This is a genomic window from Acinetobacter sp. S54 (assembly GCF_016624945.1).
Classification (GTDB): Bacteria; Pseudomonadota; Gammaproteobacteria; order Pseudomonadales; family Moraxellaceae; genus Acinetobacter.
The window spans coordinates 115,344-173,014 of the sequence record NZ_JACVUI010000005.1 but is presented as its reverse complement, the minus strand read 5'-3'; the positions used below and the strand labels follow the sequence as shown (position 1 = coordinate 173,014).

Annotated in this window: 57 protein-coding genes, 1 tRNA gene and 2 pseudogenes (2 of these 60 cut by a window edge); 15 read left to right on the top strand and 45 right to left on the bottom strand. The window is 41.3% G+C overall.

Translation table 11 applies throughout. From position 1 onward, the window contains the following. Both IAE20_RS10240 and IAE20_RS10235 read right to left on the bottom strand, forming a co-directional pair. Positions 1-355, bottom strand: the 5' portion of a protein-coding gene (locus IAE20_RS10240; RefSeq protein WP_200461031.1) for a porin. Its footprint begins 755 nt before the window's first position; 355 of the gene's 1,110 nt are visible here — the first part of the coding sequence; it begins with the start codon at positions 353-355; the stop codon falls past the left edge of the window. 129 nt (positions 356-484) lie between these two features. Continuing rightward, a complete protein-coding gene (locus tag IAE20_RS10235) occupies positions 485-1,732 on the bottom strand; it encodes an MFS transporter (protein ID WP_200482273.1) in 1,248 nt (415 codons plus the stop codon). A gap of 107 nt (positions 1,733-1,839) precedes the next feature. Between IAE20_RS10235 and IAE20_RS10230 the strand changes: the two genes are divergently transcribed. The 4 genes from IAE20_RS10230 (at position 1,840) to IAE20_RS10215 (ending at position 4,969) form a co-directional block, all read left to right on the top strand. Further along, complete coding sequence (locus tag IAE20_RS10230; RefSeq protein ID WP_200461029.1) at positions 1,840-2,463, top strand: 1-acyl-sn-glycerol-3-phosphate acyltransferase; 624 nt, start codon at positions 1,840-1,842, stop codon at positions 2,461-2,463. A gap of 66 nt (positions 2,464-2,529) precedes the next feature. Further along, on the top strand, positions 2,530-3,447 hold the full coding sequence (locus IAE20_RS10225; protein WP_200461028.1) for a patatin-like phospholipase family protein: 918 nt from the start codon (positions 2,530-2,532) through the stop codon (positions 3,445-3,447). 185 nt (positions 3,448-3,632) lie between these two features. Further along, positions 3,633-4,100: an NfeD family protein gene (locus tag IAE20_RS10220; protein WP_200461027.1), complete on the top strand. Its 468-nt coding sequence runs from the start codon at positions 3,633-3,635 to the stop codon at positions 4,098-4,100. Positions 4,101-4,111: 11 nt separating this feature from the next. Continuing rightward, complete coding sequence (locus tag IAE20_RS10215; protein WP_200461026.1) at positions 4,112-4,969, top strand: SPFH domain-containing protein; 858 nt, start codon at positions 4,112-4,114, stop codon at positions 4,967-4,969. 55 nt (positions 4,970-5,024) lie between these two features. Here IAE20_RS10215 and IAE20_RS10210 read toward each other — a convergent pair whose 3' ends face one another. From IAE20_RS10210 to prpF, 3 genes are all read right to left on the bottom strand, one after another. Then, positions 5,025-5,933, bottom strand: coding sequence for a polyprenyl synthetase family protein (locus IAE20_RS10210; protein ID WP_200461025.1), 909 nt, complete (start codon positions 5,931-5,933; stop codon positions 5,025-5,027). Between the two features lie 183 nt (positions 5,934-6,116). Next, entirely contained in the window at positions 6,117-7,088 is a 972-nt protein-coding gene (locus tag IAE20_RS10205; RefSeq protein WP_227610986.1) for a sensor domain-containing diguanylate cyclase, read from the bottom strand. 285 nt (positions 7,089-7,373) lie between these two features. Further along, positions 7,374-8,561: a 2-methylaconitate cis-trans isomerase PrpF gene (prpF, locus tag IAE20_RS10200; protein ID WP_200482272.1), complete on the bottom strand. Its 1,188-nt coding sequence runs from the start codon at positions 8,559-8,561 to the stop codon at positions 7,374-7,376. A gap of 320 nt (positions 8,562-8,881) precedes the next feature. On the opposite strand from prpF, the gene IAE20_RS10195 reads away from it, so the two are divergent. Continuing rightward, complete coding sequence (locus tag IAE20_RS10195; protein ID WP_200482271.1) at positions 8,882-10,246, top strand: amino acid permease; 1,365 nt, start codon at positions 8,882-8,884, stop codon at positions 10,244-10,246. Positions 10,247-10,303: 57 nt separating this feature from the next. Further along, positions 10,304-10,379: transfer RNA gene (locus IAE20_RS10190), tRNA-Arg, on the top strand. Between the two features lie 237 nt (positions 10,380-10,616). Here IAE20_RS10190 and IAE20_RS16930 read toward each other — a convergent pair. From IAE20_RS16930 to IAE20_RS10160, 6 genes and pseudogenes are all read right to left on the bottom strand, one after another. Continuing rightward, a pseudogene (locus IAE20_RS16930) lies at positions 10,617-10,989 on the bottom strand (hypothetical protein); the annotation flags it as partial. A gap of 68 nt (positions 10,990-11,057) precedes the next feature. Further along, positions 11,058-11,471 carry a hypothetical protein gene (locus tag IAE20_RS10175; protein ID WP_200461021.1) on the bottom strand — a complete coding sequence of 138 codons (414 nt, stop codon included), beginning with the start codon at positions 11,469-11,471 and terminating at the stop codon, positions 11,058-11,060. Then, positions 11,468-12,136, bottom strand: coding sequence for a DUF6973 domain-containing protein (locus tag IAE20_RS10170; protein ID WP_413784494.1), 669 nt, complete (start codon positions 12,134-12,136; stop codon positions 11,468-11,470). The genes IAE20_RS10175 and IAE20_RS10170 overlap by 4 nt, the downstream gene beginning before the upstream one ends. Beyond that, positions 12,119-12,295: pseudogene (locus tag IAE20_RS16925) on the bottom strand (VENN motif pre-toxin domain-containing protein); the annotation flags it as partial. The pseudogene IAE20_RS16925 and the gene IAE20_RS10170, both read right to left, overlap by 18 nt. Further along, complete coding sequence (locus IAE20_RS10165) at positions 12,253-22,854, bottom strand: filamentous hemagglutinin N-terminal domain-containing protein (protein ID WP_200482268.1); 10,602 nt, start codon at positions 22,852-22,854, stop codon at positions 12,253-12,255. The pseudogene IAE20_RS16925 and the gene IAE20_RS10165, both read right to left, overlap by 43 nt. Before the next feature lie 123 nt (positions 22,855-22,977). Beyond that, positions 22,978-24,717 carry a ShlB/FhaC/HecB family hemolysin secretion/activation protein gene (locus IAE20_RS10160; protein ID WP_200482267.1) on the bottom strand — a complete coding sequence of 580 codons (1,740 nt, stop codon included), beginning with the start codon at positions 24,715-24,717 and terminating at the stop codon, positions 22,978-22,980. 648 nt (positions 24,718-25,365) lie between these two features. Here IAE20_RS10160 and antA point away from each other — a divergent pair. The 3 genes from antA to antC are packed head-to-tail and all read left to right on the top strand — an operon-like array spanning position 25,366 to position 28,327. Continuing rightward, on the top strand, positions 25,366-26,784 hold the full coding sequence (gene antA / locus IAE20_RS10155) for an anthranilate 1,2-dioxygenase large subunit (protein WP_200482266.1): 1,419 nt from the start codon (positions 25,366-25,368) through the stop codon (positions 26,782-26,784). 2 nt (positions 26,785-26,786) lie between these two features. After that, entirely contained in the window at positions 26,787-27,278 is a 492-nt protein-coding gene (gene antB / locus IAE20_RS10150; RefSeq protein WP_200482265.1) for an anthranilate 1,2-dioxygenase small subunit, read from the top strand. 11 nt (positions 27,279-27,289) lie between these two features. Further along, on the top strand, positions 27,290-28,327 hold the full coding sequence (antC, locus tag IAE20_RS10145) for an anthranilate 1,2-dioxygenase electron transfer component AntC (protein WP_200482264.1): 1,038 nt from the start codon (positions 27,290-27,292) through the stop codon (positions 28,325-28,327). A gap of 302 nt (positions 28,328-28,629) precedes the next feature. Here antC and IAE20_RS10140 read toward each other — a convergent pair whose 3' ends face one another. The 13 genes from IAE20_RS10140 to IAE20_RS10080 all read right to left on the bottom strand — a co-directional run bounded on the left by IAE20_RS10140 (position 28,630) and on the right by IAE20_RS10080 (position 39,514). After that, positions 28,630-29,946 carry a hypothetical protein gene (locus tag IAE20_RS10140; RefSeq protein ID WP_200482263.1) on the bottom strand — a complete coding sequence of 439 codons (1,317 nt, stop codon included), beginning with the start codon at positions 29,944-29,946 and terminating at the stop codon, positions 28,630-28,632. Beyond that, positions 29,943-30,272 (bottom strand): hypothetical protein, encoded by a 330-nt coding sequence (locus IAE20_RS10135; protein ID WP_200482262.1) that lies wholly within the window; start codon positions 30,270-30,272, stop codon positions 29,943-29,945. Before IAE20_RS10135 ends, IAE20_RS10140 begins: the two co-directional genes overlap by 4 nt. 8 nt (positions 30,273-30,280) lie before the next feature. Next, complete coding sequence (locus tag IAE20_RS10130) at positions 30,281-31,675, bottom strand: hypothetical protein (protein WP_200482261.1); 1,395 nt, start codon at positions 31,673-31,675, stop codon at positions 30,281-30,283. Next, complete coding sequence (locus tag IAE20_RS10125) at positions 31,676-32,209, bottom strand: hypothetical protein (protein WP_200482282.1); 534 nt, start codon at positions 32,207-32,209, stop codon at positions 31,676-31,678. It lies immediately after the preceding gene. Next, the gene (locus IAE20_RS10120; RefSeq protein ID WP_200482260.1) at positions 32,209-33,258 is read right to left on the bottom strand and encodes a baseplate J/gp47 family protein; all 1,050 of its coding nucleotides are present in this window, start codon (positions 33,256-33,258) and stop codon (positions 32,209-32,211) included. The genes IAE20_RS10125 and IAE20_RS10120 overlap by 1 nt, the downstream gene beginning before the upstream one ends. A 1-nt stretch (position 33,259) precedes the next feature. Continuing rightward, positions 33,260-33,622, bottom strand: a complete 363-nt coding sequence (locus IAE20_RS10115) for a phage GP46 family protein (protein ID WP_200482259.1) — start codon at positions 33,620-33,622, stop codon at positions 33,260-33,262. Between the two features lie 8 nt (positions 33,623-33,630). Further along, positions 33,631-34,107: a phage baseplate assembly protein gene (locus tag IAE20_RS10110; protein ID WP_200482258.1), complete on the bottom strand. Its 477-nt coding sequence runs from the start codon at positions 34,105-34,107 to the stop codon at positions 33,631-33,633. Next, positions 34,104-35,159 carry a phage baseplate assembly protein gene (locus IAE20_RS10105; RefSeq protein WP_200482257.1) on the bottom strand — a complete coding sequence of 352 codons (1,056 nt, stop codon included), beginning with the start codon at positions 35,157-35,159 and terminating at the stop codon, positions 34,104-34,106. The genes IAE20_RS10110 and IAE20_RS10105 overlap by 4 nt, the downstream gene beginning before the upstream one ends. Continuing rightward, positions 35,149-36,336: a DNA circularization protein gene (locus tag IAE20_RS10100; protein ID WP_200482256.1), complete on the bottom strand. Its 1,188-nt coding sequence runs from the start codon at positions 36,334-36,336 to the stop codon at positions 35,149-35,151. Before IAE20_RS10100 ends, IAE20_RS10105 begins: the two co-directional genes overlap by 11 nt. A 76-nt stretch (positions 36,337-36,412) precedes the next feature. Next, entirely contained in the window at positions 36,413-38,581 is a 2,169-nt protein-coding gene (locus IAE20_RS10095) for a phage tail tape measure protein (protein ID WP_200482255.1), read from the bottom strand. A gap of 3 nt (positions 38,582-38,584) precedes the next feature. Beyond that, on the bottom strand, positions 38,585-38,776 hold the full coding sequence (locus IAE20_RS10090; RefSeq protein WP_200529621.1) for a hypothetical protein: 192 nt from the start codon (positions 38,774-38,776) through the stop codon (positions 38,585-38,587). A 23-nt stretch (positions 38,777-38,799) separates the two neighbouring features. After that, positions 38,800-39,123 (bottom strand): hypothetical protein, encoded by a 324-nt coding sequence (locus tag IAE20_RS10085; protein ID WP_200482253.1) that lies wholly within the window; start codon positions 39,121-39,123, stop codon positions 38,800-38,802. 16 nt (positions 39,124-39,139) lie between these two features. Next, on the bottom strand, positions 39,140-39,514 hold the full coding sequence (locus IAE20_RS10080; RefSeq protein WP_200482252.1) for a hypothetical protein: 375 nt from the start codon (positions 39,512-39,514) through the stop codon (positions 39,140-39,142). 90 nt (positions 39,515-39,604) lie between these two features. Between IAE20_RS10080 and IAE20_RS10075 the strand changes: the two genes are divergently transcribed. Continuing rightward, complete coding sequence (locus IAE20_RS10075; RefSeq protein WP_200482281.1) at positions 39,605-39,862, top strand: hypothetical protein; 258 nt, start codon at positions 39,605-39,607, stop codon at positions 39,860-39,862. A gap of 30 nt (positions 39,863-39,892) precedes the next feature. On the opposite strand, the gene IAE20_RS10070 is transcribed toward IAE20_RS10075, so the two are convergent. The 12 genes from IAE20_RS10070 to IAE20_RS10015 all read right to left on the bottom strand — a co-directional run bounded on the left by IAE20_RS10070 (position 39,893) and on the right by IAE20_RS10015 (position 49,409). Then, on the bottom strand, positions 39,893-40,693 hold the full coding sequence (locus IAE20_RS10070; protein ID WP_200482251.1) for a phage tail protein: 801 nt from the start codon (positions 40,691-40,693) through the stop codon (positions 39,893-39,895). A gap of 12 nt (positions 40,694-40,705) precedes the next feature. Then, positions 40,706-41,125: a hypothetical protein gene (locus IAE20_RS10065; protein ID WP_200482250.1), complete on the bottom strand. Its 420-nt coding sequence runs from the start codon at positions 41,123-41,125 to the stop codon at positions 40,706-40,708. Next, positions 41,101-41,364 (bottom strand): hypothetical protein, encoded by a 264-nt coding sequence (locus tag IAE20_RS10060; protein WP_200482249.1) that lies wholly within the window; start codon positions 41,362-41,364, stop codon positions 41,101-41,103. The genes IAE20_RS10065 and IAE20_RS10060 overlap by 25 nt, the downstream gene beginning before the upstream one ends. A gap of 3 nt (positions 41,365-41,367) precedes the next feature. Then, a complete protein-coding gene (locus IAE20_RS10055) occupies positions 41,368-41,982 on the bottom strand; it encodes a phage protein Gp37 (protein ID WP_200482248.1) in 615 nt (204 codons plus the stop codon). Next, positions 41,976-42,401 (bottom strand): gp436 family protein, encoded by a 426-nt coding sequence (locus IAE20_RS10050; RefSeq protein WP_200482247.1) that lies wholly within the window; start codon positions 42,399-42,401, stop codon positions 41,976-41,978. The genes IAE20_RS10055 and IAE20_RS10050 overlap by 7 nt, the downstream gene beginning before the upstream one ends. A 3-nt stretch (positions 42,402-42,404) precedes the next feature. Further along, positions 42,405-43,313 (bottom strand): Mu-like prophage major head subunit gpT family protein, encoded by a 909-nt coding sequence (locus IAE20_RS10045; protein WP_200482246.1) that lies wholly within the window; start codon positions 43,311-43,313, stop codon positions 42,405-42,407. Continuing rightward, complete coding sequence (locus IAE20_RS10040) at positions 43,310-43,723, bottom strand: hypothetical protein (RefSeq protein WP_200482245.1); 414 nt, start codon at positions 43,721-43,723, stop codon at positions 43,310-43,312. The genes IAE20_RS10045 and IAE20_RS10040 overlap by 4 nt, the downstream gene beginning before the upstream one ends. Beyond that, positions 43,723-44,805, bottom strand: coding sequence for a phage protease (locus tag IAE20_RS10035; protein WP_200482244.1), 1,083 nt, complete (start codon positions 44,803-44,805; stop codon positions 43,723-43,725). Before IAE20_RS10035 ends, IAE20_RS10040 begins: the two co-directional genes overlap by 1 nt. Before the next feature lie 90 nt (positions 44,806-44,895). Beyond that, positions 44,896-45,375, bottom strand: coding sequence for a phage virion morphogenesis protein (locus tag IAE20_RS10030; protein WP_200482243.1), 480 nt, complete (start codon positions 45,373-45,375; stop codon positions 44,896-44,898). Between the two features lie 113 nt (positions 45,376-45,488). After that, positions 45,489-46,847 carry a phage minor head protein gene (locus IAE20_RS10025; protein ID WP_227610985.1) on the bottom strand — a complete coding sequence of 453 codons (1,359 nt, stop codon included), beginning with the start codon at positions 46,845-46,847 and terminating at the stop codon, positions 45,489-45,491. Next, positions 46,801-48,426 carry a DUF935 domain-containing protein gene (locus IAE20_RS10020; protein ID WP_200482242.1) on the bottom strand — a complete coding sequence of 542 codons (1,626 nt, stop codon included), beginning with the start codon at positions 48,424-48,426 and terminating at the stop codon, positions 46,801-46,803. Before IAE20_RS10020 ends, IAE20_RS10025 begins: the two co-directional genes overlap by 47 nt. Positions 48,427-48,641: 215 nt before the next feature. Then, entirely contained in the window at positions 48,642-49,409 is a 768-nt protein-coding gene (locus tag IAE20_RS10015) for a DNA adenine methylase (RefSeq protein ID WP_200482241.1), read from the bottom strand. Here IAE20_RS10015 and IAE20_RS10010 point away from each other — a divergent pair. Next, a complete protein-coding gene (locus IAE20_RS10010) occupies positions 49,408-50,361 on the top strand; it encodes a hypothetical protein (RefSeq protein ID WP_200482240.1) in 954 nt (317 codons plus the stop codon). The two genes, IAE20_RS10015 and IAE20_RS10010, sit on opposite strands and share 2 nt — an antisense overlap. Positions 50,362-50,427: 66 nt before the next feature. Continuing rightward, a complete protein-coding gene (locus IAE20_RS10005) occupies positions 50,428-50,673 on the top strand; it encodes a hypothetical protein (RefSeq protein ID WP_200482239.1) in 246 nt (81 codons plus the stop codon). Here IAE20_RS10005 and IAE20_RS10000 read toward each other — a convergent pair. The 9 genes from IAE20_RS10000 to IAE20_RS09960 form a co-directional block, all read right to left on the bottom strand. Continuing rightward, positions 50,651-52,225 carry a hypothetical protein gene (locus IAE20_RS10000; RefSeq protein ID WP_200482238.1) on the bottom strand — a complete coding sequence of 525 codons (1,575 nt, stop codon included), beginning with the start codon at positions 52,223-52,225 and terminating at the stop codon, positions 50,651-50,653. The two genes, IAE20_RS10005 and IAE20_RS10000, sit on opposite strands and share 23 nt — an antisense overlap. Then, entirely contained in the window at positions 52,222-52,770 is a 549-nt protein-coding gene (locus tag IAE20_RS09995) for a DUF3486 family protein (protein WP_200482237.1), read from the bottom strand. Before IAE20_RS09995 ends, IAE20_RS10000 begins: the two co-directional genes overlap by 4 nt. Before the next feature lie 8 nt (positions 52,771-52,778). Next, positions 52,779-53,090 carry a hypothetical protein gene (locus tag IAE20_RS09990; RefSeq protein WP_125625317.1) on the bottom strand — a complete coding sequence of 104 codons (312 nt, stop codon included), beginning with the start codon at positions 53,088-53,090 and terminating at the stop codon, positions 52,779-52,781. Beyond that, positions 53,087-53,431: a hypothetical protein gene (locus IAE20_RS09985; RefSeq protein WP_200482236.1), complete on the bottom strand. Its 345-nt coding sequence runs from the start codon at positions 53,429-53,431 to the stop codon at positions 53,087-53,089. The genes IAE20_RS09990 and IAE20_RS09985 overlap by 4 nt, the downstream gene beginning before the upstream one ends. After that, positions 53,428-53,892 (bottom strand): hypothetical protein, encoded by a 465-nt coding sequence (locus IAE20_RS09980; RefSeq protein ID WP_200482235.1) that lies wholly within the window; start codon positions 53,890-53,892, stop codon positions 53,428-53,430. Before IAE20_RS09980 ends, IAE20_RS09985 begins: the two co-directional genes overlap by 4 nt. 10 nt (positions 53,893-53,902) lie before the next feature. Then, entirely contained in the window at positions 53,903-54,349 is a 447-nt protein-coding gene (locus IAE20_RS09975) for a M15 family metallopeptidase (protein ID WP_320159395.1), read from the bottom strand. Positions 54,350-54,404: 55 nt separating this feature from the next. Beyond that, complete coding sequence (locus IAE20_RS09970; protein WP_200482233.1) at positions 54,405-55,037, bottom strand: hypothetical protein; 633 nt, start codon at positions 55,035-55,037, stop codon at positions 54,405-54,407. A 23-nt stretch (positions 55,038-55,060) separates the two neighbouring features. After that, positions 55,061-55,363: a hypothetical protein gene (locus tag IAE20_RS09965; protein WP_200482232.1), complete on the bottom strand. Its 303-nt coding sequence runs from the start codon at positions 55,361-55,363 to the stop codon at positions 55,061-55,063. 138 nt (positions 55,364-55,501) lie between these two features. Then, positions 55,502-56,161, bottom strand: a complete 660-nt coding sequence (locus IAE20_RS09960; protein ID WP_200482231.1) for an XRE family transcriptional regulator — start codon at positions 56,159-56,161, stop codon at positions 55,502-55,504. Between the two features lie 98 nt (positions 56,162-56,259). Here IAE20_RS09960 and IAE20_RS09955 point away from each other — a divergent pair, with 98 nt between their 5' ends. The 3 genes from IAE20_RS09955 to IAE20_RS09945 form a co-directional block, all read left to right on the top strand. Beyond that, positions 56,260-56,472, top strand: a complete 213-nt coding sequence (locus IAE20_RS09955) for a DNA-binding protein (protein WP_200482230.1) — start codon at positions 56,260-56,262, stop codon at positions 56,470-56,472. A gap of 199 nt (positions 56,473-56,671) precedes the next feature. Continuing rightward, positions 56,672-56,971 (top strand): helix-turn-helix domain-containing protein, encoded by a 300-nt coding sequence (locus IAE20_RS09950; protein ID WP_200482229.1) that lies wholly within the window; start codon positions 56,672-56,674, stop codon positions 56,969-56,971. An 8-nt stretch (positions 56,972-56,979) separates the two neighbouring features. Then, positions 56,980-57,671 carry the 5' portion of a DUF3102 domain-containing protein gene (locus IAE20_RS09945; protein WP_200482228.1) on the top strand. 193 nt of this gene lie beyond the right edge of the window, so only the first 692 of its 885 coding nucleotides appear in the window; its start codon is at positions 56,980-56,982; its stop codon lies off the right edge, out of view.

Here is a 57,671-nt window from a genome sequence, read left to right as displayed (position 1 = left end):
ACGAAAGCTGCTTAACTGGGGTATCGTGTTTACCAATTTTGAGTGTCCCCAATACATTATCCTTTAATCCAACAAAGCGGTTACGCTGCGCCCAATCAGTTCCATCGCCATCGGCATTAAATGCCCATTCTGCTAAATAAACTGCACTCAAACGTTCCGTTAACTTTTCCTCCCCTTTAATCCCGATAAACGAACTATTTGAACTCACTTCCCAAACGTCGCTATCGGATTGGGTTGCATTACGTTCTGGCAAATAATCCAGTGAAGTATCGATTTCCCCGTATAAAGTGGGTGCAGCAAAACTAGTTCCGGCAAAGAAAGATAAGGCAAATGCCAATGCAATTTTGGTTTTCATATTTTGTTCCTGTGTAAATTTGTTACAAATCCTACACAGTCCCCAAATGTTACAGAACGATTAAATTTTTATTAACTTATTCAGTTTTTAGCTTAGGCTAATTTTACATAATTGATTTTTAATCAATATTTATGAGGTTTTTAGATAACATCTTTTCCATTGATACAGTGGAATCAGACAAAATAGAGCAATTCCCACAATAGAGCTCAAATACATGGCGTAACCAAGCCAATCTCCCAAAATCCCACTTACGGTATACAACCCTCCTCCCACAGTTGCCATAATCGCAACCTGAAAAGTAAAGTCAGTACCCGCTAAAACTTTCCGGCTATATTGCATCACTAATGTTAACATCACGACCAAAAGCATGGCAGAAATAGCATCTTCAACAGCATTGATCAGATAAATAACAAGGTTTGATATCTTAATTTTCTGCTCAAAAAGAAAGGCTAAAACTGCATAAGCCAATAGACTTAAAATTTTCAAATAAGAAAATAAAATCAAAAGTATAGGACGTGCGTAATGCCTGAGTAAATAGCCTGCAATGGCTGCTCCACATAACGCAGCAAATGCACCTAGCATGGTGATATAAACACTAATCTGGGTAAAATTAAGCCCCATATCCACCATTAATGGTTTTAATAAAGGCCCACTTAATCCATCAGCAATTTTAAAACTAATCAATACTATTAACCAGCAACGCAACTCTCTGGATTGAGTAAAGTGATCAAAATAGTCTTTTAATGAAAACCTCAATTGTGCGTGTTGCAGAGCGGTATTCGTTCGGATGTGCTCGTTTTTATAGAACCAAACAGGAATGGTATTGATGAGTACAATCAGAGCCAGTCCCAAAAATGTCAGTTGCCAGCTCAACCCATCCAAAGCCCACAGTAAAACCCCACCACCCACAATAAAACCCAAGCGTGAACCAACAACCTGAAAAGTATTACCCCAATGTTGTTGATCCGTTTTGAGTAAATTGACTGCTAAGCCATCAGTAGCAATGTCTTGGGTTGCACCCGTCAAATTTAGACAAAGTAGCAATATAAAAAATAAAAACAGGTAATGAGTTTGACTTAATGAATCAATGGGGAAAAAAGACAAAATAACTAGAATTACAACACTGAGAATTTGGGTAGGTAAAATCCAGCTACGATAATGTCCTATTTTAGAATCACCAAAACGATCAACCAATGGTGCCCAAAATATCTTGATTGACCACGGAAGCATCAATAAACCAAATCCACCAATATGCGTCAATGAAACACCCTCTGCCCTTAAAATCACGGGTAAAGCATGTGTCATAAAACCAACAGGTAATCCTTGTGCCCAATACAATGAAAATAATAATAAGTATAACCGCACAGGATTTAGCATCCGTTTCCCTTTGCACATAATGAGCATTGAAGTCTACATTTTGCCAATGTTAGTTTATTTTCAAAAGACTATGATGAATAAAAAGGATTTTTTACACAGATCAAGCTATGCAACATTTTCCAGAATTACCTGATCAAGTACCGCAACGCGGTACAGCGTTGAGTCGTAGAATATTCAAAAAACTATTTTTAACACAAGGCTGGAGCATCGAAGGTGAATTCCCTAATCTAGCCAAAGCTGTTGCAATCATTGCACCGCATACATCCAATATCGATGCATGGTATGGTTTTTTAGCAATTGGTGGATTAGGAATAAAAATCACTGTATTGGGTAAAGATAGCCTATTTAAACCACCATTTCAGCCCTTATTAAAATGGGCTGGTTTGATTCCTGTTAAACGTGATCGTGTGAATGGATTAACTGAACAAGTGGTTCATTTTATTGAACAACAGGATAAAATCTGGGTAGGAATGGCACCTGAAGGCACGCGAAAAAAAGCGGAAAAAATAAAAAGCGGTTTTTATCAAATCGCATTAAAAGCCCAGATTCCAATTGTGATTTTTTCTTTTGATTTTGATCACAAAATAATTCATAGCTTAGGCGTATTTTATCCTACAGGTCATTACCAACAGGATCTGGATCAAATTATGCAGCGCTTCGCAGGAAAATTTTCACCACATACGTCAAACTGGCTGTCTTTACCTTTACAAAATCTAGTGAAAAAACGCTAGTATTCATCCTTCAAATCTGTTGAGATGTGCGCATCTTTTTTGGCCACTTTTGCTGTTTAATTGAAGATGAAAGTTGCACATTTTGCCATCCTTGGCACCCTGAGCCTTGCGCTATTTGGTTGTGATAAAACCGTTAAAACTCCTACTCAAACGACTTCCCTCAAAGCCCGTGAACCCGTGATTGCTCTGGCACTCGGTGGCGGCGGCGCGAAGGGTTTTGCCCATATCGGTGTAATTAAAGTTTTAGAGTCACATGGCATCAAACCTAAAATTGTTACAGGCACCAGTGCCGGTAGTTTTGTCGGTAGTATTTATGCTAGTGGGCAAACCCCTTATCAAATGCAAAGTCTCGCCCTAAAGTTACAGGAATCTGATTTACGTGATCTCACCCTCAACCGTCAGGGCATTATTTTAGGCCAAAAGTTGCAGGATTACGTTAATACCCAAGTTGGCAATAAACCGATTGAAAAGTTTCCTATTCGTTTTGCTGCAGTTGCAACCCGTCTGGACAATGGACAAAAAGCCGATTTTATTAAAGGCAATGCGGGTCAGGCAGTTCGTGCTTCCTGTAGTATTCCCAATGTTTTTGTGCCTGCAACTATTGGCAATGTAAAATATGTCGATGGCGGTCTCGTCAGTCCAATTCCAGTTAAAACGGCAAAAGATATGGGTGCGGATATTGTCATTGCAGTTGATATTTCTGCTCGTCCAACCGGTTCAGGGGCTGGCAATATGTTGGGGCTTTTGGATCAAACCATTAATATTATGGGGCAGCAAAGTATTAGCACTGAGCTGAATCAAGCTAATGTCATCATTCAGCCCAAAGTTGGAAATCTTGGTGTACTGGATTTGAAATCTAGTAATCAGGCAATTTTAGAAGGTGAAAAAGCAGCTCAGCTGAAAATTAAAGAAATTCAGGGCGTAATTAATAATTTTAAAAAATCCCCTGCTGCTCTTCAGCCTGCATCTCGGCCAAAATTTTAATTCATAGTTATATAAAATGAGATATTGTGTAAAACATGACAATATCTCGTTTTATTGCCATTCAATTGAATGATTTTGTTATTTTGATCTTGATTTTGCTATTTTAATATTCATCTTTGCCCAGTTCTGTTACATTGATTAATGATGATTTTTTCATCTTTAACATAATGAATATGAGCAACGCTATGGAATTAGTTTTACAACCCTGGCATTGGTTTGTTTTAGGTATTATCCTCATGCTTTCTGAGCTGATTTTGCCTGCTTTTGCCGCCCTTTGGTTTGGTATTGCCGCTATTTTGGTCGGTGTTTTATTGTGGCTTTTCCCAATGATGGGACTCACCACCCAAATTGTAATGTGGATTATCTTATCCATTGTTTGCACTATTCTATGGTTTAAATTTATTAAACCGCTCTCTATTGATAAAACTAAAGCAGGATTATCTCGTGAAGCCACCATCGGTCAGATCGGTATGGTGATACAGGTTGGTCTGACTCACGATCAGATCGTAGTTCGATTTTCTCTGCCTGTATTGGGGGCAGACGAATGGAATTGCCGTAGTTTATCTCCTGTTCAAGTGGGTGACCGTGTTCGTGTGGTCGATATTATGGGCAACGATCTGGTTGTCCAATTACATAAATCTCAAGAATCATAAGAGGATTTTTTATGCCAGTCGGTACAATTATTGGTTTAGCCTTTCTCATTTTTGTGGGAGTCACCATTTTTAAAGGGGTGCGTATTGTCCCACAAGGCTATAAATGGATTGTTCAGCGTCTTGGGAAATATCATGCAACGTTGAGTCCCGGACTTAACTTTGTCATTCCCTATGTAGATGAAGTGGCTTATAAAGTTACGACCAAAGATATTGTGTTAGATATTCCATCGCAAGAAGTAATCACCCGCGATAACGCAGTTTTGGTCATGAATGCAGTGGCCTATATTAATTTAACTACCCCAGAAAAAGCCGTCTATGGTATCGAAAACTATACATGGGCAATTCAAAATCTGGTTCAGACTTCTTTGCGCTCCATTGTCGGCGAAATGGATCTAGATGATGCCCTGTCCTCTCGTGATCATATTAAAGCTAAACTCAAAGCTGCCATTTCTGATGATATTTCAGACTGGGGCATTACCTTAAAAACGGTGGAAATTCAGGACATTCAACCGTCTACAACCATGCAAGCTGCGATGGAAGCACAAGCCGCTGCAGAACGTCAGCGTCGTGCTACTGTGACTCGTGCGGATGGGGAAAAACAAGCCGCAATTTTAGAAGCCGATGGCCGTCTGGAAGCTTCACGTCGTGATGCTGAAGCTCAAGTTGTACTTGCTCAAGCTTCACAAAAAGCCATTGAAATGGTGACATCTGCGGTAGGTGATCAAGAGATTCCTGTGGCTTACCTACTCGGTGAGCAGTATGTCAAAGCCATGCAGGATATGGCGAAGTCTAATAATGCTAAAACCGTGGTACTTCCTGCTGATATTCTCAGCACCATTCGTGGTGTGATGGGTCGAAATAATCCATAACTTACTATAATCCCTTGCCTATAAAGGAAAGGGATTATAACTTGACTTCTAAAAGTCAGTTTTTTCTGGACAGCACAAACTGCGCAATTTCCAGTAAGTCTTTGGCTGATTCACCAAAATGCTCCAACGCAGAAAGTGCCTCTTGCTGTAAAGATTGTGCATAGTGTTGTGCCTGTTCCAAGCCCATCAATGCAGGATAGGTTGATTTCTCTACCTGTTCATCTTTACCTGCAGTTTTACCTAAGGTTTCTGTGGTTGAAATAATATCCAATACATCATCATGCACTTGAAACGCTAAACCTATGTTTTGCCCAAATTGGCGCAATTGGGGAATTGCCTGATCCGTACCAGAAAATGCAGTCACTGCTCCCATCATAATCGCAGCCTGAATCAATGCACCTGTTTTATTACGATGAATGGTTTCTAGTTGTTGTTGGTTGATCACTTGGCCTTCTGCTTGCAAGTCCATGACTTGTCCGCTTACCATTTTAGAACTTGCAGTTGCCAAAATTTGAACTTGTTTTAAGACGATGTCCGTATCAACATTACTCTGCTGGTCAAATAAGCGACTGGTCAAAACTTCAAAAGCCATTGACTGTAAAATATCCCCTGCAAGCAGTGCAGTATCTTCACCAAAAGCCACATGGCAAGTCGGTTGCCCGCGACGTAATAAATCATTGTCCATGCACGGAAGGTCATCGTGCACCAGTGAATAACAATGAATAAACTCAACAGCGACTGCAGCACGACGTGCCGCAGCAAAATTTGGATGCTCTTTGAGAGAAGCTGCTGCATAGCACAGCGCTGGACGTACACGTTTTCCACCTAACATGACAGCATGATAAACCGCAGATTTTAAAGGTTCAGCCAAGGAGAAGGCATCCAAAGCTATTTTTAAATCTTGCTGAATACGTTCTTGTGCCGCAAATAATGCATTGGCATTTACTTGTGAAATCGATGTCACGACAGCCTCGAATGAAACAAAGAAAAAGAGATCTTCACACCATAAGTGCGATCTGGAAAATTGCCCATAAAGATAACATATTCAAATCACCTACAAACTTTTTTCATGTGTTAAAACAAAACCGCTCGACCTGTTTTGTTTAAAAAATGAGAGTTAAAAATCCAAATAAAGCTAAGCTTTAGATTATTCCAATGAAATGCTTTTATTCTTTTCTCTGACTTTAACATTCTTAATTGCAAAACATAAACGTGATTCAATTTCAGAAAAAGAGTTTAACTCTTGAAAAGAAGGTTTATAAATAGCAACGGTTGCAGTCAATCGGTCATGAAAACCATTTTCAAATAGATAAGCCGCATCATAAATTGCGATCCGAAGACGTTCAGCCAAAGTATAAGCTGTTAGCTCGGATGCATTAGGCATAATGATTACAAATTGTGCAGAATTTAGTCGATAAAGCATGCTTTCTTTCGGATTTAAATAACTTTCTAAAAGTTCGGCAATTTCCTTTAAAGCAACATCCCCTTGACTATAACTATATGTCTGATTAAATTTTTTGAAATCGTCCAGATCAATCATCAAGGCATAAAATGAAATATGTTTCTGCTCTGACTGAGTTTCGCTCAACCATTGTTCCAACGCTAACCGATTCGCTGCACCTGTTACAGGATCAACATATAGATATTCCTGTAAACGTAGATTATTCAGTTCAAGTACACGTTCACGGCGTTTTAACCTCGTTACTTCCGCCCAGACAATCATGATCGCAATAGTTTGTTCATTATCGTCTTTTAAAGCGCGCCAGTAGGTATTATAAAAACGCCCCTTTACATAGAGTTCTTTTTCATAATGCCCGTCTTTGTGTTCAAATTGATCTAGAATAGCAGATATTTCAGCTTCAATATTTTCAATAAAGCTGCTCATCGATTTACCCTGCATATACAGGGCATCACTTGCATAAATATCTGCAAACAACTGATTTACTTTAAGAAAAATCCCTTCACTACTTAAAATAAATGCGGGAACAGGTAATTTATCCAATAAAGATAATGTCGGTACCGAGCTTTGAATGTTTTCCTTGGAGATTAAAGGCGTCAGCGTACGTAATTGTTGCTGCCCCAAAATAAACACCGTTTCTAAATCATTATCATTAAGCATATTCAATTATATTTTTCCACCAGAAGGATATTGTACTCAAAACTTATCCAAAATATGTACCAAAATTAACTTAATTTATTCTTTTAATGACTTAATTCTCATAACGACATTGATGCTTATCTCAAAATAAGATTGTGCATCACTGAATGAGTATTTAAAAATATTTGCACAATATTGTAGTTATTATTCATAATTATTTTAATATATATTAACAAAACCCCATACTTATCACTAAAAAAGTTATGGGGCTTTTGAATCCCATCAATGTTACATCAAGTTGACGTACTATAAACTATCTTCGGGCACACGCACCCAACCTTCCATTAATACTCGGGCACTACGACTCATAATCGCTTTTTTTACTCTCCATTTTTCTCCTGTTTTTTCAGCTTGGGCCCCTACGCGTAAACTTCCAGAAGGATGACCAAAACGTACTGCCTCACGTGCGCCACCTCCCGCAGCTAAATTAACCAATGTTCCTGGAATCGCCGCTGCCGTTCCTATCGCAACCGCTGCCGTTCCCATCATGGCATGATGTAATTTTCCCATCGATAATGCACGTACCAACAAATCGACATCCTGCGCCTCAACCATTTTCCCGCTAGAAGATGGGTAAGAGTTTGCTGGTGCAACAAATGCAATTTTGGGGGTGTGTTGTCGTGCTGCTGCTTCAGCCACCCCAGAAATCAAGCCCATTTTCACTGCGCCATAAGCGCGAATTTTTTCAAAACGCGCCAATGCTTGAGCATCACTGTTAATTGCTTCCTGTAATTCAGTACCGGTATAACCTAAATCAGCTGCATTTAAAAAAATTGTGGGAATACCTGCATTAATAAACGTAGCTTTAAAGCTTCCAATTTCTGGAACGTCCAAAGTATCTACTACATTTCCTGTTGGGAACATATCCCCCCCCTCTTCTCCATCATCCGCTGGATCAAGGAATTCAATTTGTACTTCGGCTGCAGGAAAAGTCACGCCATCCAGTTCAAAACTCCCTGTTTCCTGAACTTGACCACGGGTCATCGGAACATGCGCAATGATGGTTTTTTGAATATTTTTTTGCCAAATTCTAACTGTACAAATACCATTTTCAGGAATACGGCTCGCATCGACCAAACCATTACTAATCGCAAAGGAACCAACCGCAGCAGTCAAATTGCCACAATTCCCGCTCCAGTCTACAAAAGGCTGATCTATTGAGACCTGACCAAATAAATAATCCACATCATGTTCTGGCTGAGTACTTTTTGCCAGAATCACCGTTTTACTGGTACTAGAGGTTGCGCCGCCCATTCCATCAATTTGTTTACCATAAGGATCTGGACTACCAATAACTCGAAGCAATAACTGATCACGTGCCTGTCCGGCTACTTGCGCAGATTCAGGCAAGTCATCCAATTTAAAGAATACGCCTTTACTGGTTCCTCCACGCATGTAAGTTGCTGGAATTTTAATTTGCGGTCGCGCGCTCATGATCGGTTATCCTTTTTCATTTATACGTGTGTATTACCAAAATGTAACATGTATGAACTCAGACATCATATAAGCAAAAAAAGCTGATGTTTGAATGTCTAGACTTAAGTCTAGATCATTTATTTTCTAACAATGCAGCACATTTTCTCAATGACCGAAATCATTACGAAATAATTTAAAATGTCCATGAACTGATCAAAATCTCCATAAATACGACTATTAAGTTCAACTAAAGTTGATCGCTTTTTTTATAGTCAGGCTAGGCTAAAACCACTTGATCTATTAGAATATCCCACTTATTCACGGTCGAGCGAAGTCCTTTGAACAACGATTCTTCAAAACTTCAGCGGGGGTTAAAAAACCGTCACATCCAGTTGATTGCCATGGGAGGCGCAATTGGTACAGGTTTATTTCTTGGTTCCGCACAAGTTATTCAATCTGCTGGTCCCTCTATTATTTTAGGTTATGCCATTGGTGGATTAATTGCATTTCTAATTATGCGCCAACTTGGTGAAATGATTGTGGAAGAACCTGTTGCGGGTTCATTCAGCCATTTTGCCAATAAATATTGGGGTAAATTTCCTGGCTTTTTGGCAGGTTGGAACTACTGGATTCTCTATGTTTTAGTAGCAATGACTGAGCTTACAGCAGTTGCCAAATATATTAACTATTGGTGGCCTCATATTCCATCATGGATTTCAGTGCTGTTTTTCTTTATCGTCATTACGGCAATTAACCTAACAAATGTTAAGTTTTATGGTGAATCTGAATTTTGGCTCGCCATCATTAAAGTGGTTGCAGTCATATCGATGATCATTTTTGGTCTTTATCTTCTGTTCACTGCTGGACCAGATTCTACGGCGTCATTTAGCAACCTTTGGACACATGGTGGGTTTTTCCCGAATGGGTTTGATGGATTATTTTATATGCTGGCTTTTCTCATGTTCGCTTTTGGTGGAATTGAATTGATCGGTATGGCTGCAGCTGAAGCGGATAATCCAAAGAAAACCATTCCTAAAGCGATCAATCAGGTCGTGGTACGTATTCTAATTTTCTATGTCGGCTCACTGACTATTTTGCTTTCTTTAGTGCCTTGGAATCAATTGGATTTAGGTGGATTAGATAAAAGCCCATTTGTAATGATTTTTAGTCAGTTAGGGATTGGCTGGGCAGCGCACCTATTAAATTTCATTATTTTAACTGCGGCATTATCGGTTTATAACAGTGGTATGTATGCGAATAGCCGTATGCTTTATGGCTTGGCGCAACAAGGCAATGCACCTGCGGTATTTAAAAAGGTCAATAAAGAAGGCGTACCTATTCCTGCCGTATTGTTGTCTGCTGTTCTGATCTTTGGGTGCGTGTTGCTGAACTATTTCGTACCAGAAGATGCACTTGGTCACTTAATGTATGTAGTAGTAGGTGCATTGGTTCTGAACTGGGCCATGATTAGTCTGACACATTTGAAGTTTAAATCTGCAATGAAAGCACTTAATCAAAAAGTATCTTTCCCAGCACTTTGGTCTCCAATCAGCAACTATATCGTTTTACTGTTTATTGCTGTTGTTTTGTACATTATGTGGACGCAAGGGTTTAAAGAATCGGTGATTATGATTCCTGTCTGGATTGTGGTCATGTATGTACTATATAAGTTGTTAAATTCAAAGCCATCGGCTTCTAAATAAAAATTTAAAAAGTTATTGCTTTGGCAATAACTTTTTTGTTTATAATCATAAAATTATGCGCTTGTAGCTTAACTGGATAGAGCAGTTGCCTCCTAAGCGACCGACGTGGGTTCGAGTCCCGCCAAGCGCACCATCATTATAGGATCTGAATTAATATTTGAACAAATATTAAAGAATTAACAAATCAATTAGAATTTCATAGAAGTTATTAACATTATGCTCACCTGAAATAATTTGAGCATTTTACTCCCCCTTATTTTTCCATTAATTAAATTATTATCCCAAAGAGTATCGATGTGTATTGTGCTCAGAAGAGTAATCTCCTCTCTAATAAACCGCAATACACCCAGTAAAATCCGCTTCTAGTTCTAATCGCTGTCGTTAAATCCCGTATCTGTGTTTTCAAATTTTCAAGCAATAGACTCGGTTGGAATATTCCATTCAAATTTTTGTATTTTGGTGAAGTAAATGCCTGCTGCTTCACTCGCAACTACTGCACTACCGCCTGCCGCGGGATCACCATTATTCACATACGCCAATGCTGCACCTAAGATGGCATAACTCACCATCTATGCTGCCGTATTCTTATCTTCTCCATGTCCAAACTTTTCTCCAATCTGTTGAGCTGCGTATGGTGCAAGGGTATTGGCTGCAACCTGTAAGTCAGTTTGTCCACCTAATGCACCTGTGACTGCATTTAAGGCACGACTCTTGTCTCCTCCCAGGCCCCAGTCTTGTGCTAGATCAGATGCAGCTTGATAACTCGATAAGTTATTCTTTAGAATTTGCTGTTTTTTTATTCGGATTCGTCCTATCTGTATACTGGAATACAATCTAGAGGTTCATAAATATAAAATATACGATTTTGATCTTTAAATCTTTCTATCCTTTTTAGCTTTATTGAGGCAAAATTTTGACATTTGTAGTAATTAGCCCCCCCCTCCTTTGCAAATAAATACTGAGATTTAACTTCACCTTCATAATCCACTTTAAACCCATCCTTATATAACTTAGCACCATTTTTGTAAAATGTAATTTTCTCAAAATCTTCATTTGAAAGAGATATTAGAGCATAATCCCAGCTAAAATTAGTCAAATTTGATAACTTTATTATTGTTGAGTTATCTTTCATGAGTAAGTCACTATCAAATCTTTTCTGTAGAAACAAGTAATATATAATAGTTAAAACAATCATGATTAAAATAATTTGGAGAACTTTTTTCATTGTTTAATCCCCATAAAAATTGCAGTACTATTACTTTTTACCTTTTGACGTGTTTCACGTTGATTTTGTATCTCAATCCCAGCGCCTGTTTGATCTAAAGTATTTAACTTACTTTTAGCTAGCTCATATAATTGATTATTCAATTTAACCTTCTGGACACTATATGTTCCATTTTCATCTTTTATAGCTTGATATAAGCCTTCACTAGTATAAGTATCCAATACTTTTTTTGCTAAATCAGAATTACTTAATGAGGTAGAACTTAAATTCCGTCCAATTTGATTATTTAATTGATCAATTAACTCATCAGCTTTGTTTAAAGTTAAACCCGATTTCTGATTGTAATTTGTTCCCTCGTAACTTTCATGCGCATTACCAACCTCAATAGCAATATTTTTACCAAACTCTTTGGTAATCATTGCTTGCCATAGAGTATGACGTAAGGCATTACCCATACTACCTTCAAATACAACTTCATCTTTTGTATATCCTAATTTGAATAGCTCTGCTGGGTTTAATAAGTTTAATTGATAGGTTGAAGCGATAGTAGATATGTTTGGATTTAATATACTTGCAGGGTTTGGATCTACTGAACCTATCTGATAAGCAATTTGGGGATGCTTTATTGCAAATTTGGCTTGTAATAATAACTCATTATTCTCCACCGCATTCTGCCCAACCACACTAGCCAATTGTGCATTAAAAGCTGAATCTCCTACCGTGCCTCCAACCACTGCGCCTATCGCTGCGGTCAAATCTCGGATTTGGGTCTTTGCATCTTCTAGTAATAGGTTTGGATCGAACTGTCCTGTTTGTGGGTTAAGTTGCCCCGATCTTGTATGCTCACTTCGCCGCCTTTAATATTCAGGCTGCTTAAGCGACCTTCGGTTTTGCTCAGGTTCACTTCGCTGTTGACGTGACTCAGGCTATTGCTTTCTGATGTGCTGGTTTGTTTACCAATCGATGCACTGCCACCACCGTTATAGGTATAACTCACGCTCTGGCTATTGGTTTTGCTATTACTGCTTTGGCTGTTATGTTCAGTTCCTGCGGTGATATTCAGGTCTTGGGTACCCTCAAAGCTGGTGGTACCTGTTGCGGTTAAGCGGCTCCCTTGGATATTGGCATTTTGTCCTTCTGATTTTAAGGTTAGATTATTGAGGTCAAGCGTACTTCCTTGCCATTGGCCTTCCGTGGTTGTGGTTGCTGTAGTAGTTTCTATTCGCTCGCCATTGGCACCAATGGTAAAGCCTGTGCCATAACTGGTCGATGCCGCTGCAACCGCAGCAGCAGCCGAGGCCGCAACCGCGATTTCTGCTGTGGCGACATTAGTGGTGGCCATTGCCAAATTAGTCTTACTATCGTCCAGAGCATCCTTGGTAATTTTACCTGCTGCATAGTCTTTTTGGGCTTGGCTATAATCTTTTTTGGCATTACTTAAACCTTTGGTCGCATCTGCTAGGGCTTTGACTGCCAGTGCGGCATCGACGTAGGCATTACGCACCCCAACTTCACTCGTCACTGTTTCGGTGTGCGTCTTGTCTTCGGTCACGGTTTTGTTTTCATAACCACCGATGTTGAGTTCACCGCGTCCGTGATCCAGTACGGTATCACCTGTGGCTTTGACATTTTGACCAAGGATATCAATGCCTTCTACACCCTGTATGTTCAGGTTCTCAGTATTAATTTGTCCTGCTTTATGCGTGGTGATAGTCGTGGTGGTACTTTGTGTCGTGTCTTGGGTTTTGAATCCACCTAAACGCAGGCTGTCATTATTGAGTTTAACTCCAAGTCCTTGTATGGTTTCTTCGCCCTGACTGCTGCTGTGTTTGCTTTGTTCTTCTGCTGCATTCAGTATGACTTTCTGACCCGATAAACTAATATTTGTGGCACTCAGATCACTACTGGTAAGTGTGGTTTGTCCAATTGAACCCACCGCAATATTATTTGCTTGAAGTGAGGTGCCTTGCTGTAAGGTTTGTTCGCTCCGTTCTCCTTTACTTTCTCCAATCTTGACGGGGTCATCCAATCCAATGCCGACTGCACCGATCGCTAATCCTTTAATCAGTTCTTTGGCAATGCCACGATAACCCTTTTGTTGTTCATCCCATTGTTCATCTTTGGTGGCAAGTGTAGACAATGTGACGTTCTCCGGCATCAATGAGCCATCAGCCGATTTCAATGTTCCATCGGCTTGACGTTGCATGAGAGTATTACCCACATAGATGCTGTTACCGGACTTTACGTCATTGGCTTGTAGTTCTATATTTTTAGCGGCATTGATATCAACAGTATTACCTGCTTTAAGGGTGGTCTGAGCCACGTCCTGATCAATATAACCTGATTGTCGGTTATTATAGGTGGCAACGCCTTTTTTCGAGGAAGTCGAGCTTTCTCGCTTGTCATCAATGGCAGATAAAAGTGTCACATTGCCTTGTTGGGCCTGTATCTGGATGTTATTACCCGCTTCAGCCTTTAAGTGAGTTGCAGTAATATTACCCTGTGCGCTGTTCAGAATAATGTCCTGTCCAGCTTTCATCTGAGTTGCAATTGATGTGCTGCTGCTCGCATCGTAGGTTGAGGATTTTTTACTGCCAAATGAACCTTTTGATTCAGATTGACTAGAAACAGAACTTTGATTTAAGCCATTGTCCAACACAATATCTTTTTGGGCAGACAATTGTATATTGCCCTGCTGGCTATTTAAATTCACGGCTTTGCCTAAAATATTTTGCCCAGTAATAGCCAATGAACCTGCACTACTAATTTGACTGCCTATATCCTGCTGTTGCTTCAGTTGATAACCGTTTTTATCATTAATGCTCAGTTTTTCCTGCTTGCCTATAGTCACCGTACCAATGTCGACATTACCCGCTGTATTTAATAAAGTGGCGCCATTGCTGTTGTTGATTTGCGCACCTTTTAAGATGGTATTGCCCGCAACATCCATCACCAATGATGCTTGATTCGGATCTAGCTTGTTCTGGCTACCCTGACCAACATAAATACCTGCAACACGATCAACATTGGTAATACTTGAACTGAAGTTGCCAACTTTGGATTCAGATGTTCGAGTCGTCGTTTCAAGATTTAGGTTCCCCCCGACTTTCAATGCCATGGCATCTTTGGCACTAATTTTTCCACCGGCATTATTCAAGTCTTGTTTGGTTTCAATCGCAACCTGATTGCCCTGAATTCGTCCATTTAAATTTTGTACATTATCCGCGGTAATCTGGACGGCTTCACGGCCTGCAATCGTGGCACCATTGATCAAGTCACCATCTAGCTTCAAGTTAACACTATTGCCTGAGAGTAAAGTACCATCGCCTTTTAGGTCACCCACTCTGGCCTTAACATAAATTTGAGGCACCAATGCTTTGGTGGTCATTCCATTTGGCAGGATCACCGTCTGTTCAACCATCCAGACAATGTCACTGGTAAGCTGTGCAGCCTGTTGGGCAGTTAAAGCAATACCAGGTCGTAAACCATACAGTTTGGCAAAGGTTACCCCATTGTTCATTAATGCTTTGTATTGCTCATCATCACTGGTATAGCCTTCAAGAAAGCGATAACCTGTCAGGTTGGCAATCTGATCTTGCACCATACGTTGTTCATAAAAGCCATCACCCAGTCTTTTTTGCTGTAAAGCAGGGTCAAGACCCAAAGCATCTAGCATATAATCCGACGATAACCAGTTTCTATAGTGGGTAAAACTTGGATCCGTTTCAACCAGATACCCCGCCTTACTGTCTGCATTGACTTTATACAAAGCACTATTCGGGACCCTTACTTCTGTTGAAGTGAGGGTTCGTATTTCATAGGCTGTACCATCCGCCACTTTATCAGGTGCAGTTGCCTGTTCTGTTACCGTTTTTGCATGAGCTTGATCAGCACTATTACCTTGTTGCTGAGTATTGGGTTCATCAACAGCAAGATTTAAGTTTTTGGATTGCTGTGAGGGTGGGTTTTGCTGTGTTGTTTGGGAGCTGGTGTTATTCGATGTAGTGGTTGAATCAGCTACATTTAAATTTTTCCCTTGTGCATTTTGTGCCTGCCCCACTTGAGTTGAATGACGATTGTCTTTTAAATCATTGACTTCTTGGTGCTGAATCTGACCCGATTGTGCTTTATCATCACTCTGGTTATTGGAGACAGTAGTAATTGAAATCTCGTTTTGATTTAAACTCTGGTTACCTAAAGCCTGACTCACAACTAAATCAATGCTTTGTTCTGTTCGATATTCAAAAGGGTTATCATCGGTATGACTACCATGACTTTTATTTTCATAGAGATATTGTCGACCAGTCGCCACCACATGTTGAACACCCTTAATATCATTGTTTTTTATACTTCCTCCAGTATTGGAAAGTGTTCCACCCGCTAAAATCTGGCTCTTATCATTAAATACTTGTGCACCGTCTAAACTTAAATTTCCTCCTGACTTAATTTGACCTGGTGTCGATTTAGTAACCTTTGTTTCAGACCTGATTTCACTGTAAACATATTTGGACCAGTCTTCATTAGGGTTCATCCATCTAATGACCTCCCCATTAAATGTTTTCCAAACTCCCATATAGAATTTTTCAAGATTATCCTGGCGATCTGTTTCTACCAACTTACTCTCAAAATTTTGATTAATATTATTAATCTGATTTGCAGAAAGACGCATATCGCATAGAGACTCAATCGTGGCACTTTCGTTATGAATGACCTCCGCTTGACCTGTGGCCTGATCATTATTATCAAGGCTCCCCCCTAGATATAAGCTACCCGCACTAAAGATCAAGGCTTGACTAGCATAGTCCGCCGTATTCGCCAGATTATTTAAAGTTTGCACACCCAGATGCATGTCACCACGTGAAGCAATAACTGGAGCGACCCCAACACTGTTTGGTCGGTTATTTAAAGTATTCGCATTGATCGCCAGTGCTGTACCATAAATACGCCCTGTACCCTCGTTGTTTAAGATATTAGCTTGCAAACGGGTGTAGTCGCCATTGATCAATCCCGTATTATTTAAATTATTCTGGGCAGTTAAACGAGTTTCATGGCTTTCAATTTTGCCATCTTGATTATTGGTGATATTGCTGGCGCTTAAATCTAAACGATTGCCTGCATTTATGCTGCCATTATTCACGATATTACTTTGTGTGCTAAGTCTTAAATCCTGATTGGCCTGTAACTGGGCATTGGCATTATGGACATAATCCTCCTGCAGGCGAAGATTTGCATTTCCTAGGCTTAAGACTTTACCGTCACCCGATAAAGCTTTTGCCGTGAGATCAAATCCCGTGCCTGCCAGTAATTGTCCATTCAAATTATTAATAACGAGTGGATTGCCCAGAATCGTGAGTTGTTTTTCACTGCTGATTTGGCCTGACTGATTATTCAATTGCTGCTTAACATTGAGTTTTTGATCCGAACTGCTACGAACTACACCACTTTGGTTATTTAAAATATTGCTGTTGATATTCAAGTCATTGGCATCAATACCCTGAATGGATTTTTCTGTAGGATCACTGTTCAGTGTGTTTTGGTTATCCAGTTGCTGTGTGGTGATATTCAGCTCACCTGCTGCCATAATATGACTATCTGCATCACTGGCACTCGCTTTACCTGTGTTATTGATCCGATCTATATTCAGCGTCATACCACCCATCGACAGTAATTGTCCTGATTGGTTGTTCAGTAACTGATTTTGTCCTGTTCCCTGTATATTTAGTTGTTCCGTGGCCAGCAACGTACCTTGCTGGTTCAGCACTTGATTCGCCTGAATATCCAGTTGTTTACCACTGGCAAGATAGCCCTGCTGGTTATCCAGTGTTTGAATATTGTTAAGCTGAATATCCCCCTGACTTAAGATCCCACCTTGTTGACCACTATGCGTGTTAATCAAATCCTGTTGATGGGTATCAACCCGAATGCTTTGCTGTGCCTGAATTAGCCCCTGATCATTGTCCAGTTTGCCTGAATCAATATTGATGTTTTCAGCGCTCAGTGTCCCTTGATGGTTATTCAGTAATTTTTCACGGCTATCCAGTTGCAACTGGTTTTTACTGCTGATTTGACCCTGTGCATTATTCACACCTGTCGCCTTAAGGCTTGAATCGTTACCTGACTGAATCACACCTTGTTGGTTATTCAGAAGCTGTGATCCTGTATCGATCAGCAAATTGCCCTGAACGCTGCCAATTTGCCCTGCACTGTTATTTAAGCCTTGGCTGTTTAATTTCAGTTGCTGGTTGGCGGCAATTACACCACTGTTATTGTTAATGTCTTTTGTGGTGGTGATGTCTAGAGTATTCTGGCTATTGATCTGACCTTTAGTGCTATTATCCAGTTGATTGGCCGTTACAGATAAAGCTTTGCCTGATAAAATCACACCTGCCTGATTAGTCAGGGCACCACCCTCTGCATTAATCGTCACATCACCTTGGGCACTACCAAATTGACCTTTGTTATTATTCACACTCTGACTGTTAAGGGTTAAGCCTAAATCCCCAGCAATCAGACCTTCCAGATTATGAATATCCTGCTGGCTTTTTAATTCAATTTTACTTTGACTGTTGATCTGACCTTGCTGGTTATCAATGCGGTTGGCGTCAACCGTTAAATCTTTGTTGGATTGTAGATTTCCAGACTGGTTACTGAATACTCCCTGACCCGCCTTAACAATCACCTGATCCTGTAAACTTCCAATTTGGCCTTGGTTGTTATTGATGCCTTCACCATGCAGTTGCACTTGTCCATTGGCAATCAATTGTCCAGTTTGGTTATTGATATCAGACTGGCTGTAGATATTGAGTCCACCCTGTGCCGTGATTTGTCCTTGTCCATTGTTATCGATCTGCTGTGCAATGATCTGGTGATCAGCACCACTATGGATTTGTCCAGATTGATTATTCAGGGTTTCTTTCACCGTCAGGTTAAGATTGGCTTTATCCCCAGTCTGAATCAGGCCTGACTGATTGCTTAAATTATTGCTGCTCATATTTAACTGAGCGTTGGACGCAATTTGACCCTGATCGTTATTGATATTAGTTTGGCTCTCAATAGCCAGTGTGTTTAAAGCACTTATCACACCACTATTATTTAGGCTATTGGTTTTAATCTCTAAAGTCTTACCAGACTGAATCTGTCCTGCAAGATTATCCAGTGCCTGTTGTCCAGTTTGAATATTTAAATCACCAAGTTCTGTTCCAATCTGACCCTGATTGTTATTTAACCCCTGACTGTTCAGTTGAACATTATTTTTGGCCACAATTGACCCTGCAGCATTATTCACCTCCTGTTGAGTGGTAATATTTAAATCACCTTGTGCATTGATTAAGCCCTGTTGGCTATTGCCCAATTGCTTCGACTCAATCTGGGTATTTCCAGCGCTGATCAATTGACCTGATTGGCTGTTGTCCAGTTTGCCACCCAATTTAAAGTTCAGATCCTGTCCACTTTGCAATAAACCGCCTTGGTTACTAAAATCCTGTCCTCTCAAATTTAGGCTTTGACCAGAAATGATTTGACCGTTGTTATTGCTCAGCCATTGTTGTTGCGTATCCAGTTGAGCCTGCGTTGCAATCAAGCCTGATTGGTTATCAAAACCCTTTGCTTTTAAAGTCAAGTCTTGGGTAGACTGGAGTTTACCTTGCTGGTTGCTTAACACACCCTGTCCAGTATTAATGCTAAGGATGTCTTCTACACTGCCAATCTGACCTTGATGATTGTTTAAACCCTGACTGTTCAGCTGTACTGCTTTATTGGCAATGATTTGACCCAAACTGTTATCAATGTCTTTGTTAATCGTTGCCTGTATCGCACCTTGGGCATTAATCAGTCCTGACTGACTCTTGAATTGACCTGCTGTAATCTGAATGTCTTTGGCTGCTTGTAGTGAACCTGACTGATTACTGAGTATCCCTGTGCCTGCATCTAATGTTAATTCGCCCTGTACCGAACCAATTTGACCTTCGCTGTTATCCAGTCCCTGTGACTGAATCTGAATATCAGCATTGGCAACAATTTGCCCAGTCTGGTTATTGATCTGTTGTTGGCTGGTTAAATTCAGTTTTTGCTGAGCATTGATTTGTCCCTGATGGCTATTATCCACCGAACCTGCCTGAATATTGGCATGCTGGTTTGCATAGATTTTGCCTGAATGGCTATTGTCCAGCAGACCTGTCACCTGTAGGTTCAAATCTTGTAACTGTGCTGAACTGAGTGTGCCACCCTGATTATTCAGTGTCCCAGCACTGATATTCAGCGCAGTCTGGCTCTGAATCAGTCCCATTTGGTTATTCAGTTCTTGTTGTATGCCAAGGGTCAGTGGGCTTTCTGTGCCGCGCTGGATCAGTTGCCCCTGTCGATTGTTAAGCTTTTGTGCATTAATGGCAATTTGTTCTGCGGAGGTGATGCCTTGACTCAGATCAAGCTGACGACCTGTCAGTTGCAATTGCCCATTACTTAGAATTTGTCCTTGATTGCCCTGTAGCTGATCAGTCTGAATATTGAATTGACCTGTACCTGCATGAATCAGTTGACCAGCCGTGTTATTCAACACCGCTGTATTCAGATGAAGCTGTGCCGCATTACTACGGATTTCACCCGACTGGTTATTCAGGCTTTGGCTGAAGTTTAAATCCAGTCGATCGGTACTCGTATGAAGTAGATGCCCCTCCGTATTATCCAAACGGCTCGCATTTAAGATTAGGTCTTTGGCACTTAAGGTACCTTGCTGGTTATCTATCAGGTCATGACTATTAATATTTAACTGATCTGCAATAACAGTTGCAGCACGTGTTGAAATATTACCCGCTTGACTGTTAATTTCTATATTTTTAGCTTGCAGTTGACCTTGACTGGCATCAATCTGTTGTTGTGCCTGTACAATAAGGTCTTGCCCAGCAAAGCTTTGCCCATGCAATGCAGCCTGATCCGCATTAATTTCAAGATGCCCCCCGTTGCCCAGTTTTCCTTGACGATCCAGTCCCGCCGCGATCAAACCTGATTGTTGATGTTGTAGATTCTGGCTATCCAGTTGGACATTTTGTCCTGCCGCGATGGAGCCTGTATTTTGGAGGTTCTGACCAATGATGCTTAGGTCTTGATCGGCATAGATACTGCCGCTGTTATTCAACTGTTGATGCGTCAGTTCAATCTGCTGCGCCTGAATCTGACCTTCATTATTGTCAAATTGACTTACAATGCTACGTAAGTTTTGCTCAGAAACAATATTGCCTTGTGTATTATTCACCGTATCATGCTGTTGTTGAATATTCTGTGCCAGAATTGCACCCGATGCATTATTCAGGCTTTGGCTATTGATATTGAGTTGGGTTTTAGCTTGAATCGTTCCCGATGTGTTATCCAGATCTTTTTCAACGCTGAGGTTGATACCTTGTTGTCCTGAATAAAGCAGACCAGACTGGTTGTTCACCTGTGCTGCCTGAACATTCAACTGATGCCCACTGGCAATTTGGCCTTCCCGATTATTAAGACTCTTAACCACATCCAAATCCAGTTGTTCAACCGCCTGAATGTGACCTTTTTGGTTATTGGTTGTTTCAGTCTTGATCTTTAAGCTTTTATTCGCTGCTAGTTGTCCAGACTGGTTACTTAAGATTTGGGTTTGGATATCTGCTTGTTGTACCGTTAACTGACCTTGATCATTGTTAAAACTGTCACCCTGAACCTTGATCGCACCCAGATTAAGCATACCGCTCTGGTTGTTTAATCCATTACTGCTGTCCAAATCAATCCCGCCACGGGCCACAATAGCACCCTGATCATTGTTTAGCAGCTCCTGAACATGAATATAGCCTGTGTCATAGGTTTTTGGGACTGTCGGTGTAGCAGGATCAATCGCGATTACAATACTGCCGCCATCTTGTGCTGGATTGCTTGGTTGAGGCGCGCCTGATCCTTCTGATCCAGTTTCACCCGTGCCATTCCCCGTATTACCACCTGTATTTCCTGGAGCTGTACTGCTAGTACTGGTTTTAGCTAATCCAATTTTACCGCCAGCATTGCTCATTGAACCCGCTGTTAAGTCCAATGCCTGTGCACCCGTCTGTTCAAGTGAGCCACTGTTGCTCAAACGACCTGCATCGATCACCAGACGTGCAGCATTTAGAGTGCCACTATTACTTAACTGGTTCTGCTGGGTTAAGTGAAACTCATCAGCACTGCTAATCAAGCCTGAGTTATCTAAATTTTGGCTTTGTACTGTAACTTGTGAGGCAGCACTACTGATATTGCCTGTATTTTTAATGCTTTGGGCATTCAGTTGTAGCTGATCTTTATTGGCAATCATATTGCCTGTATTGATCAAATCCCCATTGGCATTGAGAGTCAAAGTAGATTGGGTACTATTAATCGATCCCGCATTGCGTGCACCAACCCCCTGTTCTGTCCCGATCAAAAAGATTTTACCCGCATACATCCCACCCAATTGGCCAACATCCAGAGCAAAGTTTGGCTGAGGTATTGCAGTCCCTCGTGTCGCTACTTTGGCAATTTTTGGCGCAGAAGGGTCTTGAATATTAATGTCGTTTTGACCCAATACGGTCTTTAACTCATTGGCATACAGCCCTGCATTGACCTGTAAGGCACGGGCATAGACATCTGTAAACGGGGTTAGGCTGCCATTTAAGCCTTTGCCCTGTATGGTAATTTGTCCTTCTCGAACACGAAATGATTCCAGATAACCCTGATTCATCACCGCTTGTCCAGTGGTCAGGGTAAAGCGATCGGCATTAATGACTCCACAGCCATCACACACCAACCCTGATGGGTTGGCGATCACCACTTGTGCCTGTTTACCTGCAACTTCAATATAGCCTTTGAGCTGACTTGGATTACTCGAATTGACTTCATTTAAAATAATGTTGGCTTCACCTTTGGCAAGCCACGGGTTACCCTGCACCCAGCCTCCCAGTTGGGTCTGGGTATTATTGCGGGCATTATTCAGGATGGCACCCTCCTGCCCTACATCAAACTGACTATAAGTATTGCGGGAGACTCCACCCGCACTTGGAGTCTGAATGTTGACCTGCATCACCCCATTACTGCTGCTGAGAATTGTGGGTTGTTGTGAGGTCGGTGCAGCTTTATCAGCAATAATCTGGCTGTCGGCAAGGATGTGCAGTGGTAAGGTGTATATGCTGGCACCCAGTACACTGATCACCGCAAAATTCAGCAGTTTCAGTTTTTTAAAATGATGTGCATTCTGACCCGTACTGTTTGAATCGTTCCCACTATTCTCTCCGTTCGCATCACCACCCGCCTGACTTTGTCCTGCTTGTTTGGTTTTGCTTTTCACAATCTCAGCCACTGCGATAAACATGCCACGGGTTTGACTAAAGATAATACGGTAGCGATTCTTATTCATGTCGGTGTACTCTAAATCTTGTTTTGTTGTTCAATCTCATTAACGAGAAAAATTAAAATGGTGCTTGATTGGATTTGTTTTTAAATCTAAAGCTGCCTTAAACAATTTTGTTAAATTGCTCGCCTAATAGCTCCAGTTCAGGCTGAAACCTGTGGTGTAGTCATCAGTTTTAAAGTGATCTGGCTTTTTAAGGGGTGCACCAATAAAGGCATCGTAGCTGACGTGAAGGGGGGATATTTGTCCACGCACTCCCACAACACTGCCCAATAAACGGGTGCCAGGTAAAGGGTTCGGTTCGTGTGCGCTACGTCCACCCACTTCACCATAGTCAATACCCACGTACCATTGCATCGGCAGCTTAAACATGGATCCACTGAATTCATTGCGTACTAGAAATCCGTTATCTGCGAGTAGGGTTTGTTCTCCATCAAAACCTCTTACGGTATAACGGTTACCAATCGAAAAGCGGTCTTGTGGCGTTAAAGGCTTATTACTACGTTGCATACGCCATTCAGCGGTATATTGCAGATTTTGTGTACCGATTTTAAACGGCACCTGTAAACTGGCATTGGCTTGTATAATCCCGACGCGTGTAAAGGCTTCATCAAAGTCTTCTTCTGGTGCACGCATGGCACCGAGCCAGCCTGTTCCTCGTTTATACGTCAGATTGCCACTTAAAGTTGCATTGGAAAAATATTCAGTATGATCCAGCATGGCTTTCCAGCCAGCAGTTTTTCGGCGCTGCACCTCAACTTCGACATCTTCGATATAGTTACGTGATTCACGGTACCAGCCACCCGCACCAATCGTAGTTTTTCGGTGTGAATCCCGATAAATAACTCGGGATAAATCCACACCGATCAGCTCACTTTTACCGCTATATTCATAGCTTTGACTGGCACCCGCTACGGTTTGATGATAATCCGATTTACTGTAACTGCTAGTCAGCAGCCAGTAGTCAAATGGGATAGTATAGCTGGCATAGAAGCCATCGGTTCCGCGTTTGCCCGAATTCCCACCACCAAGGTCATGGTTATAGCTGACATAAAAAAGATCATTTAAGCTCAGCAAATGGTCTAGAGATAAGGTCGCTGTACCCTGATATTTCCCAGTTGAATCTGAACCCGCATCATCCAGATTTAAGTTAATGCGATAGGGTTTAGATTGTTGCCATGCAAGGATTACATCACTAGAGCCAGGAATATTGTTCTTTTCAGCAGGCTGGATTTTAAAGTCAGCTTCAACCGTTGGTACTCGTTTAAAGTTTTCTAGACCTTGTTCCAAGTCTCGAATGTTAAGTAAATCGCCTGATTTAATTGGCAATGCATTGATTTTATGGGCACGTGCTGAGGTGCCATCAGCAAATTTGACCTGATCGACCCGCCCTGCAATCACCCCTATACGAATATTGCCTGTAGCAATATTTTGTGGGGGCAACAAGACACGGGTCGTAACATAACCATCCGCAATAATTTTATTCTGGACTAGATCTAGTACCTGATTCAGCCCCTTTACCCCGAGACAACGACCAATAATATTATTTTTGCCTTGAGTAATTTCATTAAATGCAGATAAAAAGTGTCCTGCATCTTCCCCCTGAAGCAGGATCTTTTTGATATCAAAACACGGGCTTTCACTGTGTGAACTTAAATAGTGGAGTTGTTGGGATGGAGTACTCATCTTAGGCTGATCAAGATGAAAATTGACCTCAGGCTGGATTTGTTTTTGTAGAGCTTCATCGCGCTGTTGTTGGCGAATGCTCTGATCCGCTTGTATCTGTTGAAAATCTGATGGTTCCGCGGCATGTAGATGAACAAAAGCCAATAAACTCGTACAGAGTACATTCTTTTTATTAAATATCATTTTAGTAAACTTAGGTTAAAACATGTTAAATTTCAAAAAATAATCATAACAAAGTTTATTTATTTGTAAATATCATTTAAGTATTATTTTATACAGATCTGTCTATAACTAAAAGTTAGAGGTGAAATTCACCGTTTACAATTCGCGGCTAGGTAAGTGATCATTACTTCATGCATTAATTTTACGAGCTGTCCCCCCATATGATTAGTTATTTTTTCGTAAGGCAAAATAATGCTATGGCTTTCGTTAATCTTAACGATGTAACAAGTATTGAATGATTCAATCCGCTCATCTAGAGGACAGATAACCCGTGAAGTACGATTTTAATTACGAAGAAAGGGGAGGAATTTTAGCTTTAATTGATCCGATTATATTTAAAATAGAATAAGGATTAAAATCCATTAACTTACTAAATAATTGAAGAATAAATCGCCCTATGTAAGTTCAGCCTTGCTCAGTCATTACCCATATTTAGTCACTCCATATTCCACCTTTTATTAGTTTATAAGATCTACGGTGTTTTCTGAACCTTATTTTCAATTCAAAAAATGGATAAACTGGATAAAAATCTGGACAAAACGGATAGAGATAAAATGATGCTCGCGGTTCAATCAATCTAACGTATTAGTTCAGAAAAAGGATTGAATCATGGGCTCACGTAATATGATTGAATGGGAAAATTTTGTTCAAGGATGCATCGATTTTCGCCCAGAAGAGGGTGTCTACCGTATCGCAAGGGACATGTTTACCCAACCAGAACTGTTTGACTTGGAAATGGAACTCATCTTTGAAAAGGTCTGGATTTATGCCTGTCACGAAAGCGAAATTGCAAATCCTCATGATTTTGTCACGGTTCAAATTGGTCGCCAACCGCTGATTATTAGCCGTGATGCCAAAGGCGAATTACACGCTATGGTTAATGCCTGCGAGCATCGAGGTGCGACCTTGACCCGTGTTTCAAAAGGTAACCAATCAACCTTTACCTGCCCTTTCCATGCATGGTGCTATAAGTCTGATGGCCGTTTAGTCAAAGTCAAAGCGCCCGGTGAATATTGTGAAGATTTCGATAAATCCAGCCGCGGTCTAAAACAAGGACGTATTGCGAGTTATCGTGGTTTTGTATTCGTCAGTCTGGATACTCAAGCAACCGATTCCCTTGAAGATTTTTTGGGAGATGCTAAAGTTTTTCTAGATCTTATGGTTGAACAGTCACCAACAGGTGAACTCGAAGTTTTGCAAGGAAAATCGGCCTATACCTTTGCAGGCAACTGGAAATTACAAAATGAAAATGGGTTGGATGGCTATCATGTCAGTACCGTCCACTATAACTATGTTTCGACAGTTCAGCACCGTCAACAAGTTAATATCGAAAAAGGTGAAGAACTCGATACACTGGATTACAGTAAATTAGGTGCAGGTGATCAAACGACTGATGATGGTTGGTTTAGCTTTAAAAATGGTCATAGCGTTTTATTCAGCGATATGCCAAATCCAACGGTACGTCCAGGTTATGCAACCGTTATGCCTTACCTTATTGAAAAATTTGGTGAAAAACGTGCGGAATGGGCAATGCATCGGTTACGTAACCTAAACTTGTACCCAAGTTTGTTTTTTATGGATCAAATTAGTTCTCAGTTACGCATCGTCCGTCCAGTCGCATGGAATAAAACTGAAGTCATCAGTCAATGTATCGGTGTGAAAGGTGAATCGGCTGAAGCTCGACGTAATCGTATCCGCCAGTTTGAAGACTTCTTTAATGTCTCTGGCTTGGGGACACCTGACGATTTAGTCGAATTCCGTGAACAACAAAAGGGTTTTCAAGCACGTCTGGAACGCTGGAGTGATATTTCTCGTGGTTGTCATCGTTGGGAATATGGCATGAGCAAAAATGCAGAGGATCTTGGCATTCAACCTGTAATGACAGGCCGTGAATTTACTCATGAAGGTTTATATGTCAATCAACATGGTCACTGGCAGCGTCTATTGCTTAAAGGCCTCAATAACAAAGCCCTAGAAATGCAAGAGATCAGCTTTGAATTTGAAAGTAACATGGTTGAAGGAGTGTAATCATGTCTTTAGAACTTCATTTTTTAGTTTCACAATTTTTAATTAATAAAGCTGAACTTTGTGATGCTTATGACTGGGACGCTTATCTTGATCTTTATGATGAAGACAGCGAATACCATATTCCGCAATGGATTGATGATCATCACTATGTACAGGATCCAAATCAGGGCTTGTCTTATATTTACTATGCAGATCGTGCAGGTTTAGAAGATCGCGTGTTTCGTATTCGTACAGGTAAAGCAGCCTCTGCAACGCCTTTGCCACGGACGTTGCACACCATGAATAATATCCGTGTAAAACAAATGGATGATGGACTGATTGAAGCAAAAGTCGCATGGCAAACTCTGTATAACCGTCAAGGTTTAGAAGGTCGTTTTTATGGACATGCAACCTATATCCTACGCAAAACGGAGAATAGCTTCCGTATCCGTCGCCAGCATAGTGTGTTGTTGAATGACAAAATTGATTCTGTTCTCGACTTTTATCATGTTTAAGGAGAAATAGAATGGGACATTCGGTTGCCTTAAACTTTGCAGATGGTAAAACTTTCTTTATTTCAGTCAATAACGATGAACTACTGCTCGATGCAGCACTTAGTCAAGGTATTAAGCTACCTTTAGACTGTCGTGAAGGTGTATGTGGAACTTGTCAGGGAAAATGTGAAACGGGTATTTATCAGCAAGACTATGTAGATGAAGATGCATTGAGTGAACGTGATCTGGCAGAACGTAAAATGTTGGCTTGCCAAACCCGAGTTCAGTCCAACGCTGCTTTTTATTTTGATCACAACTCGGACATCTGCAATGCCGGAGAAACACTCAAAATAGAAACCAAAGTCACTCGAATAGAGCTAGTTTCTGAAACCACGGCAATTCTTCATTTGGATGCAAGTGCTTACACAGAACAGTTGCAATTTCTACCGGGACAATATGCGCGAATTCGTATTCCAGATACCCTAGACTGGCGTTCATATTCATTTGCCAATCGCCCCAATACCCATAATCAGCTTCAGTTTCTGATTCGTTTACTGCCAAATGGCGTGATGAGCAATTATTTACGCGATCGTTGTCAAGTCGGGCAGTCTATCGTGATTGAGGCTCCATTAGGCAGTTTCTATCTGCGTGAAGTTGAACGTCCATTGGTTTTTGTTGCAGGTGGTACAGGCTTATCTGCCTTCTTAGGCATGTTGGATAATATTGCTGAGCAGGCTGATGCTCCGCCCATCCATCTTTATTATGGTGTAAATAGTGAAGCAGACCTTTGCGAGCAAACCCGGTTAAAAGCATATGCCGAGCGTATTACAAACTTTAACTATCATCCGATTGTGACGAAAGGTAGCGCTGAATGGCAAGGTAAATCAGGTTATATCCCTGAACATCTGAATAAACATCAACTGGCTGAACACGCTTTTGATATGTATTTGTGCGGTCCACCTCCCATGATTGAAGCCGTAAAAAACTGGTTAGACCAACAGGCATTACAAAACTATCGGATCTATAGTGAAAAGTTTTTACAAAGCAATACTGCACAGGTGTCATCGTAAAAACAGACTGCTATTAAATAATATAGGATAAAAAAAGCTTTCGTTTTAAAAATAAACTTCAAACCAAGAATGTGGCAAGCTCTTTAACTCAACTAAAAGGTATAAATTAAAGCCTGCCACATCGAAATGAGATGCATATGCAGAAAGTTAGAAAATAAACTATCAACAAAACGACTTTCTTATGAAAGAAATAAAATACAGTGTTTTGCCATGTCCATTGATGCGCGCCGAGATAATTTAGTTAAAATTTTGAGATAATTAACACTAAAAAGCTTTTCACCATGTGAAAGGCATTTTTATTTTTAGACTTTTGCGATTGGCGTCGGCGGTATAGATAATCCACTACTATTCGCTGCATTGGTTGAAACAAATCCGAAGAAATTGTTACCTGTATTTTTTTGAATGAACTGAATTCCTGTCAAACCAGAATATATTTGTCCCCCACCCGAAGAACCGTAAGCAGCATAAAACCCTTGAATAGCTACATATGAGCTCAATGCGGGATATAGAACTTTGGGTTTAAATCCAACTGCTGTAACTTCAAATAAACTCGCACCTTGGCCAAAAGTATCTGTAGTTGTGAACATTCCTCGAATCCACAAAAACCCATCAATAACAGCAAATTGAAGTGGATTGTCAGTATCGTTTGGTATAACTTTAGAACTAAATGTTGCTACTGTTGCAGCATTAACCCACACATTTGCACTAGCTTTCGCATTAATCTGAGCTTGCAGCTTCCCAAGGATCATGCCTAACGTATCAGTCGCTAAAATCGCTGTATTTGCACCCAAAGCATACGCACTATACACCACATCAAAAATCTTAGATTGACCTGTTAAGCTAGAAAATAAGCCAGATAATGCAACTGGTGCTACATCACCCGACTGTAAAGCTGTATCAGCTTTTGCACCCTGTGCTGCTGTAGCTGCACCTAAAGAATGTGCTGTGATTTGACTGACGAGCTGTTGTGCTGTACCGAGCTTTTCAGCACCAATATTGGTACGTGCATTATCTTTTTGAATTTCCGACAAAGCTTGTGTTGCAACATCAAAGCGGACTCGGTTTGCAACGGATTGATTCAGTGTTTCAATGATACTTTGTTCATTCTGAATTGCTGCTGCAAGTTCATAAATCGTATTCAAAGCTTCAGGTGCGGAACCGACTAGATTCGCTATCTGTTGATTCACATACGATTGATCGGCTTTTGTATCAACTAATTGTGATAACAATGCTAAAGCTTGAATGTCAGCTTTCGTCAGCAATGCTAAACGATTTTGCTCAATCTGCTGTTGAGCTACTTCAAAGTCGGCTTGATCAGTCTTAGTCGATATTTTTAGCTCATTTGTTTGAGCTAAAGTACGAATTATCTCGATTTCATTTTCTAATGCTGATTTAGCTGAAGCGACTGAACCTGCTGGCTCTGCATTAACATCAGACGCATTTAAAACGACAGTTCCAGTTTTGCCGTTGACTGAATAAATCGAACCCGACCCACCAGATGTAGGGTGCGATATCATTGCCCCGAATGGTACGTTGATCAGTAGCTCAGGATTTTTAACCTTTTCAGCAACTGGCATCGGGTTGTTATTCCAAAATACTTTAAGTGCAATATTGCTCATGTTGTAATGCTCCGAACAATCCGAAAAGAGATATTCTGCGAGTGACGAACGTTGCCATTCATCACTAACTTAATATCCATTTGCGCTGTGCCTTCTTTCCAGTTCTGAGTTTCAGAAACAGGTACTTCAAGCAGAATCATGCCTTTATCTTGCAGTTGATCTGGATAAATCGTGACGTGTGGCTCTGCAATGGTTTGATTCTGAGCATTGATAATACGTGCAGTAATCGTCATGTCAGACGTGATCGTCATCCCTTGATCCAGCTCAGTGTCATAAAACTGAACTGGTACTGCAAAACTATCACCAATTTTGAAAATTGCGTTCATTGATCACCTCAAGACGTTGTAACCAACGCAAAGCCAATACCGCCATCATCGCCATAGTTGCCAGAATTTTTCCAGCCAATACCACGTCCACCCACTACCAGTGACATTGTTATTGAAGATTCAGAGCTATTGGTGAATTGTACTTGTACACGTCCACCTGAACCGCCACCACCGCCAAACGACCATTTTTCATCGCCGATGCCCCAAGCACCTGCACCACCACCATTTAAAGTACCGATACTTGACGCGATACCTGTTGCACCTTCTTGTCGATTCCAGCGCGAACCGATGACAGCAGCATTACCCGTCTGATTCGCAAGGATACTGAAATTAGCATCAGCAACTATATTGTTTGTTCCACCAGCTCCAGCTTCACCATTGAAGAAATACGAGCCATTACCCCAACGTCCCCCAGTTCCGCCTTTACCGCCACCGACTGTGATCACGTTTGATGCATTCGTTAAAACGATATTACCGCCATCAGTACCAGAGCAATTCGGATCGCCGCCCGTATAAATCGAACCACCACCGCCACCGCCTGCGGCAAACATATCAATCGTAATGGTTTGATTGGCTTCAACTGTCAGTGTATGCGAACCTTCGTAGTAAGTCGTCTGGCCTTCTGGGTATTTACTTGTATCCATAATCAACACCGCCACTTGTTTATTCGGTATATATGTCAGTTTGAATGTGAGCGTTTGATTACCTTCCGTCTTATTGTCCGCAATAATATCCAGTGTTTTAGTCGCTTTACCCGTAGCGTCAAGAATGAATTGACCCGATAAATCCGACGGCGAAATATCATCTGACTGAATCCCTGTAATACCCCAATCAACAGGCGTTCCAGCCGCCAATCCCGTCGTTTGCAATGTGAACGTTACTTGTCCACCTTCATCAACTACCGTTTTATTTGAAGTGAGCTGATAAGTCGGCCCAGTTGCGCCATCTTCCAAACGTTGCCAGATGCGCGTCGTCGCAGTTTGAAACGATGAACCTGCATTAATACCTGAAATAGCACCGAGTGAATCACCTTGTGAACCCACACCTTGAGGCACATACGGCCATAACACCCATGTCGTTTCATAGCCAAAGAATGGCTTTAAAGCCAATGCTGGATTGTAATCTGTGTTATTTGAACCGTGCCATGAACCGACATGATAAATCGCACTAGCCAGAGTCTTTAATTGAAATCGAATCGCTTGATAAAGCTGACTATTGTCTTGTGGATCAAGCTGAATATCCGATTGCTCTATCACATTCGCATTTTCTTCTTGCATTGTATTGAGCCAAGACGGACTGACATAGGTTGCATCAACACCAGCCAGATCATCATTCGCGTGAAAACCCGCTTTGCCTTGTCCATTCACATCTGCGCGGGCATTAATCGTATCAATTCGCTTCATTTATATCTCCACAACATCTATTCGCAAAAATGCGGGTAAATAATTTTTAATAATGCATGCTATGTCGGCATTTAACGGTGTTCTAACGACCAATTTGACTTTGTAACGCAGTACTTCAGTATTGACTGGTGAATCACTTGGATCAGTGCATTTAAAAGGCTTAAAGTTGACTAGCTCGACCAGTTCAATCCCAAAAATCTGCAAGAGCTGCGCTACATAAGATCGATTTAAAACATTGGTTGTATGTCTAATCCAGTTGAGAATTTGAAGACGTTCTTCGATTGTGCGATTCACATTGGTTTGACACTTCAACGGTAGTCCATAGTCTCGCTCATACTCATCTATCAGTTCAGACGGAATACTTTCCAACACGTTCAGCAAGCGTTTTGCATCAAGATCGGCTTGAGCCAATGCTTTGGCATGACCATAAATATCCATCTGGATGACGGTATTTTTTGAGGTGTCATAGCCACCCATAGGAAGCAGTTGACGCAGTACTTGCGCGTAAAGTTGCGTAGCCTCGATCAATGTCATCATGCTGCGCTCACTGTCAACGTACCAAGCCGCAACCAATACGTGTACATCCAATTGATTGTCGGTGCGATATTTGAGGATGGAGAAAGCTGAACGTCAGTCACATTGGCTATAGCCAAAATACGAGCAGTCAAAACAGCAGCTTGATAGGTCTCCGCTGGTGCAATCGCTGCAAAATAATCACGAATGACTTGTCTTACAGTGGTTAGATCGACGCCGACACCTGACACAAGTGCGGTTACAGGAACAAACTGTTCAGTAGGTGAATACACTCTGCAATCAGCCCAAAACCCTGCATACTCATCCAGCGCGGTTTGAGCTGTGGCCAGAAGTACACTACTCGGTAAAGTCGGTGGATTGCCTACCGCAGTAATCGCCACATCCATTGAACCCACGCCACGACGTTTGGGATACACATAAACGTCCTGCACACCTGAAATGTCTTTCATAAAGGCTTTTAAGTCAGCAGAGCGGTCACGCGATAAACCAAGCTGCTTACGCTCAAGCAAACGTGCGCGCCAAGCCTCTAATTCTTCAGTATCAGAACCACCGCCAATCGAAACAATGTCCGCAGTACTTTTAAGGCCAGCAGCTGGACTGACCCACATTAATGTTGTGCCAGAATAATTCCATGCCGAACCCACTTGATCCGCAACCACATTGACTGTTGCAGGCTCATTCGCGGACAAATTGATTGCAGTTACAACACTCCAGTAATGACCTTTACCATCCGTCAATTTTGTACCAGTTGCTATGGTCAAATTAATATTCGACGTCGCTGTGACTGTGCCTGACGAAGCAGTACCGCCATTTCGTGGTAGGCCAAGCTCTTCAGCATGGATATAAAGGAAAGGCTCATCTGCTGTTGCAACAAAGAGCTGACGCTGAATATAGGCTTGATGATGGTATAAACCTTCAACGATTGAAGCCGTTCCTGTGGCACGAATACCCGCATCTGAATCTGAGGTAATCGTCAAACCTGTGCCGTTACGAATCTCTTGAACAATCAGGTTATAAAGCTGAGTATAGGTTTTGATTGAATATGCCATATCAACCACCTACTGGGACAAAGTACTGAATAGTTTGTGTTTCACCTGTCAAACGTGTCACAGCAATGGCAAGATCAACACGGCTTTTCACGCTTTGTGTGGCATTGACAACAATTGTTTGAAATCGCGACGGGACTAAATCCAAAAGTGCTTCTTCAGCATATTGTTTTGCAAGCAAGACATTACGTGCCAAGTCTTTGGAGCGTTTGAGTAAATAAAAACGGCTACCCACTTTCGGATCAGCCCAGTATTTACCACGATGGATATTCAACCTTTGGCAAACACACTGCACGTCATCATTAATAAATGCAGCATCTAAGCTGATGAGTACATAATCTTTTGTTTCTAAATTAATATTCGCCATTATTTCACCTACATTTGTGGAGTTGGTTGAGGCGTATTGCCATTGGTATGCTGGTTATATTTGTCACGCATGTCCTGCATTGAACTTTTTTGATCCGACACATCACCAGTCGATGAGATATTTCCATCTACAAATAAATCACCTGTGACGTGCGTCCCATCCTGCTTCAGCCAGACACTATGACCGAACTGGTCGTAAATACAGGTTTCGCCTGAATCGACATTGATCTGAATCTCGCCTGCGGTAGTTGCCACCACAATTGATTTAGCTGTTTTTCCCTGAAGCGGAATTACGATGACACGGGCATTTTCAGGAATATGAGAGCTAAAGCCGACCTGTTGAAATAGCTCAACTTCTTGCAGTGTTTCATCCGCATAACCTGTGAGCTGAAGTACATCTGAGCCACCACGTGCCACAATGCCTTGGAACACTTGACGGATTTGCCCAAGGCCTTTTTTGACTTGCTGAGAGATAGCATGCATCATGACTTTTTCTCCTTGTAGACTAGCGGCTGCGCCCAATCGCCTTGGCGTTTTAGTAAAAGTTTGGTGGTTTTTCCGCCTGAGCGAGAGAGCATAAAAGTACAACCCACTACAGCCCATTTTGCCGTGGCATGACTGATGGCATTGGTTTCTAAATTGACATAGCAGCCAGTCGACCACAGCTTGCCGTCCACCAACCAGTCAGCAACCGTCGCTGTCAGCGTGTAGGCTTCAAAGTCATTGTCTTTTTTGATTTTTGCCAAAGCTGCGTCTGCTTCAGCTTGGGTTTCTACATCACCCAGAGTCACTATTTTTAAGCGGTTATAGCTGTATTGAGTTGATGCAGTCGCTTCAGATAAAACATGCTGACCCTTGGCATCCTGACTTAAAACCTTGAACTGGGTAAAAACATTGGAAACATCGTTGTCATAACTCAGTGACAAGACATTGTTAGAATTGTCCAATGGCTTAATTAGGCGCAGCGGCGTCTTAACTTGGTAGGGATTAGCGAATGGATCACCAACATTTAATGTGGCATCAGGGTCGAGCCAGACATGTTGGCCAGTGACCGCAGCAGCTTTAGCAATCGCGTCCCAAAGCGACTCACTTGGTTCGACAGAAACTTTATTCTTCAGCCAACTATTGTTTTGGATTTTGACGTTTGAGAAGAGTGAACCTAAGTCACCTGAAAGCACATATTTACTCAGTAATTCTTCTAAAGTGACTTGGCGACCATTGAATATAGGCACTGAACAGTCAATGAGTTGGCCAGCCAGATCACGGCCAGAAATATTCAGGCCATAGCCATCGCGATTAACACCTTCAGAAACTTTGTCTGCAATCGAAGTCAAAATTAGTTGATCAGCATAATAAAGTTGAACTTTGACTCCGCCTTGAATTGAAGCTGGCAGTAATAATCCGTCTTGTTGATACAGAGTTAGATTCCAGTTTTCTGCGGGCGTGTCGATCTGACTATCAGCCGAAACTTCATCCCAAGCTGTGATAGCGATACCACCGATAACCAGTTTAATTTCATTGCCATTTTCATCGCGCATAGACGGTCAACTCCATGCCAGTGAGCAAAATTGCAGGATTCTGCAAATCAGGATTTAAACGACGGATTTCATCGGCACGGCTGTAATCTTGGTAAAGCTGATGCGCTAACCAATGCAACGTGCAAGGTACGATAATTTTGGTACTGGTGATGGGTGGGCGTGTTTGAATCAATTCCTGAATTTGAAGATGCAATGTATCTGCAAGCTCTTTATAGACTTGGATTTGCGTAACCGCAGTAAATGCGACATCGATTTCGCTTTGTGAACGTTCTGCATTGATTGCACTTTGTATTGTTTGACGGTTTTGCTGGCGGATCACAGCTAAATCAATCGGTGTCAGACTGACTTCATTGTTCTGAGCCATCTCAGAACGAACATTCACCACGATTTTCTGAGTCACTGCAACCGTTGCAGCAACTTGTGTTGCGCGCCAAACTTGCTGAAGAGGAGCTGGCGCATCATCATTTTGAAAAACCTTTTCAAAACGACCAACTCGATTAACCAGATCACGCCATTTTGAAATTGCAGATATTGAAGTATCAAAAGTCACCAGCTTACTGACATCATCCACCAAACCAACCATGTAGCTTGCAGGCTCTAAAATATTTTCAATCGTGGTTTTACCTAGACCCAGATAACTCCGTGCTGTATTGATCCCATTGCGGATATTATTTACAACAGTAAAAAACCGATTATCGTCACCGAGCTGAAGCTTTTCTAAATACGTTTTTAAACCGTTGGCGGGTGCTTCAATAATGCTGGCAGGGTCGATAGATGTAGGGGTAACAACAGGAATAAATAAAGCATCTTTTTTGCCGTCAGCACGGATAAACTCAAGTGATACCGTGCAGAAATCAGGATTTTCAGCATCGTGATGCACGGTATGATTGACCGCATAGACTTGCATCACACCGTCAACTGGATGAATCAATTCACCTGATCCCGTGGCATCCATTGCGGCGACAAGGGCATCTAAACTCGTTTTATAATTTGAACCAGTAAAAACAGCGTTAATGGAAATTTTACGCGGGTCGTTGCCCATATCCTCGACATTGGCTTTATCTGAATAAGGCGACTGTTTAATTGATAAAGATTTTGATGCAGTTGTATCTGTAGAAGTACACTCAAACGGTACTCCACGAAATGACGCATCTTGTAGATCAGTATCCCAGCCCATAAAAAAACCTCATATTTATGAGGTTAATTCTGACAAGTTGTCGGTTTTAGATCAGGCGGAAACGTTTCCATCAAATTTATTTGACGATCATATAAGGTGGTGGCGCACCGTGGCGTTTTTCTTGTTGTTGGGCATTTTGGGAAATGCCATCTAAAAGAGAACCGCCAAAAGAGAAGGTAGGTTTATTCTGTCCAGTTACATTAATTAATGTGTTTAATTTACCAATCATATCGCGACTGAGTTGATTTTGCTGCTGTTGTTCAGCTACTTGCTGCTGCAATAGAGCTTGTTGCTCTTTATTTTTATCAATAGCTTGTTGAACAAAATCAGGACTTTCACCACCATCACCAATTCCAATTTTAGAAAGCACCTGCGAGATAAAATTATAGCCTGCATCATCATAAGGTTTAATAAATTGAGAACCCGCATAGGCTGCACCTACTAGGCCGAATGCACCACCTGCGCCAACATTTGGCTTTACTGTAGTCGTTGGTAGCTTGGCATTTTTTGGGAGGTTCGTGATTGGGTCACGCCCTACAGCTGGAGGCGGCTTGCCATCACCAGTTGAAATTAAATCTGGATTTTTACCGCCACGTAACACAGAAGTAATAGTCGCACCAGCAGCTAGGGCACCCAAAGCAACTGTTGCTCCGTATGCTGCACCAGCTAAATCTTCATGTTTCCGCGCCCAGTCTACAGCCTCATCTTTGACCTTACCTAAAACTTCTGATAACGAATTATAAGCAGTAGTTTGAGCAAACAATGCCTCTTGATTTGCTGCTAAATCCTTAGCCCATTCAGTCTGCCGTACCATAGATGAATCAGCTTGAGTTGTCCCCCCTGCATTAGGAAGTTCATTGCGTAATTTAGTAAGTTCATCTTTTTTATAGACAACACTTAATGCAGACATCAAAGCTTGCCGATCTGCAATAATTTTTCCAATTTCTCCACCTTCAGCAATATTAGTCATATCTTGCAGAGTCTGCTCTAACTCACTTGAATTGGTTGGATTCATTGCTTTATTCTTAAGCCCCTGATATTGGCTACTACTTGCAAACTGACGTTCAAGTAATTTAACAAAAGCTTCTACACCTAGTACACCTTGTTCTCTTTGTCGAATTAAATAAGTATTCCAGTCAAAAACTTCATGAGGTTTTTTCTTACCTTCAAGCTTAGTTGGATCTCCTTTTTGGACTTTGACTTCATCACCGATAGATTTACTAAACTCACGACTAGAAAGCTTAGTAAGCAAGTTGACAACATTATTACCAGCCTCATCTGGATTTGCCGCTGTAGACATTGCAACTTGATTCATTGCTACGAGTTCAACTAGACCTTTTTCACCTGAATAACCAATAGTTTTAGCGGCCGCCATCTGTTGTGCCAGCCATTTTGCTTGATCTTTATATTCAAATGAACCCAATTGACCACCACGGACAGCAATATCATGTCCTTTTTGCAAATCACTAACACCAAAATCCATTAAACGTGTTGTTAAAGTTGCAGCATCCTTGGCAGAAGCACCAGTCGCAAAAGCAGTTTTAACAGATGCATTTAAGGCAGCATTGACATTGCCTAAATCATACTTACCTGATGCAATCAGTGTATTTGCAGCTTCAGCGGCATCTTCACGTGTACCTCCACCACTACGCACAGCTCCTTTGATATATTCATTCAATTGACCACGCGCTGCGAGACGTGCTGCTGTAGACATACCTTGTCCACCTGTAGCAGTTGCAGCGATATATGTAAGTTGCTGATCATAATTGCGTGGCTTTTGCAAAGACGTTGAAATTACTGCACTTGTAGCCGCTGCACCTGTAGCCAAAGCACCACCTTTCTGCAACAAGCCCATCGATCCAGCTGTTTGCTGTACATGCTGCTGAGTACGTTTACTTGATTGCTCAATCTGTTTTGTCCAGTTTGCAAGCTGTTGAGCCGATGCTACATTTTGCTTATACAGTTGACCTTGCAACTTAGTCTGAATCGATTGCTGACGTAGTACCTGCTCAAGCATTTTGTTTGTGCGTAAAAGCTGATCCCCAGCACGGGCAGTATTGATCGTTTCCCGTGTTCCAGCCTTTGCAGTATTAACAAATTTAGCTTGAGCATTGCCGATCTGAGTCCACTGTTGATTAATCTTTGTTGTTGTAGTGACTTGCTGATCAGAGATTCGTTTCATCTCTTGAGATGCTTGCTGACCTTTGATCTGGAGTGTCAATGAAACGGTTGTATTTTTGCTCATAGACTAGACCTGCTTTGGCTTTGAAAATTTACGCTTGGTTGAAACATAGGTTGTGCCTTCAGAGTTTTTGCTGGTAGCTACTGGGGGGACATTGTTTTCTTTTGGTTTTCGCTGATGAGTATTATCAAGCCGCTCATCACTTAAAAGAGCAATCGCCATATCAAGCGGCATATGAATAGCCTCTTGATATGGCACACCGATCTGAAGCAATGCCCGAATTATTCTGGCTCCGCCTCGGAACTCTCGGCTGCTTCCTTTGCATCCAGTTCCGCACGTTTGCCCTGTAAATATTCAAGGTTAGAACGAGAGGAATTACCTAACATTTCATAAGTCATTTCATGAACTGTACCAACTTCATCCACTAATTTTGTCATAGCAGATAAATCAGCGATCGCAATAAATTGGCCTTCTTTAATACCTGTCTGAGCTTGCAAATACTCAATTGCAGTCATCTGACGCATTACAATTTTTCGTAACTTTGTGGCTGCATGTTCAATAACTACAGGGATTGCAACAGGTAACGTGCCTTCAACTTGAATCATGTTCTAGTCCTTATGCTTAAAGCGTTTCATTGATATAAGACAACGCAAAACCCTCTAAAGTACGACGAGTTTCACCATTCACTTCATATGAGTCAGAAACGTCTTGGACGTTAAAATCGATATAGGTTTCACGGAAATTACCCGTTTCGGATTCGATGCTTAAACGCGCATCTTCGACTTCAAGCCAGTTCAAATCCTTACCATCTGGAATGACAACACTAATACTTAATGAATAAGTTTTGATGCCACGTGACTTATATTTCACTTCACCTGTGCTATTCATTGTGGGAACAGGGCGTTTACCTGAGTTTTTTTTGGGATTAATCGATGAACAGTCATATTCCTGTCCGTCTACAGTTAAAATAATATAGCCAACTGAATCTTCAGCCATTTTCAAAGCCTCTTTTTAAGATGACTTATTGTTAAATTATTGACATGATTAAATCAGGCGGAAACGTTTCCATTTATTGTGAGAAATAGCATGAGGTTGTATTACATCAAAAAAGATGGCTTATATTTAAAACAACAAAGCCAGACAGAATATTATGATTATGCTGAGGATGGCTATTCTGATTTTGAACTAAATCAGCAAATTATGCCTCAAACCACATACAGTTGGACTGCGAATAAAGCTGAAGCAAAATCATTCACAAATTATCAAGATGCAGATTATCTTATAGCTAAAAATTTGAAAAAGAAATTTTGGCAGAATGCTGAAGTATGTTTAAGCCCCGATTGACGGGGCTTAATTTTGAAAACGATTTTCAGATTAATACACATCAATTTGAGCATCAATAATATGCATACCACGCACCCAGTAGGCTGGAATTTTAGCTCGCGCCCACGTTTTATTATCTGGATCTTGAATTACAGTCAATTGATCAGCGGTAGCAGTCACATTTTCAAGAATTTCAGCTTTTTCTAATTTTTGAGCTTCAGTTAGAAATACTGAACGCAGATTACGCCGCGCAGCAGCTGTATTTTTCCGACGACGTTCTTTCGATGCAGCCACACGCATGACTTTACGTGTGTAATCAATGGTCAATGCCGCATTGATATCCAGCATTAAATCATCATCCTCACCTGAGTCTGGATTTTTTCGATACGTTGATACAGCTCGGACAATCTCTGGTAAACCGTCAGCACCTGTTTGAATCATACAAACACCGTTGTTCAGCGCAGCCTCAACACGTTCAAAGGTCAGTTTATATTGATCTTCAACGGGGGTGATACCCATCAGGTTTACACCGTTGAATGGCAATGCTGGGTCGGCAGAGTCAGCGAGAGCTGCGGCCATAGCGCCTGCAAGTTCTGGCTCTTGACCCTCAGCACCGTGGTAACAAACACAAAGCACTCGGTAACTGGTTTCGACGGGTGCTTGTGCTGCAAAGTCTTCAGCATCATCCACATTAGAGAATGGAACAACTAAAATCGCTGGTTTTTGATTGATTGCATCACTCACTGAGTTTAAGTGATTGATCCATGCCAGTGTGTCTGCTCCAGTAGCGGGTGGCGCTGATAACGCGATGATGGTATGACCCAACGGGGCGATTGTTTCTTGAATAGACATGTTTATTTCCTTTTAATTAGCTGGGGCTAAACAAAATGTCGTGATTTGAGTGACAGTATCAAAATTAAATGATGCATTTGCGGGCGTATAATTTGTTTTAACTTGACTTGCATCACCAATTTCAATTTGAATTCGTTTGTATTCATTCGAGTTATTGACAAAGTGAGCGCGCGCAGCATTTGAAAAATCTGATGAATTTTCTTGAGTCACAATGTTGTTATTCTCATCAAGCGCAGTCATTGAAATACCGTGAGTTGCCATGATTGCAGGTATTCCGTCGCGGAATGGACGAGAGAAACCCAAACTCTGGTCATTAACCGAAAATCCAAGGATTCCGCTGCCAGTAATTAATCCTACGATGATTTCGGAAGTTGAACCTTCACAGCCAAGCGGAGTATTAGGTTCACTCACGTCGCCGACTTTCCCAAGCATTGCACATCCACAGTTCTGTTTGTTTTAATTGCAGCCGTAATCATACGACCCGCTTCCGAATTTACTCCAAATGCTTCATCGGCAGCAGCTTTATCATAGATAGAGATAGGCATATCTGGGCTATTGGTATCAAAAGTGATAAATAAAACTTTCTGCGTATTGGCAATTAGTCCAGTCCGCTGAGTATTGATATTCACTTCGGTATAAACACCTGGTGTTTTAAGTGGAGGGATCGACATAATTTATTCCTTCAGTTTGACCAGATCGGAAGCATCAGCTTCAGTGATGCCGTAATCTTTTGGATCAAAGTAATAATTGAAATTGACGTGTGTCAGCATGGCATCCGTTTCGGCTTCTTCTCTGTCTCTATCTGAGGCCTGAATCACATACTGCGTGGTAAATTCTTGTGCCAACACACTGATGGATTGGCCACGAGTTGTCGTATTAAAAATGGTTCGAGTTTTGCCCATTTCCAATGGAGCCAAACCCTTAATATTCTGGCTGGATAAATCATTGACGCTGAGTAGACGCTGTACACGATCCAGCATTTCATATGTGCCGATATCCGCACCGACACTATGACGTTGGGATTCTTCGTTACGCAGTGAATGCGCACCGACTAATACAACGAATGTGGATTTGTACTCGGTTTTGTTATGACTGGTTTTTTCAGATGTTGAACCCTGATAAGTCACCCAGATCGCAGGGAAAGTTTTAACGAACGCCAGTGTTTCATCATCAAATTCACCACCATAGGTCTTAATTTCACGTATCCACGGCCATTCACGATTTTTAATCTGCTCAGCCATCACAGACTTGATGCCTTGCTCAACAATTGACAGATTGAGGTCTACCATCCTTTGCCTCCCCAGTCATGACGTCCGACTTGGAACATCACATTATTAGAGGTTTTAACTGGAGCAGCTTCACCCGCAGGTGTACCACCAACCGCAATCGTACCTTTGGCGATTTCCTTAAGGGACTTCACTGCATTGTCATAACGGGTTTTGATCGGATCGTTTTCAGAGATAGCACCCGTGCAAGCATGGTAACGTGCCATGTTGCAGCCGATGTTTTCTAAAAATGGTGGCACAGCAGGCAACGGCAGTTTATAGCGACTCGCAAGATAACCGTCAATTTCCGAGTTCGCTTCAGCGAGTGCAGCATTCAGCTTGTCGTAATTAATTACATCTTGATACGGGGCTTCAGTATCTGTGAGCTGGATCAGCTCACGTTCCCCGAATTTTCGCAGCATCGCATCTACCGTTGCATACATGACTTATGCCTCCGTACCGTCAGAACCAAAAGCAAGTTGCCAGAAGCCATAACCTGAATTGCCACGAGCTTCAACACCGTAGTAATACACACCTTCCATGAAGACGTTACTACTATCAGAACCAGTTGAACGTACTAACTGTGCAGCTTTGCGTTTTTGATAAATAAAAGGTTTTACAGGTTTAGATGTATCGAGTAAGAACCAATGGTTAGGATCTTTAATACGACCAGACACGACTACTTTCGCTGTATTCCGATATGGGTTTTCAGAATCATCACCCAATTTTTCGTTATTCATCAAACGTGTTGCGGTAGCTCGCAAAGCAGGCGGCACAAGCAAAATCACAGGTTTAACACCTAAAGATTCACCGTTTTCATCCGTAATTTCTTCAAGTGCTCGAATTGCTGCACCAATGGATGCATCAGCCGCTGCCGCAGTCGCACTAGAAAGTTTTTTAGTGCCTTTATTGCCAAAGGTGGTTTTACCTACTTTATGGTTGGCTGAGAAAAATGGCTGGCCATCAAAACATTTGTTGGTAAACCCACCATTCACCGCTTGATAGACCAACTGATCAGGATGTTTTTTGGCACTTTCACCGACAGAGCTTGCTTGGATATTCAAGCCTGCAATTTGATTGTCTTCGATATCATCACGGGCAATTTCTATCGTTGCTTCATATGACTGGTTCTTAATGACATAGTCATATTTATCCAGTTTTTGAATATTCTTCTTGCCAACCCAAAGGCGCATTTGTGGAATATTGCCGAGCCACTTGTAATTCTCAAACGCAGCAGAGCTGGGGACTTCCATCGCAATTTCTTGCCACTCGGTTTGAGTCGCAGTGAAAGCATTGTTGAATACTGTTTTAACGCCCAAATACAAAGCGTCTAATGTTGCACCGTTAATATTCATTCGACCCATACTCCGTCTTGTTCAATTCCTACCACACGTCCAGCTTTTGATAGCGTACCCGTGCCATCTGTTGCAGCCACCGTTTCACCATCCTCGATATAACAAGGCTGACAAAATGAAGCCTGTGTCACTGGATCGGTTTTACTGTTTGCATAGAAAAATGCATTATGTGTACGTACCTGAATCGTAAATTCACCATTACTTGCGCTAGCTACTTCCACACCGTCCTCGGCCCGTCCTAAATAAATTAAATCAGGATTGGCAGTCGCTTCGATTGCGTAACCAGTCGCATCGACACACACCATGAATCCCGCACGAATGATTGCACCTGCTTTTACTGGTACAACGAATAATCCGAGTTCACGACGTGGCGTATTACGATCAACTCCATTCTGTAAAAGGCTTTTCATTATTCACCTGCCTTAATTTCAATACCCATCAAAGTCGCGACTTGCTGAACTTCTGGAGTAAGTTGTTTCTGTTGCTGACCGCCACCAAGATTAATAGTTTCAGTCTGACGTTGAGACAACGCCGCAATTTTTGGCAAACCTTCAAGATGAGCTTTGACAAAATCAGGATTGGTTTTAGCCTGATCTTTTACCCAGTTGATGGTTGCTTCACCTGTTAAACGACCATCACTACAGGCAGCAACGATCAAATCGTCAATTTCTTTGGCTTTAACCGCGGCATCAGCGTTACCCGCTTTGGCAACGGCTTCCTGATAAACTGCCATCGGTACATATTTCGCAGGATCTGGCGTGGTCTGACTATTTGCAGCAGCTTTGACTTCTATAGCCTGTTCAATAGCTGCAACAAGGGTTTGTTCAGACTTGACGAAAGCTGTTCCGAATGCATCATCAAGCTTAGTAAATGCACTATTTGCAGCCACCAAAAACTCTTCATCTGTGGCTGTTTCAGCTAGCCCCAGTTTTTTACGCATGAGTTCTAAAAACTCTTTCATTGTTGAATCCTCATCATTATTTAAGGCAAAAAATTCCTGAGCTGCCGCAGCAAGCTTGGCTTCGGGCAACTGATCTAATGCAGGGGTATTTGTTAGAGCGACATTGATTAATGCTAAGACTTCGCCAAGCTTGTTATAGAAAAGTACTGGCGATAAATATTTATATTCTCCCGACTCAATAAAACCTTTTGCTTTATCCAGCCATTCAAATTGGGCGCTACATATTCCGACTCCATCGATATACCTGAAACTTTCGGATTTCAACCAACCAGCCGCAGGTGCAGGTTCACCCGAAACTTGGCTCTTTAAAGTGGCATGTTCATAGTCAATGACCATATCAATGTTGCGTTGATTCAATGCTGCTACAATCTGACGACCACGCTCTGGAGTGAGTAACCAATGCGGCGCATCAAAAGGACGTCCATCGACACCCCTAAATACACCCTCAGGCACTAACACCAAATAATCGGCTTGATCCGATGAGGCGGTTAAATCAAATGAGCATTGAGCTACAAGAACTGAATCGGTCATAACATCAACTTTTAAAATGATGTTATGAGATTAAAATGCAGGAGATAAGAAGATCAGGCGGAAAGGTTTCCGCTGAATATTGAAATAGCTTTAATCAAACAAATGGCTTAAAAAATGTTGTGCAGTGTATTCAACAGCTGTCTCTGCTTCAGGTTGTAAAAACCCAGCATCATCCATTGGCAAATAAGGTCGCGCTGGAATGCGGACTTTCTTACCACGACCTGCCATGCCACCAAATTGGTGAATGGCTGCATAATCTGTGCTTTTTCCCGATCCAGCGCCAACGGTTGCCGATGTCGAATCATGATCACCTTGTACGCTATCACGCAGACCACCCGCAGAGCGTTGCAAAATACCTTGTGGCACAATACCTTGCCGACGATAAATTGCTAATGTTACTGGCGAAAGCCCAGCCCACGCTGGACGACCATTGGCATGAAAATTCTGCAAAGACTGACTAACCAAGACCCGTTCAAGTGCTGCGGCTAAAGGTTCAGGATTCACTAAACCAGATGCAGCCCTATTCAGGGTTTGAACGACATTTTCGTCACGAAGTTGAATCACTGACATGATTGCACCTGCCTATAATTTAAGCTAGAATTTTGGGTAAGACGGTTGTAGGCGATAGGAAGCCATCGGAAGCTAAATGCTTTCGTCTATCTGGGTTCGAGTCCCAGCACCGTCTATTTTTTTTCGCCATTAAAATGATCCAAATAAATATAATCGTGGCCATTCTCAAAATTACTGGTTTCCTCAACTACTATCGTCCGAATTAAATTACCAACCGTATTGACGCGCTCACCGTCGACACGACCTTTATTTTGACGATTTAATTGCACAATCAGCTTATATTTATGCTGACCATCTTCAACATCAAATACTAAAGCTGCATTGCCATGTTTGACATCCCAATATAAATCATGCGGCTGTACTAAATGCTCTACAATGTCAGCAAACCAGTCATGATCATGCTTTTTACGCTCTTTTGAAATATGCGCGATGGTGTCTTTGTCGTGTACCGTAATGACTGCGGTTTCAAGCTCAATGCCTGAATGGGCTTTTATTTTCTTGATAAATTGTTTAGGAAAAACACCGACGGGCTTCATATCCCCACGAGGTCGCGCTGGATCAACTGACTTAATCCATTGTTTAATTTCTTCATTGTAAGCATTGACGACTGACTGATTTTTAAAAGTCTGTTGAACCACAGTCGAAGCAATTTTAGGCTCAGCGACTAACGCTTTATCCAGTAGTTGCTGTGTCATGTTGGCATCGGGACGACCCACCCAACCAGCATCGGTGCTAAACGCTGGCAGATCTGGAAAATCTAATCGTGCAACGGTTGCAATACCTCCATTGCCGACATCGACCTCATCAATACGAAAATAACCGGTACTGTCACGCACCTTTAAATTTTGCGACTGAACATCCATTTCCATCAGCTCAATCGTGGTACAGCGGCAGTTATAACCATTCTTCGGGGCAATGGCTTGCCAAGCTGGATCAGATTTACGCATGACTACGCCATGCAATGCTCGATGCCGTGGGCGGGTTCGATTATCTAAAATCGCGCTATACTGGACGTAAGGAAAAAGCTTGTCTTCGCTCCACATCACCGACTGGCGGCCAGCCTCATAGGCCTGTGCCATATTGGTCTGGTAAATCGTGCGCAGGCGGTAAGCATTACCTAGTTGCACTTCACGTGTACCAGCTTCAGTCTGAATTTCTTGCTTTCCCCACCAGCCACGGGCTTTCATTTTCTGTTCAGCAACTTCAGACCATTGCTTCAAATTCATGCCATTTTTTTGTGCATCGACCAGCGACTGTCGAATATCTTCCAGCAGATCAAGCTGTGTCATGTGCGCAATCACAAATGACTTGTTATGTGCATCGCCCTGAACTCGCCACCAGTCTTCTGAGGGCATGACCTGTTTTTGTTGTAAATACTCAATTGCCCGACGCGGCGGCTGTCTAAATAACGCCTGAAGCGTAGGCTTATCCACGGCTGCGACCTGCATCGACAGACAACCGCCCAAGTACATCACTGGCAAACATCAGTTGCTCCAGATCAGATTGCAAGCCATCCAGTCCACGTTCAGGAAAAATTTCAGCCAGCATGGCCAGCGCGCCATCGATATCATCAGCGGTACTTAGCTTGGCAAGCAGTTGCGGTAAAATCTGTTCAGCTTGATTTTGCAAATGCTGGTTATCAATATTTTGCTGAATCTGATCATCCAGCAGCATCTGGCCGCGGATCGCAGCAGCTTCAGCGGGGTTTGAAGTGGTGGTCTGACTCAGTGCAGCCAGTAAATTATGCTGAAGACCTGCATAAAGTAGATTGTTCGCTGCCAAATTTGGGGTAGTTTGTTCAGTCTGCACACCTAAAACAGGTTCATCGTCATCTGCTGGCTCAGGTATGCCGAGTTTCTCATGCGCCCAACTGCGCGGGATTCGCATACCCACTTTGACCAGCTTATCTAACGAATTACTAAAGGTCTCCATGTCTTCAATATCTGAGGTATCAAAGGCAAAGTTTGGATAACGATCCTCAGTAATATTCGGATAATTCAGACGCATCATATGGCTGATCAAACTGTCTGTAATAGATCGGCTGAGCTGCTTTGCATCAGACTTCACCAGTTTATCGAACTGCACTTCATGAGTTTTACTTTGCGCATTGGTACTGGTTTTACCATCTGCTTGACTGAGCAATGTCCCACCGACAATAGCTTTGGATTGGCTTTGTTCACACCACTTAATCAGAGACATATGATTATCAGTGTCGCCAGTGGCAGCAGACTCAAACTCGATACTCATGCCGTGCGGAATTGCACCACCTGCATTACGTCCGATCATCATGACTGCACGTAATAAAGTCATTTTTTCTTCAGCGGTTGCACCAGAGGGATATTTACCGACACGGATTGGCAGGCCATAGATTTCAAGAAACTCCATGATGTCGCGGATACCATAGTTTTTAAACAGAAATGGCCATGACAAAACCCGATGCAGCCCCGAACGCGCGATATAACCAGACTTGGCTTTATGCCGATGAATAAACCAGCCAAAATCCCAAAAATCCGCACCCTCTGGTGAACCATCATTGAGTCGTAACTCGTTGGGTTGACTATAAGGCGTCATAAAGTTGCGGGCATTCACATGCTCAAAAGACTTAGGTAACCACAAGCTGCCCATTTGATGCCATTCAATTTCCTGACAGCTATAACCATGACCGACGCCATCCATCGCATCAAACAGAAACATCTCAAAGTCTTTGATGTCATCCATCCATTCAGTGACTTCTTCAGCAATCTTTTTTTCTTGATCCGTGGCATTTTTTGGCGGCGTAACATTCCACTCCAGACCATTCAAACCCTTTTTACGCTTATCCATCTCAGAAAAGATATGTGCATCTTTTTCTTCCATATCCGAAAATAAATCGGCCTGAGCCGTTAGATTACCTTGCTCGGCATCGGTCAGCAGACGATGAAGTAATGTAGGTGTGAGGCCGACCGTCGGATGTTCTTGCCACTGATTTGCAAGCCATGCGATTTCTGCGGTCTGATTAGTTTCTAGCGCAGTGCGGTCTTGTTTGGATGACTTAGATTTTTTTGATGCCATGACGAAAATACAATTGTGGATTTTAAGTCAGCATAAAAAATGGAAAAGGTTGAAAGCAGGCGGAAATACTTCCGCTGGATTTTTAGAAAAAATTGAATCGCCACAATTTGCGTTTTAAGCGATTTAAAATTGAATCTGGCATCATTGACGCAGAATCATGTTAAAACCGCTAAAAACGCATTTATAAAGATTTATAAATGTATAAATTCTTTAAATCAGTAATTGGTAATGATCAGCTCCTGTTTTGTTTGCCGACTTTGCTCAGTATTACCCACAGTATATTTAATTGAGGCCGTTGAAATATTCAGCTCTGCAAAGACCTCTCGCATTTCAGGATGATCATTAATAGAGAGCATGATTTTACTTCGACAGGATTTCATCAACTCAGCCATGCGCTGGTATTGATCTAAGCCAAAGTCCATGCCGTAACCAGCTAGCTTCCAATACGGTGGATCGGCATACATAAAACTATGAGGACGGTCATACTTCAGCAAACATTTATCCCAACTCAGGTTTTCAACTGTTACCCCAGCGAGTCGATAGTAAGCTTCAGTCAATTGATCTTCTATGCGCAAAAAGCTCGGAGCTTTTGAGGTTGTCGCTGTACCAAAGTTTTGTCCCACATTCTTTCCGCCAAACGCAGTGTGCTGCAAATAATAAAATCGTGCTGCACGTTGAATATCTGTCATTAAATCTGTACTGGCTGCTTTCAACCACTCAAACATCTGCCGACTGATAATTGCCCATTTAAATTGACGAACAAACTCTTCCAGATGATGCTGAACGACACGATACAGATTCACCAATTCACCATTGATGTCATTAATAATTTCAACTTTGGATTGCTCATCACGCATAAAGAACAATGCTGCGCCACCAGCAAATAATTCAACATAGCACTGGTGTTCTGGCATTTTTTCAATCAGTTGCGACACAAGACGACGTTTTCCACCTTGCCACGGGATAATAGGCTTGGTTTTCATGTTTTCACCTACTGCAAAAGCTTTTCAAAAAATGATAGCCTCGAATGACTCTGTACAGGGTAACGAGGCTGAGCCTGCGGTAGACAACTTACCAAAGGGGGCGGTTTTACCTGACCGTAAAATCGTCACCTCGTTTTTGAATTATTTTATTTATGAAAATATTGCATTAGACGGAAATGCTTCCATGCAAAAAATTAAAGAAAATTTAGCCCTGATTATTACGTCAGTAACTACCATTATTTATTTATATTTAGCATTACATTTTTTCTTTAATTTTAAAGATTTTATTGATTTAAAACTTAGTGAGAAAGGAGATTTCTTAGCTGGTGTTTTTTCACCATTAGCATTTTTATGGCTTGTATTTGGCTATTATCAACAAGGTCAAGAGTTAAAACAGAATACTGAAGCTTTACGTTTACAAGCCGATGAACTTTCAGAAAGTGTTAAACAACAAACTGAATTAGTGAACGTTGCAAAAAGTGAATTAGACCAAACAATCCAACAAATAAGTTTATCAACCCATCAAAAGCTTATAGACAGTCAACCATATTTTCATATTTTTGATTTGTATATTAATAGAAAGTCAGTACCTTCTCTTGGAGAGAATTTTTTTGATTTTGATATATCTTTTAAGTTAAAAAATAGTAGAGCCTTATGTAGAAGCGTTTTTTTTACCATTAGTTATGAAGAAAATGGAGCTGATATTTTATTAAACGGAACGACTTTCGATGTTTTGGATTACAACCTCGAAAAATTAAATGCTATACAATTAAATACTGGCTTTCCCAAACCTATAATGGAATTAGAGCAGAATACACTCTACCTAAGAATTTACTATACTGATTCATATGATAAATTACAGATTCAAGTATTTAAAATAGAATTTGGAATGAAGAATTTTGATGGAACAGAAAAATCCTTCATTCAGAAAATCCCTCAAACTTATTATTGAACATTGCAATTTCCAGCAAGGTACACATAAAGTACATGTTCAACCCTCATTTTTAAAGAGAGCAATATGATATCTATAAAAAAAACTGAACTCCTAGAGCAAGTTAATGCTGAAATTAGTAAGCTTCCAGATTATGATCCATCTATAAAAATTATTGATATTTCAGTAGATAGGGATGGTAATATTGACTACTTTTTACCCAACGTTTATGACATTACAAAATCATTACTAGCTAAGGAATATATGGAAGCTATTGATCATGTTTTTCAAGGAAAATATAATATTTTGATTAATAACACCCATTCTCGCTAAACCACCCATCATAATCATCTGGATGTAAATCCATCTCCTCACGGGATGGAAGCGGAGTAAATTCTATAGGCGCACTTGGATTCTTGGCTGCATAATCAGCTAGCAGGTGCGCAATACCACTATCACCATGACGGTCTTTATTATTGGTATTGGTTTTACCCATCGCTGGAATACGAGCTACACCATTGACCATCACAAATGCGCGATGATCTTCAATCACGTCCTGATCGGCAGGCATATTCTCAATATCACCATCTTCCAGTGAAGCCTTAAAATGTGGCGTATGTTCCCGATACCAGCTTTCAGTTAGCATAATGGCTTCAACACGCTCACCATAAATGACTTGCATCGCTTCAGCTAAGAAACCACCGTTACCGCCAGCATCATGGGCTGCCTTACTAAAGTTTGGTAATTTGGCAACAATCAGTTTTAAAAATTCCTCTTGCTGTTTATAGGGAACTTTAAACATTTCAAATAAAAACGGGATTTTCTTTTTGGTATTTTGCTGTTCAACTAAAGGCCAGAACGAACAGGCATTGCGTTTACGAGCAAAATCCAAGCCATAAAAACTTTTAAACTTGGTAGGTATTGTTTCAATGATCGGCAGCAGCTGTTCATTAAAGAACTCCAGTACCTCAGCATTACGGGTTTCTTCACTGACTTTATCAAAATCATCCCAGCCTTTAGGAGCTTCAAAACGAATGACAGGAACCGTATCGTCTTTCTTACTTTCCAGTAATGAATGTGGCAACCAGCGACCACCACCTTTACTTGGAATGGCATCCAGCTCTTCATCGGCCGCACTACCATAAAAATCATAGACTTCCTGCATCCACAAGGCTTCTTCTTCAGCACTATAAGGAATGCCTTTACGCAAACAAACCCGTTTATATAAACCTTGCGCCACAGCCTCACGGAAAGTGGTACGGTAAATTACACCTTTACGCTTACCCGAACGAATTTCATTAATCAGCTCATTAAACGGATTATCTTCACCATCATGGGTACTGATCACACGGACACAACCGCCCCAAATCAATAATGCCAATGCAGCTTTGAGCAATTCATCCAGTGATTCGTGGAATGCCGCTTCATCCAAAATGACACGACCCTGACGACCACGTAAGTTAGATGGTCGACTGGTTAATGCTTCAATACGAAAACCAGATTTAGGAAAACGAATAATATAGGTCTGAATATGCTTGTCGCCATCTTCCCAAATGCCTTCCTCAACTTCAGCCGCAGCAAGACCATAAGCACGCGCCCACATCGCAGCAGCCTGAATAAACTCTACTGTCATATCCTTGTTATAACCAAGGTAATAACAGTTTTGCCCACCCGCAGAACGGTCACTGGCACACTCAAGTGCAGCATCCGCAGCTTCAGCCCATGTCAAACCAATACGACGTGACTTCTCACCAATTTTGAGTGGACTTCTATCAGCAATCCATTCCTGTTGATAGGGCAATAAAACCGCAGGAACTTCGCTATCAAAATCTGGCGTTAATAGTTGGATGGGTGAGTCTGGATGTTGCTCTTGATCAATGGTCATTTGTCGACAATACCTAAAATCTGTTTACGAATCTCAGCCGCAGTTTCAGCCGACAAACCACCTTTTTTAGCAATTTTATCGACAGCCTTAGCCGCAGCTTGAACACGCTCTTTAACTTCTGATTCCCATTTTTTCTGATTCACAGAAGCCTTGGCAATTTCAGCAATGCCTTTGCCAGCTTTAGCCATCAGCATGATCCGATCTGCTGGATCAGCCTCCTCATTGTCTGATTCCTGCAATGCCACCAAAGCATTAAATAATTCAGTCTGTACCAGCGATAAAACCGCAGAGCTACGCATGTCGCTATCATCGGGAGCAGCATCGGCAATCATCATCGCTGCTTGTGTACTCGCCTGAACAGCCGCAAGCTTTTGTTCTACTTTTTGACCATAGCGATGCACACTGGACTTGCTGACGTTATAACCACGCTCTTGCAGAATCTTGGCGATTTCTTCATAGCCGCAAAAACCCTGATCCATAAAACGCTTATCTAACCAAGCTTTATCATCATCCGCCAATTGATCAATTGAAGATTCCCGTGCCATAAATCACCTCAGTTCCAGTACTTTTCTGGACGGGCAATACCAGCCTGACAGTCAATCGTATATTCCACACAATCAATCCCAAGTCGATCCAGCTTTGCATGCCAGTGACCATCGGGACGTTTGGTAATTTCGACCATTTTTCGTTCCTGAAGATAATCCAGCTGAACGTGTAATTCCTGTGCAGTTGTATCAGGATAAAGTGCGCGCATTACATCCAATAAAAGCGCATCCATTGCCCCAAGGGGACGAGCTTTATCCAGTGCATTTAAAATATGCCAGCGCATGCCTTCACGACGGGCTTTTTGAATTTCAAAACTCATGATTGAACCCCTTGTTTAATTTGTACTTTTTCAAGTTTTTCAGCTACAGCATCCAGCTTTGCTTCAATAATAGTTTGTCCGCGGATATAGTCATCCCGTGCGATGTAGCGAAATGGCATGTCTGCTTTAAACTCCAAAAACTGACGTTCTAAAGCGCGGACTTCTTCCTGACCTTTGGCTGCTTGTTTGGCAACATCATCAATATTTTGATTGGTGGTCGAGAAATTCTGATCCAGACTTTTTTCAATACGTGACCAAAGGATTTTCACAGTTCCAATTACAGTACTGAGTACTGCAATTAGAATCATGATGAACTGATAGACTTCCAGTTGTATTGTCATAAATCCTCCGTTACTGGAGGCAATGGCTTAGGCTTACTCTGATTAATGAATCGGCAAATAAAACCAAGAATCGCCAAAATTGCAGTCACTTTGCCTTGGCTGGCCTCTGGAATAAGAGCCAAAATTTCAGTGGGTACACCGTAGACTGAAATAAAACCGATCAGAACAAACATCCAGTTACTGATCCACTTCCAGCCAGTTTTCCAATTACTCACCAAAAAGCCTGTATGATCAGTTCCTACAAATTCCGTTATGATTGGCTCAGGTTTGTTCGCATTCTCAGCTTTAAGCTCAGTCACACGGGCTTGATGACGTTTGGCTTGCTCAGATTGATCTTGCTTAGCTTGAGCCAACTGCAAGGTCAATTCATCAACTTTGGAATTGAGTTGAGCATGAACAACTGGATCAATACGAGGTGACGGCACTATGTTATGTGGCGTTTTACGTTGAGTTTTTTTCATCACCAATTCCTTATGCCAGTTCAAAATGTGGGTAATCTTTTGAAGTCTTCCAGTTACCACCCCAACTCAGTTTCACACCCAAATCTTTAGCTGCGGCTTGCATGGCATTTGCAACAACTTGGAATTTTTTAAGATCATTCCAGTCCACTGGATATGGAACCAAATCAACTGCTTGACCCGTTACATGATTACTGGCTAAAGGATTATTCAGCCATGTCACCTTAGATAAATTGGGCTGTGCATATTTAATCGGCACACCTTTGGCTTTGCATTGGCTTGCTGTACGGCCTTTGCCGTAGTTGATATAACATTGCTCTTTGGAACGAACACCTTCGACTACCATAAAATCTTGATCGGTCAGTTGAATCGCACGTTGAACCACTTTAACCAACTCAGGGTGAACCCCTTCAAGCCGTGAAAGACTGAGTTTGGAAAGGATATATTTTTGTTTTGACACAATAAAAAACCTCATCAAATGATGAGGTCATAATGTATTTTTAACTCTTCATATATTAGGCGGAAGTGTTTCCGTTTACTTTTGTTTGAACATCTTCAAGACATCCCTGTTTTGCATCTTTAAGTGTATCTAGATTGATCTTTATCGCATGTTTATTAAATGCAGCATCTTTAGAAGGTGAATATCTTAATCGCCAAAGATCACGTGCTGCATCCACAAACACCGTGCAATATCTCAAAGCATTCGCAATATCAGTTGAACCATAAATACTTTCAGCCTCATCATACAAGGCATTATATTTTCTACTTTGCCTTGCTACATCAGGAGTATACTCAAGATTAATAGTCAAATCTTCATCACGAAGACTTTCAACTCGCTGAATAAATTCTTTTGTTTGCTCAACACTTAATGTTTGATAAACAGGTGGATTATTTTGTTTTTCTTTAGCTTCTTGGTCAGCTTCAACCATCGCTTGGGCAGCTTCATCAATATTTTGATCAAATGATTTATCAGGATTATGCACTTGGTTATTAGAACTACTTTCCTCACTTTCTAACTGTTTAGTTGCATTTAAACTATCCGTGTTAGTTGAGTCATTACCATCTGTTTTAATATAAAAAAAAGCCGCAATGACTGTGATCGCCGCAAAAAGCCCAACCCACTTAACCCATTCAAAATCCTTATTCATCGTCAAATCCTAGTGATAAAATATTAAAATAAAAAAATTATTCTAAGCAAACAAATAAATGCGAAGAATCCAATCTTTATTCCTCTTGCTTTAGGCTCGACAGGATGAACCTTAGCTAACTCTATCAAATCATTTCTTTTATACAAATAGCATGGAAATGCAATAATCCAGAAAAACAAACAAGCCACACCCCACCAGCCAGCACCAATATTAAAAAATCCCTTTTGAGGTGTTTTTCCGATTTTATGACTAGAGGCATCTACATAGACCCACAATGCAGAAATTGCAACAATGATCGGAATCCAAAAACTAAGATTAATATTCATTTTGTTGCTACCTAAAAACCCAATCAAGAAATTTTAACGCCCCACAAACAGCAGCAATAAAAAGGCCTAAATGCAATCTAAATCTTGCATTCTTTCCTGTAAACCAATTGTCATAAGGCATCATTTTTTATTTCCATTTTAATAAAATGCATTACGACTTGATGGAACCCAGCGGCCAATAATTTCTATATCCGAAGCCTCATTTAAATCCAACTGCATTGGAGGGTATAACTTATTATCAGAAATCAACAATAGTGATCCGTCAAACTGTATCTGTATACGCTTAACCCAGTAATTATCTTGATTACGAATCACATAGATAAAACCATCTGTTAATTCCTTATCTGCTGAATTTACAAGCAATTTTTCTTTATCTTGAATAGTAGGGATCATTGAATCACCAGTCGCACAGACAATTAACAAATCTTTTGCATTCAAACCCTTTTTGTGTAGCCAATCTTTTCTAAATGCTAAACGTGACACTGGTTTCGCATCACCCGAACAGATTGATCCATGCCCAGCAGAAATTTTTACATCATAAACATTCACTAAATCAAATTCCGTTTCAAATTCAGATCGCTTATTTAATGATTTATTCAAATTTTGCCCAAGAAGAATATAAAGAATATCTAAACCCTGTTCTGCACATAGCGTGAGCTTATCACTTGGTATTGCAGCACCATTTTCCCAGCGTTTTATGCTCGATTCACTCACACCGATTAGATTCCCCAAACCTTCTTGGCTCAGATTTAACCTCTTTCTTTCAGATTTAAATCTTTCTGCAAGTAAATTGCTCATAAATGACCTTAAATAAGTTGATATATGGTTATATATGGACTATTATCGAGTTAAAAGGGTGCATATATACACCATATTAACACCACAGGAGACTCATAATGTCTAAGAATGCAGTTGCTTTAACACCTGAACAGGTCAAAAAGAACCTAAACTCTCAAGGAAAAACGCTTAAGCAGTTCGCAATTGACCATAACTTCAACCCAAATGACGTTTATCGCGTTCTAAATGGTTCTAGAAAAGGACTTTACGGCAAAGGGCATGAGATTGCAGTTGCATTGGGACTTAAGCCATCACCTGTATCTGTCGAATAGATTAACCGCTTTTTTACCTTTTTTTAACCCTTTTTAAATTAATTTTAGGAAAAAGTGTCATGAATGATCCTATAAGACTGATAAATAAGCTCATATTCGGACTAATGATATTTGCATTTTTAGGCTGGTTCTTTGCAGAACAAGACAATGAAATCCTACGCAAAGAGCTTTCCATGCATACAGGTAAGGAGATTCTTAAATGAGTACGCCTATCAATAAGTCAGCATCAAAAGTGCTGAAAGTTTTAAAAGCTATGCGCGGCAACAGCCTACAAGGCATTACGAACCAGAAGCTTTCACAGCATCTGAACGAACCACCAGCCACCATCACTCGTGCATTACAAACTCTAGCTGAAGAAGGTTTAGTACAGCAAGAAGAAGACGGCACTTACCGACTCAGTGCAGCAATGGTTCAGATGGCCAAATCACATCTGCAAGAAGTTGAACGCGCTAAAGCTCGTATCTCTGAATTTGAACAACGCACCAGCGTCACTATTTGAGGTATCACATGGATTTAGATCAAGAAACAACTGAAGTGATTGCTTCTGATTATGCAAAGAAAATTGGCATGTTGGCTGCTCAACTTGGATATGAAGGGTCTTTGTCGTTAGGTGCTTTAGAAGATGAAGTTCGCTTTTATCAACAGCGTACCGTCGAGTCTTGCATGGAGATTGGCAAGCGTCTTCTTTTGATCAAAGAGCAAACTCCACATGGTGAATTTAATAAACGTATTGAAATTTTAAATTTCACACCACGTATGGCTCAAAAGTTCATGTCGGCGGTTTTGAAATTCTCAAAAACGAACTCGAATTCGCTTTTGCAAAAAGCAGGAAATCAGACCAAACTTTTAGAATTGGTTATGCTTGATGATGATGAAATCGAGCTTTTAGATCAAGGTGGCAGCATCGGTGATGTCAATTTAGACAGCATTGAAACAATGTCTGTACGCGAACTTAAATTAGCATTACGTGAAGCCAAGGCGGACAGTGAAGCTAAAGACAAACTGATTCAAAGTAAAGACCAAAAGATCAATAAACTGGATACAGAGTTAAGCAAGTCTACCAGTCAGGCGCAAATCCTTAAAAAGCAAGAAACCGAACAGCAACAGCTCACAGCATCTTCACTTGAAACCCTCCATGCTGCATGCCTCACTATGCACAACAATACCGTGCGTTTTGTCAATGAAATTAATTCAGTACT

Excerpts from the sequence above, each read along its gene's own strand:
- IAE20_RS10235 (WP_200482273.1), bottom strand. The coding sequence starts at position 1,732 with ATGCTAAATCCTGTGCGGTTATACTTATTATTATTTTCATTGTATTGG.
- IAE20_RS10230 (WP_200461029.1), top strand. The coding sequence starts at position 1,840 with ATGCAACATTTTCCAGAATTACCTGATCAAGTACCGCAACGCGGTACA.
- IAE20_RS10225 (WP_200461028.1), top strand. The coding sequence starts at position 2,530 with ATGAAAGTTGCACATTTTGCCATCCTTGGCACCCTGAGCCTTGCGCTA.
- IAE20_RS10220 (WP_200461027.1), top strand. The coding sequence starts at position 3,633 with ATGGAATTAGTTTTACAACCCTGGCATTGGTTTGTTTTAGGTATTATC.
- IAE20_RS10215 (WP_200461026.1), top strand. The coding sequence starts at position 4,112 with ATGCCAGTCGGTACAATTATTGGTTTAGCCTTTCTCATTTTTGTGGGA.
- IAE20_RS10205 (WP_227610986.1), bottom strand. The coding sequence starts at position 7,088 with ATGCTTAATGATAATGATTTAGAAACGGTGTTTATTTTGGGGCAGCAA.
- prpF (WP_200482272.1), bottom strand. The coding sequence starts at position 8,561 with ATGAGCGCGCGACCGCAAATTAAAATTCCAGCAACTTACATGCGTGGA.
- IAE20_RS10175 (WP_200461021.1), bottom strand. The coding sequence starts at position 11,471 with ATGAAAAAAGTTCTCCAAATTATTTTAATCATGATTGTTTTAACTATT.
- IAE20_RS10165 (WP_200482268.1), bottom strand. The coding sequence starts at position 22,854 with ATGAATAAGAATCGCTACCGTATTATCTTTAGTCAAACCCGTGGCATG.
- IAE20_RS10160 (WP_200482267.1), bottom strand. The coding sequence starts at position 24,717 with ATGATATTTAATAAAAAGAATGTACTCTGTACGAGTTTATTGGCTTTT.
- antA (WP_200482266.1), top strand. The coding sequence starts at position 25,366 with ATGGGCTCACGTAATATGATTGAATGGGAAAATTTTGTTCAAGGATGC.
- antB (WP_200482265.1), top strand. The coding sequence starts at position 26,787 with ATGTCTTTAGAACTTCATTTTTTAGTTTCACAATTTTTAATTAATAAA.
- antC (WP_200482264.1), top strand. The coding sequence starts at position 27,290 with ATGGGACATTCGGTTGCCTTAAACTTTGCAGATGGTAAAACTTTCTTT.
- IAE20_RS10140 (WP_200482263.1), bottom strand. The coding sequence starts at position 29,946 with ATGAGCAATATTGCACTTAAAGTATTTTGGAATAACAACCCGATGCCA.
- IAE20_RS10135 (WP_200482262.1), bottom strand. The coding sequence starts at position 30,272 with ATGAACGCAATTTTCAAAATTGGTGATAGTTTTGCAGTACCAGTTCAG.
- IAE20_RS10130 (WP_200482261.1), bottom strand. The coding sequence starts at position 31,675 with ATGAAGCGAATTGATACGATTAATGCCCGCGCAGATGTGAATGGACAA.
- IAE20_RS10125 (WP_200482282.1), bottom strand. The coding sequence starts at position 32,209 with ATGACATTGATCGAGGCTACGCAACTTTACGCGCAAGTACTGCGTCAA.
- IAE20_RS10120 (WP_200482260.1), bottom strand. The coding sequence starts at position 33,258 with ATGGCATATTCAATCAAAACCTATACTCAGCTTTATAACCTGATTGTT.
- IAE20_RS10115 (WP_200482259.1), bottom strand. The coding sequence starts at position 33,622 with ATGGCGAATATTAATTTAGAAACAAAAGATTATGTACTCATCAGCTTA.
- IAE20_RS10110 (WP_200482258.1), bottom strand. The coding sequence starts at position 34,107 with ATGATGCATGCTATCTCTCAGCAAGTCAAAAAAGGCCTTGGGCAAATC.
- IAE20_RS10105 (WP_200482257.1), bottom strand. The coding sequence starts at position 35,159 with ATGCGCGATGAAAATGGCAATGAAATTAAACTGGTTATCGGTGGTATC.
- IAE20_RS10100 (WP_200482256.1), bottom strand. The coding sequence starts at position 36,336 with ATGGGCTGGGATACTGATCTACAAGATGCGTCATTTCGTGGAGTACCG.
- IAE20_RS10095 (WP_200482255.1), bottom strand. The coding sequence starts at position 38,581 with ATGAGCAAAAATACAACCGTTTCATTGACACTCCAGATCAAAGGTCAG.
- IAE20_RS10085 (WP_200482253.1), bottom strand. The coding sequence starts at position 39,123 with ATGATTCAAGTTGAAGGCACGTTACCTGTTGCAATCCCTGTAGTTATT.
- IAE20_RS10080 (WP_200482252.1), bottom strand. The coding sequence starts at position 39,514 with ATGGCTGAAGATTCAGTTGGCTATATTATTTTAACTGTAGACGGACAG.
- IAE20_RS10075 (WP_200482281.1), top strand. The coding sequence starts at position 39,605 with ATGAGGTTGTATTACATCAAAAAAGATGGCTTATATTTAAAACAACAA.
- IAE20_RS10070 (WP_200482251.1), bottom strand. The coding sequence starts at position 40,693 with ATGTCTATTCAAGAAACAATCGCCCCGTTGGGTCATACCATCATCGCG.
- IAE20_RS10065 (WP_200482250.1), bottom strand. The coding sequence starts at position 41,125 with ATGCTTGGGAAAGTCGGCGACGTGAGTGAACCTAATACTCCGCTTGGC.
- IAE20_RS10060 (WP_200482249.1), bottom strand. The coding sequence starts at position 41,364 with ATGTCGATCCCTCCACTTAAAACACCAGGTGTTTATACCGAAGTGAAT.
- IAE20_RS10055 (WP_200482248.1), bottom strand. The coding sequence starts at position 41,982 with ATGGTAGACCTCAATCTGTCAATTGTTGAGCAAGGCATCAAGTCTGTG.
- IAE20_RS10050 (WP_200482247.1), bottom strand. The coding sequence starts at position 42,401 with ATGTATGCAACGGTAGATGCGATGCTGCGAAAATTCGGGGAACGTGAG.
- IAE20_RS10045 (WP_200482246.1), bottom strand. The coding sequence starts at position 43,313 with ATGAATATTAACGGTGCAACATTAGACGCTTTGTATTTGGGCGTTAAA.
- IAE20_RS10040 (WP_200482245.1), bottom strand. The coding sequence starts at position 43,723 with ATGAAAAGCCTTTTACAGAATGGAGTTGATCGTAATACGCCACGTCGT.
- IAE20_RS10035 (WP_200482244.1), bottom strand. The coding sequence starts at position 44,805 with ATGACCGATTCAGTTCTTGTAGCTCAATGCTCATTTGATTTAACCGCC.
- IAE20_RS10030 (WP_200482243.1), bottom strand. The coding sequence starts at position 45,375 with ATGTCAGTGATTCAACTTCGTGACGAAAATGTCGTTCAAACCCTGAAT.
- IAE20_RS10025 (WP_227610985.1), bottom strand. The coding sequence starts at position 46,847 with ATGTACTTGGGCGGTTGTCTGTCGATGCAGGTCGCAGCCGTGGATAAG.
- IAE20_RS10020 (WP_200482242.1), bottom strand. The coding sequence starts at position 48,426 with ATGGCATCAAAAAAATCTAAGTCATCCAAACAAGACCGCACTGCGCTA.
- IAE20_RS10010 (WP_200482240.1), top strand. The coding sequence starts at position 49,408 with ATGTTTTCACCTACTGCAAAAGCTTTTCAAAAAATGATAGCCTCGAAT.
- IAE20_RS10015 (WP_200482241.1), bottom strand. The coding sequence starts at position 49,409 with ATGAAAACCAAGCCTATTATCCCGTGGCAAGGTGGAAAACGTCGTCTT.
- IAE20_RS10005 (WP_200482239.1), top strand. The coding sequence starts at position 50,428 with ATGATATCTATAAAAAAAACTGAACTCCTAGAGCAAGTTAATGCTGAA.
- IAE20_RS10000 (WP_200482238.1), bottom strand. The coding sequence starts at position 52,225 with ATGACCATTGATCAAGAGCAACATCCAGACTCACCCATCCAACTATTA.
- IAE20_RS09995 (WP_200482237.1), bottom strand. The coding sequence starts at position 52,770 with ATGGCACGGGAATCTTCAATTGATCAATTGGCGGATGATGATAAAGCT.
- IAE20_RS09990 (WP_125625317.1), bottom strand. The coding sequence starts at position 53,090 with ATGAGTTTTGAAATTCAAAAAGCCCGTCGTGAAGGCATGCGCTGGCAT.
- IAE20_RS09985 (WP_200482236.1), bottom strand. The coding sequence starts at position 53,431 with ATGACAATACAACTGGAAGTCTATCAGTTCATCATGATTCTAATTGCA.
- IAE20_RS09980 (WP_200482235.1), bottom strand. The coding sequence starts at position 53,892 with ATGAAAAAAACTCAACGTAAAACGCCACATAACATAGTGCCGTCACCT.
- IAE20_RS09970 (WP_200482233.1), bottom strand. The coding sequence starts at position 55,037 with ATGAATAAGGATTTTGAATGGGTTAAGTGGGTTGGGCTTTTTGCGGCG.
- IAE20_RS09965 (WP_200482232.1), bottom strand. The coding sequence starts at position 55,363 with ATGAATATTAATCTTAGTTTTTGGATTCCGATCATTGTTGCAATTTCT.
- IAE20_RS09960 (WP_200482231.1), bottom strand. The coding sequence starts at position 56,161 with ATGAGCAATTTACTTGCAGAAAGATTTAAATCTGAAAGAAAGAGGTTA.
- IAE20_RS09955 (WP_200482230.1), top strand. The coding sequence starts at position 56,260 with ATGTCTAAGAATGCAGTTGCTTTAACACCTGAACAGGTCAAAAAGAAC.
- IAE20_RS09950 (WP_200482229.1), top strand. The coding sequence starts at position 56,672 with ATGAGTACGCCTATCAATAAGTCAGCATCAAAAGTGCTGAAAGTTTTA.